The sequence below is a fragment of the Brevibacillus nitrificans genome (assembly GCF_003710965.1).
GTDB lineage: Bacteria > Bacillota > Bacilli > Brevibacillales > Brevibacillaceae > Brevibacillus > Brevibacillus centrosporus.
The window spans coordinates 285,216-341,560 of sequence record NZ_RHHU01000005.1 but is presented as its reverse complement, the minus strand read 5'-3'; the positions used below and the strand labels follow the sequence as shown (position 1 = coordinate 341,560).

Sequence of the window (56,345 nt, the reverse complement as noted above, 5' to 3'; positions counted from 1 at the left end):
AGGTGAGCGGGGGCTGGGCTTGTCCGGCGGGCAAAAACAGCGAATCGCTATTGCCCGGGCTTTTTTGATCAAACCGAGCATCCTGATTCTCGACGATGCGACTTCTGCCGTGGATATGGAGACGGAATACCGGATCCAGCAGTCACTGCGAGAGGTAATGGTAGGCAGAACGACCTTTATCATCGCGCATCGGATCTCGTCATTGAAGCACGCAGATGAGATTCTCGTGATGGAGCTTGGACGGGTGATCGAGCGGGGGACTCATGAACAACTGATAGCTTTGCCTGCAGGAGCTTATCGACGCATTTACGACATACAGTTCCAGGATCGGGATCAAGAGGCGCAGCAGGCGGAGGGGAGCCGGATATGAAAAGCAGGCAAAAACACGATCGCTTTCAATACTCCGTCGAGAACGTGATCGACAAGCCGTACAACTGGACACAAATGACCAGGTTGATGGGCTACATGAAGCCGTATCTGGGCAAATGGCTTCCTTATGCAATCCTTTCTCTGGCGGTAGTGACACTGGTTCGGCTAGGGGTACCGTTTCTGATCAGTATCGCAATCGATGAGGCGATCCAGAAAAAGAATCTGATGGATCTGTTCGAGATAGCGGGCATGATCATGGGACTGTATGTATTGGGATGGATGGAGAGTGCCCTGCGGATTCGCTGGACGAATCAATTGGGGCATTCCGTCATTTACGACTTGCGCCAAGAGCTGTTTACCCATATCCAAAGACTGTCCCATCGCTTTTTTGACAAGCGCTCGGCAGGCTCCATTCTGGTCCGCATCACCAACGACATCAATTCGCTTCAGGATTTGTTTACGAATGGCGTCGTCAATATCTTCATTGATATCGTGATGCTGATCGGCATTCTCGTCATGCTGTTTGTGCTGAGCCCAACATTGACCTTTGGGATCATGATTGTTTTGCCGCTCATGTTCCTCATCTCCATTCAGCTGCGCAAGAAGATTCGCTTGGCATGGCAGACCGTGCGTCTCAAGCAATCCAAGATCAACTCCCACTTGAATGAGAGCATTCAGGGCATCCGCGTTACGCAGTCTTTTACCCAGGAGCAGGAGAATCTGGCTTTTTTCGAGCGGATGAACATGGACAACTTTGAAGCCTGGCGGACAGCCACGCAGCGAAGTGCAACCTTTCGTCCCATCGTGGATATGGCAGGCGCCATCGGTACAGCGATCTTGATTTGGCTCGGAGCCACGCTCATTCAGGCGGATACGATCTCGATTGGCGTGTTCGTTGCCTTCGCTTATTATTTGGGCAACTTCTGGGAGCCGATTTCCCGCTTGGGGCAGGTGTACAACCAACTTTTGATGGCGATGGCGTCGTCAGAGCGAATCTTTGAATTTCTCGATGAAAAGCCTTCTGTACCCGAACAGCAGGAGGCAGTGGAGCTGACCGATGTTCAGGGAAGCATTGTTTTGGAGGATGTCCAGTTTTCCTATGACGGGCAGCGAGATGTTCTGCACCACATTGATTTAAAGATCAAGGCAGGCGAAACGATCGCACTCGTGGGGCATACGGGATCAGGCAAGACGTCCATCGTCAATTTGATTTGTCGATTCTACGATCCTACAAACGGCAGAGTGAAAATAGACGGGGTTGACCTTACGCAAGTCCGATTGGAGACACTTCGTTCCCAAGTCAGCATCGTTTTGCAGGATACCTTCATTTTTTCAGGGTCAATCATGGACAATATCCGCTTTGGAAGACCGGACGCTACGGATGAGGAAGTCATCCAGGCAGCTTGTGCGATCGGCGCCGACTTTTTTATCAGTCGGCTGCCCAATGGCTACCACACAGAGGTTGAAGAGAGAGGGAATGTGCTCTCGCAGGGAGAGCGGCAGCTGCTATCCTTTGCCCGTGCCTTGCTCGCCAATCCGAAAATCCTGATTCTGGACGAAGCAACCGCAAGTATTGATACAGAGACGGAAGTAAAGGTGCAGCAGGCACTGAAGCGGTTGCTCAAGGGGAGGACAGCGATCGTCATCGCTCACCGGCTTTCCACCATCCGGGAGGTAGATACGATCGTCGTGCTCGACCACGGAACGATTATTGAACAGGGCAATCACACCAGCTTGATGGACAGACGGGGTGTATACTACGATCTCGTCCTCTCGCAATTTCGGGTGTTGGGCACTTGAGCGAGAAGGAATAGCAAAAGGGGCATTGCCAGTTGGATGGCAGCGCCCCTTTTTTCTTTACCTCCTGGAGTGACGATTGTTGCGATGCCGCCTTCTCCAGTTTCTCTGGGGGGCGGGATCATCGTTTGCTTCTTCCGCCTCCTCTTCCTGATTCTCTACCTCTTCTTCGCCCTGCTGTTCATCCACGATGTCACCGATGTCACGAATAGCGGAGAGAGGAAGTCTGCGTACTTCATTCCCGTTGACCAACACAGCTTCTCTTTCGCCTACTTCTGCCAATATGCCGTCGACCTGATCTTCGTTACCACGATTGAATCGGACAGGCGACCACAGCAAGCTCGCGAGTATGGACGAGAAGTTTTTGCCATCGAAATAATGGATCTCCTCGTCGGTGCCATCCGCGTTTGGAGAGTTGTCCGCAGATTCTTCCTCATCGTATGGGGTAAAACCTTGGATTCCGTTCTTCGTGTAGTAAACGATGCCATCGCGACCGTTGTACAGAACCAGGTGGTCTTTTTGGTCTGCCAGCAAGATTCCGGTTCTGGAATCGGCTTCTCCGCGACTTACGGCTACGGAACGACCTACGAGCGATTCCTCTTTTTTCTTTTTTGCCACTTGAATCCCTTCCTCACTGTCTTTCGCTTGAAGTAGTCAAATGAAAGGAACCGACTTTTTCATTTGCTATCGCTACTATATGCGTGGGAGTGAGACAAGGTATAAGCAGATGACGCAGGGATTTGTCCCATTTTGTGAAACAGCCCTGCTCTGCCTTTTTTCGCTGTCGGGCAAAAAATCGGGTAGGAGTACAAGCAATCCGTTTCTGCTCCTCATATACAAGATATTACAAAGGACGGAGGAGGTGGACCCATGACGCCAGGAGAGAAAGATTCCCAGAAGGAATTCGAATTTCAGCATTTGCAACGGATCTATCAACGCCTGGATAAATTCGAGGAACGAATTGACAAGCTTGAAGGAAAAGTAACGGTTGCCACGAAATGGCTGGAACGTATAGAACACCGCTTGGAACGGATGGAGGAAGTGCGCGCAGAGCTCGTGCAGGCATTAACGAAATTGCAAACGGAAATAGCAATGAAATCAGGGATGACAGATAAAGAGAAAGATATCATCATGCAGCTGTTGAACAACGAGAAGACGGACAAAGAAAATCTAGCACAGATCATCGAAGGAGATAAAGGAAGGAAGCAAGAACGCTTCCTGCAAATTTGGGCAGTCCTGGGCCCCGTGATCGCCTCCGTTCTTACCTCTTTTTTTACGCGTTGGTTCATGTGAGGGCGGAGGTCTCGCGTTTAAAATAAATGAAATGTGGAAAACCTGTGTAAACACGTTCCATTTTTCTACCGCAACTCCTGTCTATACTGGAGGATAAGTAAAAGAAAGAGAGGATTTCTACGTGAAGAAGTTTGATGTTTCCATTCTTTCGGCGTCTATCCTGCTGGCAGGACTTGTCGTATTGGGTGTTTATCAGGCAGGGCAAAAGGATCTCGACCCAGCTGTCGTCAAAGCGGGGGATACGGAGATCACGCAATATCAATTGTATGACGAAATGAAAAATCTGTACGGAAAACAGATGGCGAATGAGCTTGTTGCCCAATCTCTGATCAAGCAGGAAGCGAAACAGCAAAATATATCCGTTTCAAAGGAAGATATAGATAAAGAAGTAAATGCGATGAAACAGCAGATCGGATCCGACCAAGCCTTCCAGGAGTATCTGAGCGGTATGGGGATGGATGAGAAGACCTTGCGCAGTAAAATGGAAGTGCTGCTTACTCGCGACAAATTGTTGGACAAGGCGTTTCCTGTAACGGAAGAGCAAATCCAGCAGTATTATGAAGCGAACAAAGCGCAAATGGGCTCTCCTGCTCCAGCATTGGATAAAGTCCACGATCAGATCAAATCGCTGCTGGCTGATAACAATCGCAGTGAAAACTACAGCAAATGGATGGAAACGGTCGAAAAAAACCACAAAGTAGAATGGTATGATCCAAGCTTTATCGAAAATGCAGCAGATGCAAGTGTTCCTGCCACGCCATAAAGCTGGATTGCTTATACGATACGAAAAGACCTGTGTCGCCTAAAAAGCGGCATGGGTCTTTTTGTGCTTCCACTGCGTCTATCCGTTTATAAGCAGACGCAATAGGAAAAACTGGTTGTAATGATTTGGCAGCGAGCGAGAGGATACCTGTATGGAACAAATCAAAATCAATGGCAGTCTCGATGAGAACATCTCGATCGTCCAAAGCATGCTGGGAGATAGTGATGATCTAGTCATTCGCCAATTTCAGTTTGGGAGCGAGCGGAGCTTTCATGCAGCTCTTTTTTATATCGATGGAATGGTAGACACCGCCTCCATTCAAAACTTTCTTTTGGAAACATTGATGATCGATCTGCCTAAAACGATGCTCTCCTGGGAGCTCGACAGATCGAATGGAGTTTTGCGCTTTCTGAAAGAGTCCGTTATGACAGTGGGTGACATCCAGGAGGTATGCGATGTCAACTCTCTGTTTACGTTTCTGTTGTCCGGCTACTGCGTTTTTTTGCTAGATGGTTATGACGAAGGCTTTGCGGTCGGAATGATGGGCTGGGAAGAGCGAAGTGTGACAGAGCCCTCTGGAGAGACGGTGATTCGCGGTCCACGGGAAGGCTTTACTGAGAATTTGCGGACAAATACGTCGTTGATCCGGCGCAGAATCAAGGATCCGCGCCTGTGGATTGAAATTCATCGCATTGGAAATGTCACGCATACCGATGTGGCCATTGCCTATATCAAAGGAATCGCCAATGACAAGGTCGTTGAGGAAGTACGCAGGCGGCTCGACCGCATCTGTATCGATAGCATTTTGGAGACCGGCTATATCGAAGAGTTGATTCAGGACGAAACCTTTACTCCTTTTCCGACTTTGAACAACACGGAGCGTACCGATGTGGCGACCGCAGAACTGGTTGAGGGCAGGATAGTGATTCTAGTCGATGGCACGCCTTTTGTGCTGATAGCGCCAGCTCTGTTTGTCGGTTTTTTTCAGGCTGCGGAGGATTACTACCAGCGAGCAGACATCAGCACGCTGCTTCGAGGGCTGCGGTATATCAGCTTCTTTATTGCGCTGCTGGGTCCATCGCTCTACATCGCGATTACGACCTTTCATCAGGAGATGCTGCCCACGCAGCTATTGATCAGCTTGGCTGCACAGCGTGAAGGTGTTCCCTTTCCTGCGTTTTTTGAAGCGCTGCTGATGGAAGTGACCTTCGAAATTTTGCGGGAGGCAGGCGTGCGGATGCCAAAAGCAATTGGGCAAGCCGTGTCCATCGTAGGAACCCTGGTGATCGGGACGGCAGCGGTCGATGCGGGAATCGTGTCTGCTGCCATGGTCATCGTGGTTTCAATTACGGCGATTGCCAGCTTTGTCATGCCAGCTTTCAATATGTCCATCGCCGTGCGGATGCTGCGTTTTCCGTTGATGGCCCTGGCGGCGTCCTTCGGTATTTTTGGCGTAATCGTCGGCTTACTGCTTTTGGTTTTGCATCTGTGCAGCCTGCGATCCTTTGGGGTCCCTTACATGAGTCCATTGGCACCGCTAAACATTCAAGATCAAAAGGATACGCTGGTGCGATTGCCGCATTGGGCAATACGGACACGTCCCCATCTCATTTCGCAGAACAATATAGTCCGTGCCCAAAACAAACCGACACGCAAGCCAAAGCGCAGGGGTACTCAGTAGCCATTGGACCATATCGACAGCAAAGGGGAGTGCAGATGAAGAAACGGCGACTGATCATCATCATGCTACTAATGGCCATCGTTTTGACTGGCTGCTGGAATCGGCGTGAACTGAACGAGCTTGCGATTGCTGTCGGCTTTGGCGTGGACAAAGATGGAGAGCAATATCGGTTTTCTGTGCAGGTGGTCGATCCTGGTGAAGTGGCGGCGAACAAGGGAGGTACAAGTGGTCGTACGCCCGTCACGATGTATCATATGTCTGCGCCCACGATCTTTGAGGCCCTACGGAAGATGACGACGGTATCGCCTCGGAAAATATACAATTCGCACCTGCGCATTTTGGTCATTGGCGAAGCAGTGGCGAAGGATGGACTCGGAGAGGTTCTTGATTTCGTATCGCGCGATCAGGAAATGCGAACGGATTTTTACATTGTCGTTGCCAAAGAGGGGCATACGGCTGAGGAGGCGTTGAAAATCTTGACGCCGATTGAGAAAATTCCTGCCAATAATTTGTTTCATTCCTTGGCTGCTTCGGCGAAAGCTTGGGCACCGAGTACGACTGTTACGCTGGACCAGCTGATTGCCGATCTGGTTAGCGATGGCAAACAGCCTGTTCTGACTGGTCTTCGAATCAATGGCAATGCGCAGATCGGACAGACCACTACCAACATTGAGAAAATAGACAACGCCGCAACTCTGCAATACACAGGGCTGGCAGTGTTCAAGGAAGACAAATTGATAGGCTGGCTGAACCAGAATGACAGCATCGGGTACAACTTTATTCTGAACAACATCAAAAGCACGGTCGGCAGCCTGGCATGCCCCAATGGCGGGACTATGGTGATCGAGGTGATTCGATCAGATACCAAAGTGAAGGGCTTTGTGGAGAAAGGAAAGCCACGTGTCGAGGTGAAATCGCGTATCGAGGCAAACGTGGGAGAGATGGCATGTCATCTCGATCTGACCAAGACCAGCAGCATCGCAGAGATTGAAAAGATTGCCTCCAAGAGAGTCCAAGACTTGATGAAACAAACCGTGTCCAAAGTGCAAAAACAGTACAAGGTAGACATCTTTGGATTTGGAGAAGCTGTCCACCGGGCTAATGCTGCCGCTTGGAAGGCCTGGAAAAAGGATTGGGACGTTCAATTTGCCAAGCTTCCCGTAGATTACAAGGTTGAAGTGAAAATACGCCGTTTGGGTACGGTCAGCAATTCGTTCTTGCAGGAAATGAACAAGGAATAAAGGGGCCGGGTCTATGTGGGCGATATCAGGTATTGTTTCCGTCGTAGCTTTGATTGCATGGCTGGAAATACCATCGTTGCTCAGAAAAGGTTACAGGCGGGAAGTGCGGGTGTTTTTGATTCTGCTTTTGCTGGCTGCTGTGTTGAGCATAGCCAAGTGCTTGCAGATCGATATGCCAAACCCGATCGATTGGCTGCTTAGGCTGTTCTCTCCTTTGTACAAAATGGTTGAACAGCTGCTATAGACCTAAGTCAACTCGACGGTCGAGCCTTCACAGGAAGGAAACGGATGCGCATGTTGGAAGATGGCAAAATCAGCTCGCGACAATTGACGATTATGACTGTACTCTACATTCTCGGGAGTGCCGTTCTGATCATGCCAGGGCCGTTAGCAACTGTCGCCAAACGGGACGCATGGATAGCAGCGATTCTTGCGATGGTCATTGGCGTGCTGAGTATAACACTGATACATGCGCTGGGACGGCGCTTTCCAGGACTGACGCTGATGGCTTACACGGAGCTGCTGCTGGGAAAATGGCTGGGAAAAGCCGTTATGCTTCTCTTCATCTTGGCGTTTCCTTATTTGATAGCCAGTTTGACCTTAAATAATATCGGGGATTTCCTTACGACGCAGATGATGCCGGAGACGCCGATCGAGGCGATCTATGTCGTTGTCATGATCGTCGTGGTGGCAGGTGCGAGACTCGGCTTGGAGACGATGGCGCGCTCCAGTGAGATCTTTTTTCCGTGGGTGCTGCTGTTGTTTAGCATTCTCGTTTTGTTTGTCGTGCCGAATGCGAAGCTGGAAAACATCCTGCCTGTCTTGGAAGACGGAGTGGGACCAGCCATCCGGGCTTCTCTGCCATTTGCAGGATTTCCCTTTATGGAAGGGGTGACTGTTCTGATGATCTATCCAATGGTCAACCGGCCAGAGAACAACGGAAAATCTCTGATCACCGGAATCGTGGTTGGCGGGCTTGCATTAATCGTCACAACAGCGCTTTGTATCCTGGTGCTAGGCTACGATCAAACAGCGAGACTGACATTTCCCAGCTACGGTCTGGCGAAAAAAATCAGCGTGGGGCAGTTTTTGGAGCGAATCGAAGTAATGCTGGCTATTATTTGGATGACCACGATCGTATTTCGGCTGACCTTTCTCTTTTATGTGTCTGCGATTGGGCTCGCATATGTGTTTGGTCTGCGGGAGTATCGATTTCTCCTGCTGCCACTGGCGATGTGCAATATTGTGTTTGCGCTTGTTCTTATCCCGACTTCTTCCACTTTATATGAGCTGATTCCGGTCTGGGGGACGTACGCACCCTTCTTCGGGATTCTCTTCCCCCTATTTTTGCTGATCATAGCAGGGTTCCGCAAAAAAATCGTGCAGTAGAATGGGCAGAAGTGGGAATACTGTAGAAACCAAATGAGGGAGGCAGATGAGCGTGGACGGTTTATTGATCAAGCTGCTCGTAAGTCCGGTATTGGTAGTATTGGCGGATGCGCTGTTTCCGGAAGTGAATTATTTATCTCTTTATTACTCAATTGGCGTAGGCTTTGTATTGGCACTGGCGGGTTATTGGCTGGAGAGAATCATCCTGCGGCCAGGAACATTATGGCTGACGACAGCGCTTGATATGATTGCAGGCTTTGTGATTACGTATGTCAGCGCGTTTATCTTGCCCGCTGCGATTCAGATCACGCCGATGGGGGCAGGGTTCGTAGCGATCTTTTTTGGAGTTGCGGAGTATTTGCAGCATGGCTGGCTGATTCAGACAGGGAGAGTATCGGAATACGAATAGCCCGAATAATGATGACGCGTACTCTTTTGGAGTGCGCGTTTTTGGTTGGTTTTGACAGCAGAGGTAGCCCGAGCTATTCTACTGGAAGAAGAGAGTAAACCTGATTGATGGGTGAGGGGGAAATCATGAGGGCGATTCTATTGGGAGTGGTTGCGTCGCTTTTTTTCGCGACGACCTTTGTATTGAACAGAGCGATGGAGCTGTCCGGTGGCAGCTGGCTGTACAGCGCGTCCCTGCGCTACTTGTTTATGGTGCCGTTTCTTTTGGTAATTGTCGGCATGCGGCGAGGGCTGCAGCCACTTTGGGAGGAAATGAAAGCAAACCCATGGCAATGGGGGGTGTGGAGCTTTGTCGGATTCGGCTTGTTCTATGCGCCGCTTTGTTTTGCGGCGATTTATAGTCCAGGCTGGCTGATTGCCGGGACATGGCAGGTGACGATCATCGCAGGTTCCTTGCTCGTTCCGCTGTTTGGGCAGAAAATCCCCTACAAGGGGCTGCTCATGTCCTTGCTGATCTTGGCGGGGGTTGCTCTGATGCAATTGCACGAGGCAGCATCCGTCGGAATGAAGGAAGTGCTGCTCGGGATAGGTCCGATCGTGGTGGCTGCCTTTGCCTACCCTTTGGGGAACCGAAAGATGATGGCAATGACAAAAGGGCAGATCGACGCCTACCAGAGGGTGCTGGGAATGACGCTTGCCAGTCTTCCGTTTTGGGTGCTGCTCGCAATTATTGGCTTTGTGACCGAAGGGGCGCCCAGCAGCGGACAAACACTGCAATCCTTGCTCGTAGCTCTTTCCTCCGGGATCGTGGCGACAGTGCTCTTTTTCCAAGCGACGGATCTGGCAAAGGGAAACGCCCAGCAGCTGGCGGTCGTCGAGGCTACGCAAGCAGGAGAGGTCGTCTTTGCCGTCATGCTTGAAATGATGATCCTGAGCGCGCCGCTGCCAGGGCTGTGGTCCAATGTAGGGATGCTGCTGGTCATCTTCGGGATGGTACTACATAGCTACGTGTCGAGCTCTCTCCAGCCGAAGAAAACGAGCTTGTCCTAAAACAGGGAGGGGCTCACCTCATTCGTTTGGAGACGATGGCTTCTATCCATCTCCAAGGTAAGAGATTCTTTGCAGCGATGGTGAGTCCGACACCCTTTCCTACTGGGTAGCGCAGTCTTGGCTTTTGCGTGGTGGCGGCATGTACGATCGTTTTTACGACCTCATCTGGCTCGGGGGCGTTCGCCATGATATGCGAGACGGCAGCACGCAGCTTTTGCATTTGCTCGAGATAGGGAGAGGCCGAGGAATGAGGCTGCTTCGCGCTCGACTGAATCCCCTTTTCCCAGATGGAAGTCCGGTATGATCCAGGCTCGATCAGAACGACGTCCACACCAAAAGGCAGCATCTCCAGGCGCAGGGATTCACTGAACCCTTCCACCGCGTGCTTCGAGGCAGCGTAAGGGGCAAGCCCTGGAAAGCCGAAGCGCCCGCTGATGCTGCTGAGGTTGATGATTCGGCCGCTTTGCTGCTGACGCATATGGGGAAGGACGGCGTGTGTGACATCGATGAGACCGAACACGTTGACGTCAAATTGCTTGCGCCACTCCTGAAGAGAGAGTTCCTCAACGAAGCCGCCGCAGGCATAGCCAGCATTGTTGAGGAGTAAATCGATTCTCCCGTAGCGGCTGACGATGGAAGAAATACAGGCTGCGATTTGCTCTGAATCTGTAACATCCAGAGGCATAACTTCCATATGTTCCGTTGCTATATGTACTTTTGCCATTTTGTCAAGTGCTTCTCGGTTTTCGATGTCTCGAATGGAAGCAATTACTTGGTAGCCAGCCTTGACTAATGCACAGGAAGCGTGCATGCCAAACCCACTAGAGGCACCTGTAACCAGTGCCACAGGCCTATTTTGCATATTTTTTCTCCTTTTTCCTACCAATTCAGGTCTGATTTAACACGAAAGTTCACAAATTTGTTCATAAATTTGTTAACAAAATGATAACAAACTGCCTTTAGATTAAGGAAAATTTATGTATACTTAAATGGTTACCACGCGCGGGTAGAGGTCTGCTATCCCTTACTCTATTTGTTTGTTTCTGGAATGGTTGCTAATACTTTTCGTAAATGGGTATCATATTTGGGGAAAGTAGTTGAGGCCATCCTCACAAGTGAAAGAGTGCGATAAACTTCTAGTTGCAAGCGTGGCTAGAACGTTACCAACACGAAGAAAGAGGGGTTCATGGGTATGAAGGGTTGGCAACAGTTTTGGCGTCAGCTTTCGCTGTTTGGTCTGCTGGCGCTGGCATTAACCGGTTGTGGCAAAGATGAGCTCTCCACGCTCAAGCCTTCCGGTCCGGTTGCAGCGATGCAGTTTGACTTGATGAAGCTGTCCTCCGCTATCATGATCGGCGTTTTTATTGTCGTTATGCTGATCTTTACGTACGTCCTTATTCGATACCGTAAGCGTCCGGGACAGCAAGGAATTCCGAAACAGGTGGAAGGCAATCATGCGCTTGAAATTCTTTGGACAGTAATTCCATTCCTGCTTCTGATTGTAATGGCGATCCCGACCGTTACAACTGGTTTCGAGCTTCACAAGGAGTATTCAAAAGAGGAAGCGCTTCAAGTGAAAGTGACAGCACACCAATTCTGGTGGGAATTTGAGTATCCAGACCTTGGTGTAGCTACTGCGCAGGATTTGGTTCTGCCAGTCGGCAAAAAAGTTCAATTCCATGTAACGTCAGCAGATGTTATGCACGCATTCTGGATTCCGGCATTGGGCGGTAAAATCGATACCAACCCAGGCCAGGAAAACAAAATCTGGCTGCAAGCTGACAAAACAGGCACTTTCTACGGAAAATGCGCGGAGCTCTGTGGAGCGTCCCATGCCTTGATGGACTTCAAGGTAGAAGTAATGGATCAAGCTGCGTTTGACAGCTGGGCAAATGGCATGAAGGGCGTTCAAGCCGCTGAGCCAGTTGCTGCTACTGCTGCAAGTGCTGCTCAAGGTCAAGAAATCTTCAACAAGAGCTGTTTGGGATGCCATGCTGTTGCCGGTAAAGGCGGCAAAATGGGTCCAAACCTGACGAACTTTGCAGATCGTGAACGCGTAGCAGGGATTCTTGCTCACACGCCTGAAAACGTAGCAGAGTGGCTGAAAGATCCTCAAAAGGTCAAGCCAGGCAACAACATGCCTAACTTGAACCTGGATGATGCGCAAACGAAAGCGCTCGTCGATTATCTGCAAACACTTAGCGTGAAGTAAGATTCATACAAGATATTACCCGTCATAGGCAGTGACGCTTAAAAGGAGGTAAACCTGTGTCTGCACATGATTCTCACGCACCAAATCGCTCAGGGCTGTGGGATTGGCTCACGACAGTGGACCATAAGAAAATCGCGATCCTGTATCTGATTGCTGGTGGGATTTTCTTCCTGGCTGGCGGTTTTGAAGCCCTGCTGATTCGCTTGCAGCTGATGTATCCGGAGTCTTCTGTGGTAGGTGCCAAGACGTTTAACGAATTGATCACCATGCACGGTACCACGATGATCTTCCTCGCAGCAATGCCGATCATCTTTGCTCTGATGAATGCAGTTGTTCCTCTTCAAATCGGTGCCCGCGACGTTGCGTTCCCGTTCGTGAACTCTCTTGGCTTCTGGCTCTTCTTCTTCGGGGGAGTGTTGCTGAATACAAGCTGGTTCTTGGGTGGCGCACCTGACGCTGGTTGGACATCTTATACAACTTTGGCTTTGAACCAATATAGTGGCCACGGTGTAGACTTCTACGTATTGGGTCTGCAGATCGCCGGTATCGGTACACTGATTGGTGGTATCAACTTCCTGGTTACCATTATCAACATGCGTGCTCCAGGTATGACGTTCATGCGTATGCCGATGTTTACCTGGTCCGCTTTCGTTACATCCGGTCTGATCCTGTTCGCGTTCCCTGCGATTACAGTGGGTCTGGTTCTGTTGATGTTCGACCGCTTGTTCGGAGGTAACTTCTTCAATCCGGACGCGGGTGGTAACGTTGTCATTTGGGAACATCTCTTCTGGATCTTCGGTCACCCCGAAGTATACATTTTGATTCTTCCTGCATTTGGTGTGATTTCTGAAGTTATTTCTACGTTTGCAAGAAAACGCCTGTTCGGTTACAGTTCCATGGTATTTGCAACGGCGCTGATCGGTTTCCTCGGATTCATGGTGTGGGCTCACCACATGTTCACAACAGGTCTGGGTGCAATCGCGAACACACTGTTCGGTCTGGCAACTATGTTGATTGCCGTACCAACAGGGATTAAAATCTTTAACTGGCTGTTGACGATGTGGGGCGGTCAAATTCGTTTCACATCAGCAAACCTGTGGGCAGTAGGCTTCATTCCAACCTTTACAATCGGTGGTATGACAGGGGTTATGCTCGCTATTCCGCCAGCTGACTACCAATACCATGATAGCTACTTCGTAGTTGCTCACTTCCACTACGTTATCGTAGGGGGTCTCGTATTCGGGCTCTTCTCCGGTCTGCACTACTGGTGGCCAAAAATGTTCGGAAAAATGCTCAATGAAACTTTGGGAAAATGGAACTTCTGGACGTTCTTCATCGGTTTCCATTTGACATTCTTCCCGCAGCACTTCTTGGGTCTGATGGGGATGCCGCGTCGTGTCTTCACTTACCTCAAAGATCAAAACCTCGATATGGGTAACATGATCAGTACCATTGGTGCGTTCGGTATGACGATTGGTACCATCCTGTTCCTTGTGAACATCTTCGTGACGGCAGCAAGCTCCAAGCGCGCACCTGCAGATCCATGGGATGGACGTACACTGGAATGGTCGATTCCTTCGCCTCCGCCAGAGTACAACTTCGCTCAAACTCCACTGGTTCGTGGTCTGGATGCTTTCTGGATCGAAAAAGTGGCGGGCAACAAAGGTATGACACCGGCAGAACCGCTTGGCGATATTCATATGCCATCACCATCGTTCTTGCCGTTTATGATGTCTCTTGGCCTGTTCGTCGCGGGTTACGGTTTCATGTACCACAACTACGTGGTAGTGGTCATCGGCTTGCTGGTGACATTCGCCTGCATGTTCCTGCGCTCGGTTAATGACGATCCTGGTTATCATATTCATGAGGACGAAATCGAGGATAAGGGGGTTAAGGCTTAAATGGCTACACATCACGCAAATGCAGTTTTGCCTGACGAACCGGAAAAAGCCACCCTTGAGGGCAAGAATAAACTTCTTGGCTTCTGGCTCTTCCTTGGTGGGGAGACTGTTCTCTTCGGTTCCTTGTTTGCAACATTCATTGCCCTGCGCGATCAGGCAAATGGCGGTCCGACTTCGCAAGAGCTGTTCGACATGCCACTGGTTGCAGCAGCGACACTGCTTCTGTTGACGAGTTCCATGACAGCTGTAATGGCGACACTGGCTCTGCACAAGAAAAATCTGAAGCAGATTCAAGTTTGGCTGACCATTACCGTTATTCTCGGTCTCGGATTCTTGGGCTTGGAGATTTACGAGTTCATGCATTACGTGCACGAAGGACATAAAATCTCGACGAGTGCATTTGGTTCTTCCTTCTATACACTTGTTGGATTCCACGGAGGCCACGTAGCTTTCGGTATTCTCTGGATCATCCTTCTGCAAGTATCGGCAACGAAAAAAGGTCTGACGGTAGTTACCGCTCCAAAGTTCTACCTGGCCTCCCTGTACTGGCACTTTATTGACGTAGTATGGGTGTTCATCTTTACCGTGGTATATCTCATGGGTATGATCGGTGGAAAGGTGGGATAAACAATGGGAGCACATACAGAAGAAGTACGTAAGCCTAAAGTGAAGCACGATAGTCCAAAACGACATCTCGTTGCCTTCATCGGTTCTCTAGTATTGACGGCACTTGCGTTTATCGCCGTTGCCTTCGAAGTAATTCCGGTAGGGTTTACCGTACCATTCATTGTGGTTCTGGCTTTTGTTCAAGCCCTTTTCCAGCTTTTCGTCTGGATGCACATGGACCAAAAAGGTCATGAGTTTGCACGGATCAGCATCTTTGCAGGACTGTTCGTTATCCTGCTGGCGATCATCGTATTCGTGTTCTGGGTTTGGATTTAAAAGGAAAAAAGAGAGTGGACATTGTGTCTGCTCTCTTTTTTTTTTCTTCTGTCGAGCAACATAACAGTGGTGGGGAGAAGCAGGTTTCCGATCTGCTCCTGGCTGCACCCTGCGAAGGAGTCTAAACTGTCCGCTCCGCAACGATTCACGGGGAAGCGGTAAAGTCGTAGCCGCTTCGTAGCGAACACAGAGGTACCGCTTCTTGCTCCCGTGAATTCATTGCTCCGCTAAGCTGGGTTCCGCAGTCGCTCCGCCTGGAAACCTGCTTCTCCAGCGAGCTTTTGTGGTTTCTAGTAGCTTGTTTCTGGTTTGGATCAAGTGAGAAAAATACTTTTTGACCTCAAGCTCTCACGCTTCGAAGGTCATTCTAAGGAAGTAAGACCCCAAGCTGGCCCAGGAAAAAGGAGAAATAAGCGAAGCTCTTTGGGGCACCAGCCGAAGCGGAATGAAAAAAGAGAAACACGGTCTTAAGCGTCCACCTCTGAGGCACATCCGGAATATGCCACTTTGGACGCGGTTTCACTTTTTTCATGGAGCTGTACGGGATGACCCCATAGCAGGGGACCCAAGAAGCTGGAGCGTTTTCTCCTTTTTCCGTTCCTCCACTACAGCCTGGTCAAATGAAGAAGCGTTTTTCAAACATTTCAATAATGTCCAAAGGCTTTTCCCCATACAGTGTGGAGAGAAGCTTTTTCCATTTGTCGAACGATGTAATTTGGCAAAAGGAAAATGCTTGCGCCGATTCTGAAGTATTTATATAATAAAAACTATAACGTGCGTTAAAATAACGTTATATTAATTACACGTCACATGTTTAGACAATTTCTAATAGGAAAGCAGGGATCATGATGGTAAAATTGGTGGCTGTTTATCGTAAACCGGAGGATGTCGAGGCATTTGACAAGCATTATTATGAAGTTCATGCCCCGCTGGCAGAAAAAATGCCAGGCCTGATCAAGATGGAAGTTAACAAAATTTACGGCACACCAATGGGCGAAAGCGACCTGCATCTGATCGCAAACATGTACTTTGAATCCAAAGAAGCTTTGTTGGAAGCGTTGTCATCTCCAGAAGGACGCGCTGCTGGTAAAGACCTGCGTGGCTTTGCAGGGTCAATCGTAACGATGCACTTTGCAGAAGTGGTGTAAGCGATGCGCCAAACGATTGATGAAAGCAAGCTTCACCAAGAGAGATACAACGAGATCTGTGAAAAGCTAACGCAAGATAAATATGCACAGTTCCTTGGAATTCGGTTGATCGAACTGGGAGAGGGAACGGCGACTGCCGAATTGACGGTGGAGGAGCATATGCTGAATGCCCATGGAACCGCCCATGGAGCAGTGATCTTCTCGCTGGCAGACTTCGTTTTTGCAGCTGCCTGTAATTCCTACGGAAAAACGTCCGTGGCCCTTTCGATGAACATCGGCTTTTTGGCAGCAGGCTTTAAAGGGAACCGCCTCGTTGCCACGGCCACCGAGGAAAAGAAAAACAACCGTACAGCGTGGTACCGCATTCGCGTAGAAAGCGACAACGAGCTGATCGCGACATTGGATGCGCTGGCTTACCGCAAGAACGATTACTTCGTATCGATTGAGGATCACGAGGCAAAATAATCGAATGGAATTGAGAAAAAACAGCAAAAGGATGCCCGAAGCAGATGCGAAAGGCTCCTTTCCCTGTTTTACGCGATACGAGGAAAAAAGGAGACGCAGCAATGTCTGAGCATATCCGCAATCGTTTTAATGACTATCTGGGGATCGAGGTTATCCATCGAGATGAAGAGGGCTGCAAGGTTGCTCTGAAAATACGCCCAGAGCTGTTCAATAGTATCGATGGAGTCGTTCATGGCGGTGTTACTTCCACACTGGCAGACGTTGCGATGGGGCATGGTGCCGCACCTCACGTCGATGGCGTTCAGCAATGCGTAACGGTAGAAAGCAAGATACAGTACTTGTATCCTGCACGCGGCGAGCTTTTGGAAGCAGAGTCCCGTGTGCTGAAGAGCGGCAAGACCTTGATCATCATGGAAGCGCGCGTGACCTGTGACGGCAAGCTCGTCGCAGTGGCAACGGGTACCTACGCACGAGTGAAACAGGCATAATTTTTTGCAAATGGGCGAGGAGGACAAGAATGAATCAGGAAGCTGTGCGATTCGAACGAGACGGGCATATCGGCGTCATCACACTCAATCGTCCGGATGAGCTGAACGCACTCAATTATGATACGCTGGATCGCTTGGGTGAAATCATCGAAGAGATTCGGTTGGACTCCAAAGAAGTACGCGTCGTTTTGGTCAAAGCCGAGGGTCGCGCTTTTTGTGCAGGTGCAGACCTGAAAGAGCGCCGTACCTTGACAGAGCAGCAGGTTCGCCGCAACGTTCGCAAAATCAGGGATGTGTTTACGGCACTGGAAAGACTGCCGCAGCCGACCATTGCCCTGATCAACGGCTTTGCTTTTGGTGGAGGCTTTGAGCTGGCGCTGGCCTGTGATTTCCGCTATGCAGTGGCTGAAGCCAAAATGGGTCTGACGGAAGTAAGCTTGGGAATCATCCCGGGAGCAGGAGGAACGCAGCGACTGTCTCGGCTGATTGGACCTTCCAAGGCAAAGGAGCTGATTTTGACGGCTCGCCGCATTACGGCTGCCGATGCCCTCGAACTTGGTTTTGTAAGCGGTCTCGCAAATGATACGACACAGCTGTACGAGCTGGGTGTAAGCTTGGCACAAGAGATCCTGGCGAATGCACCACTCGCTGTCTATCAAGCCAAGCTGGCGATTGATCGCGGCTCCAGTGTCGATTTGCAGACGGGTCTGGATGTAGAAACGATGTGTTATGAAGTGATTATTCCGACGAAAGACCGGGTAGAAGCGCTTGAAGCGTTCCGCGAAAAACGCAAACCGGTGTTTAAGGGCGAATAACAACCAGAAAATAACAACAGGAATGTTGAGAAATGAGGGAACGGTATGATTTTTAACGTGGAAATGGAAACGCTGCCAAGAGAGAAAATGGCAGAACTGCAATTGAAACGTCTGCAAGAAACCGTAAAACGTGTCTATGAACGAGTCCCTTTTCATCAAAAAGCATTTGACGAAGCTGGTGTAAAACCAGAAGACATCCAGACCCTTGATGATATCCAGAAGCTTCCGTTTATGAAGAAAAAAGATTTGCGCGAGAATTATCCTTTTAATCTGTTTGCTGTCGATATGAAAGAAGTTTCTCGTATCCATGGCTCTTCAGGCACAAAAGGGAAGCCAACCGTTGTAGGCTACACCAAAAATGACATTGAAAACTGGTCGGAAATCGTTGCACGTGCCATCTGTAGCGCGGGCGGTGAGCCAGGCGATATCTTCCATAATGCATACGGCTACGGCCTGTTCACTGGCGGTTTGGGGCTGCATTATGGCATCGAACGCATGGGCGCAGTTGCGGTTCCGATTTCTGGAGGGAACACCCCTCGTCAAATTACCTTGATCGAAGACTTCCAGCCGCGTGGACTTGCAGGTACTCCTTCGTACGTTCTCAACATCGTGGAAGAAATGAAAAAGCAAGGAATCAACCCACGCGAGACAAGTCTCAAATACGGCATTTTCGGTGCGGAGCCATGGTCCGAAGAAATGCGTGCACAGCTGGAAGAAGCACTCGACATTAAAGCGGTAGACATTTACGGATTGAGCGAAGTAATGGGGCCAGGCGTATCGATTGAGTGCCACGAAGCACAGGATGGCTTGCACATCGCAGAAGACCATTTCTTGGCGGAAATCGTAGATCCAAACACAGGAGAAGTGCTGCCATACGGACAAGAAGGTGAGCTCGTCTTTACCTCTTTGACAAAAGAAGCGTTCCCCGTGATTCGCTATCGGACAGGTGACATTGCTTCCCTGAATCCAGCTCCATGTAAATGCGGTCGTACTACACTTCGCATGTCCCGCATCAAAGGACGCGTCGATGATATGCTCATCATCCGCGGGGTCAATGTGTTCCCGACTGAGATTGAAGCGGTATTGCTGACTTTCAAACAGCTGGCTCCCCATTACCAAGTCGTCATTGAGCGTGACGGAGCGCTTGATCGCTTTGAAGTTCACTGTGAATTGACACCTGATTACATGAGCGAGATCGGCAGTATCGACAGCCCTGATCTTGTGCCGCTGAAGAAAGCAATTGGACATGATATCAAGTGCTCGCTGGGTGTAACCGTTGTGCTGCGTCTCTTGCCGCCAAACTCTCTCGTGAGAAGTGAAAGCAAAGCGATGCGCATCGTAGACAACCGGAACAAAGCGTAAGTTTCCTTTGATCAACGGTTTGGCGAAGGAAAGGGAGGATGAGCTAAGTGTCTTATGAATACATCACCGTTGCTCGTGAGGATGGGGTTGGCATTGTTACGCTCAATCGACCGAAAATTCTCAATGCGTTGAACTTGAAGCTGATCGACGAGCTGGTCACGGAACTTACAAACCTAGACAAGGACTCTGAGATCCGGACCATTTTGCTTACGGGCAACGAAAAAGCCTTCGCAGCGGGTGCAGACATCAATGAAATGGCAGAGGCATCCGCCATTGAGATCATGAAACGGGACCAATTTGCTGTCTGGGACCGCATCTCGCTTATCTCCAAGCCGATTATCGGTGCAGTGAGCGGCTTTGCGCTCGGTGGTGGCTGCGAGCTCATGATGAACTGCGACATCGTGATTGCATCGGAGACAGCGGTCATCGGTCAACCGGAAATCAAGCTTGGTGTCATGCCGGGTGCTGGTGGGACGCAGCGTCTGGTTCGGGCGGTTGGACTGCGAAAAGCAATGGAGATGCTGCTCACAGGAGATCCGATTACGGCGAAGGAAGCCTTGCAATACGGGCTGGTCAATCGCGTGGTTCCTGTCGAAGTCTACTATCAGGAAGCGCTCAAGCTGGCCAAGCAGATTGCTGGGCAGCCCCCGCTCGCGGTGCAGGTCATCAAAAAAGCTGCGCACAAAGCCGATGATTTGCCGCTTCAGGAAGGTATGGATTACGAAAGAAACGGCTTTTACCTACTTCTTGCAAGCGAGGATCGAAAAGAAGGTATGCAAGCGTTCTTGGAAAAGCGCAAACCCCGTTTTACGGGAAAATAGGAGGCGGCCATGTACGAAACGATTCTATGCGAGGTATCGGAAGGCGTTGCAGTCGTTACTCTGAACCGACCGGACAAGTTCAATGCTTTCACAGAGCGGATGAACAAAGAGATTACGGATGTGCTCAAGCAGGCGCAGAAGGATGAAAGCGTGCGCTGCATTCTTTTGACAGGCGCAGGCCGTGCTTTCAATGCTGGGCAGGATCTGGGTGATGTAGCCGGTGGTGGTGAAGTCGACTTCGGAGGATTTTTGCGCGACCGCTATAACCCGATGATTCTTCAGTTTCAGAAAACAGAGAAGCCGATCATCGCAGCTGTCAACGGTGTGGCAGCTGGCGCAGGGATGAGCGTTGCACTGGCGTGTGACATCCGGCTGGCTTCCGAGAAGGCTTCGTTCGTAAACGCCTTCGTCAATATCGGACTGGTACCGGATTCGGGAGGCTGCTACTTCCTGCCGCGTATCGTCGGTCTGGGCAAAGCGCTGGAGCTGGCGATGACAGGAGAAAAGGTCTCAGCAGCAGAAGCGCTGCGGATCGGAATGGTCAATCAGGTATACCCTGCAGATACGTTTCAAGAGGAAGCGCTGGCGTATGCTCGCAAGCTCGCAGCTCTGCCCACCCGAGCGATCGGCTTGATCAAACGGACGATGAACAAAGGTCTGGATATGAGCTTGGAAGAGACACTCAATTACGAAGCGTATGCCCAAGGGATTGCAGGCAGCACAGAGGATCACAAAGAAGGGGTAACGGCCTTCATGGAAAAACGCGCACCGCGCTTTACAGGCAGATAGGTGCTAGGAGGTTGAGTAGAGTGGAGAGAAAGACAGTAGGCGTTATCGGGGCAGGGACGATGGGAGCAGGGATTGCTCTCGTTTGCGCCCGCCGGGAACATGGAGTGTTGCTACTGGACGCGAACCAGACTGTCTTGGAAAAAGCGAAAAGCTATCTCATTTCGATTTTGTCCAAGGATGTGGAAAAAGGAAAGATCAGCGAGCAGCAAAAACAAGAGACGTTGGAGCGAGTTCAATTCGTATCCGACATAGAAAAACTGGCGCCAGCTGATATCGTGATCGAGGCCGTACCAGAGAGACTCGATCTGAAAAAGAGCATTTTTGGTGATCTTACCCGGATTTGCAGAAGCGATGCCCTGCTTTTGACCAACACCTCTTCCATTTCCATCACGGAAATTGCTGGAGGACTGACTCATCCCGAACGAATTCTCGGATTCCACTTTTTCAATCCGGCGCCGGTTATGCCTCTGATCGAGGTGATCCGCGGGAAAAAGTCCAGCGAGGAAAATGTCCAGTCGGCTTATCAATTTGCCGTGGATTTGGGAAAAGTTCCTGTACTCGTGACAGACACCCCTGGATTTATCGTGAATCGCGTCGCGCGACCTTATTACAATGAAGCCCTGCGCATTCTCGGGGATAACGTAGCCAATGTGGAGCAAATTGACCGGATCATGAAGCAGGCAGGCGGTTTCAAAATGGGACCGTTCGAGCTGCAGGACATGATCGGAATCGATATCAATTTTGCGACGACCCAATCCGTCTATACGGATTTCTTCCACGAAGGACGATTCAAGCCCAGCCGCATTCAGCAACGTATGGTTCAATCAGGCAGTTTGGGCAGAAAAACGGGGGATGGCTTCTATGACTACAGCAAATAAGACAGTTTTGCTCACGGGGGATAGCCCTCTTTACGCAGAGCTGCATCAAATAATGATAGACAGCGGCTATCGCGTTGTGACCCTCGCAGAAGGGGCAGCAGAGCCAGAATCCATTTTTCTCGCAGTAGAAGTAAACAATCTGGACCTGAAAGCGAAACAGGAGCAGCTATGCGAGCTCGATCGCGTGCTTTCGTCGTCCGTACCGATCCTCACCACCTCTTTGGCGATTACGGCCACAGAAGCAGCGTCCTGGACTCAGTCTCCTGAGCGCATCTGCGGCTTCGGGACCTTGGTGCCTTTGGCGGAGCGCTCTTTGTTTGAAGTGGCTCCTGCATTGCAAACAGAGGCAGCTGCCCTTGAGGCTACCCAGTCGTTCTTTCACTCGCTCGGCAAAGAGGTTGAGATCGTAGAAGATGAGGTTGGCCTTGTTTTTCCACGCATTTTGACACTGATTATTAATGAAGCAGCATTCACAGTAATGGAGAAGGCTGCGACTCCAGAAGACATCGACACTGCGATGAAAAAGGGAACGAACTATCCGTACGGGCCTCTGGAATGGGCAGATCGCATCGGGCTGGATGAGATTTACGCAATCTCCCGTGGTTTGCATCGCGATTTGTCGGAGGAGCGCTATCGCACAGCTCCTTTGCTGCGCAAGCTGGTATTGGCAAAACGCTATGGCGTGCGCAGCGGTATCGGGTTTTACAGCTATCGAGAAGCCGATGGAGGTGAAGGGTAATGCCAGCACACAATGATGTATTTGTAGCAGCAGCAGTACGTACACCGATTGGCAAGCTGGGTGGCAGCTTGAAAAATACCCCGATCGACGATCTGACCGCCCATGTCTTGAACGGGGCACTCAGCCAGGCTGGACAGTCAGGAGAAGCTGTCGATGGCGTCATTATGGGGAATGTCATCTCGGCAGGTCCCTTCATTAACATTGCCCGCGTCGGCTTGCTGAAGGCAGGATTGCCGGAAAGCGTACCAGGGCTGACCGTAAACCGGGTATGTGCCTCTGGACTAGAAGCAGTCAATCTCGCAGCGCAGTCCATCCAGGCAGGACACAGCAGCGTCATGCTGGCTGGCGGCGTGGAGAACCTGACGCGCTCCCCGTATATCATGGAGAAATTTGAACAGCCCTATCAACGCGGCGGCCAGACCCTGATCGAGTCCTTTGGCGGTCCGCGTTCTGCACCCATTTCCCTCTACGGCGAACTGACCATGGGGGATACTGCGGAAAATGTGGCGGAGCAATTTGGGATCAGCCGCGAGGATCAGGATCTTTTTGCAGCGGAGAGCCAGCGTCGTGCAGTAGCGGCGATCGATGCCGGACTGTTTCGCGAGGAAATTGTCCCTGTGACCCTGCGTGGCAAAAAAGGGGAAGAAACGATATTTGACACGGACGAGTTCCCGCGCCGTGATTCCAGCGTGGAGTCTCTCGCCAAGCTGAGACCTGCGTTTCGTAAAAATGGCAGCGTCACCGCAGGAAATTCTTCCGGAATCAACGATGGTGCGGCTGCTTTGCTGCTCATGAACCAGGAAAAGCTGAAAGAGTCCGGTTTGGCGCCATTGGGCCGAATCGTTCATTTTGTGAGTGCCGGTGTAGATCCGCGCATCATGGGCATCGGACCTGTCGCAGCCATCCGCAAGCTGCTGGCGGAGGTAAATATGACGGTTGATCAAATCGACCTGTTTGAGCTGAATGAAGCTTTTGCCTCTCAATCGCTGGCGTGCATGCGCGAGCTGGGTCTTCCTGCTGACCGAACCAACGTAAACGGGGGAGCTATTGCATTGGGACATCCACTCGGCTGCAGCGGCGCTCGTCTGGCGGGAACCATTCTGTATGAGCTGCGCCGACGCAAAGGACGTTACGGGGTTGTTTCCCTGTGCATCGGTGGAGGGCAAGGGCTGGCGACATTGGTAGAAGCGTTGTAGAACGGATTGGAGAAAACCTTGGACAGGATGGAGGAGCCATAGATGAATACACCTGTAATTATCGATGCTGTACGGACACCGATTGGCCGCATTGGGGGAGCCCTCAAAGACGTGCGTCCGGACGATCTCGGAGCACATGTAATCAGCAAGCTTTTGGAGCGCAACGCTATTGATCCCGCATCGATTGACGATGTCATTTTCGGCTGCGCGAATCAGGCAGGCGAGGATAATCGCAACGTAGCGCGTATGTCCCTGCTGCTGGCTGGCGTGCCAGTGGAAGTACCGGGTGTCACAGTAAACCGTCTGTGCGGTTCCGGACTGGAAGCGGTCAACCAGAGTGCATTTGCGATCAAAGCAGGTGCAGGCAAGGTCTACATCGCGGGAGGCACAGAGAGCATGACTCGCTCTCCGCTGGTAATGATGAAGCCGGGCACTGCGTTTCAGCGGGGAAATCAGCAATTGGTCGATACGACACTGGGCTGGCGCCTGGTAAACGATAAGATGAAAGAAATGTACCCGCCGATCAGTTTGGGTGAAACAGCTGAGAAAGTAGCGGAGCAGTACGGAATCAGCCGCGAAGCGCAGGATGAATTTGCGCTGCGCAGCCAGCAAAACTATGCGAAAGCACTGGAGCAAGGCAAATGGGAAGCGGAAATCGTTCCCGTGGAAATTCGTGGACGCAAAGGCGATGTCACTGTGTTTGAGCGCGATGAGCATGCGCGTCCAGAGACGACCATCGAGCAGCTGCAAAAGCTGAAACCAGCTTTTCAGGCAGATGGTACCGTAACGGCCGGAAACTCCAGCGGTCTTAATGACGGGGCATGCGCGATGCTGATCATGGATCAGGAAGCTGCCCTGGAAGCTGGCTTGAAGCCGCGTGCACGCATCGTTGCTTCTGCCGTAGCCGGTGTAGATCCATCTGTGATGGGGATCGGACCCGTGCCAGCTACTCGCAAGGCGCTGAAGCAGGCTGGGCTGACGATTGATCAGATCGATTTGTTCGAATTTAACGAAGCCTTCGCCGCACAGGCAGTGGCTAGTGTGCGTGAGCTTGGCGTGAATCCTGAGCTGGTAAACGTAAACGGCGGCGCGATTGCACTGGGGCACCCGCTTGGCGCAAGCGGTGCGCGTATTCTTACCACCCTGCTGTATGAGATGGAGCGCCGCGATGCTCGCTACGGCCTAGCTGCGATGTGCATTGGCGTGGGCCAAGGGATCGCGACGATTATCGAGCGCGTGTAAGGATCGACCGGACAGGAGGTTGCTGCTATGAAAAAGGAACTGCAGCCAGGGACGGCAGCGGAATTCACTGTGACGGTCACAGAAGAAATGTTCCCTGTCTTTGACGGCGAAGTCATTCATCCCGTGTTGTCGACGGTCAGCATGATTTACTACATGGAGAAAGCGGGGCGCTACGTCCTGCTTCCCCATTTGGAAGAGCATGAGGAAGGCTCCGGTTTTGGCATTGAGGTCAAGCATGTCGGGCCAGCTGTGGCAGGGCAAAAGGTTACCTTTCGCGCCGTTTGCGTGGAAGTGACGGCGAAGCGGGTTGTCTGCGAGGTAACGGCAGACACCTCCTGCAACCGCGTCGGAGTAGGACTGTTTACACAAGCGATTTTCAACAAGGAAGACATGCATCGTCGATTCCAGAAACTTCAAGCGGAAATCGACGAAAAAAATAACCAGAATTGATTGACTCTTCGTAAACGTTTTAATATAATGACGTGAGAAAAGCGTTATATAATTATTTCGTTATATAACCTGGATCGATTCACGCATAGGCAAAGAATGTGATACAATTTCTCATCAGTGAGTGATGAATCGATCTGGGGGTAGAAGAAAAGTGAAGCCACAATCCATGCTGTTTACGATTTATGGGGAATACGTCCGCCATTACGGCAGTGAAATCTGGATCGGCAGTTTGACCAAACTCATGGGAGAGTTCGGTTTGTCAGAGCCAGCTGTTCGCGCTGCGATATCTCGGATGCTTCGCCAAGGCTGGTTGGAGTCACGGAAGGTAGGAAATCGCAGCTTTTATTCCGTATCCGAACGCGGCAAGAAACGGCTGGAGGAGGCGGCAGCGAGGATCTACAAAGTAGAATCGAGCGCTTGGGATGGCAAGTGGTGCATGGTCAGCTACAACATTCCCGAGGAGCGCAGGGCACTGCGCGATCAACTGCGCAAGGAGCTTGGCTATATGGGCTTCGGCATGCTGACGACGAGCACATGGATCAGTCCGAACAATCTGCGGGAAGCGATTCAGGAGCTGACGGAGACCCAAGAGATCACCGAGTACGTGGAAGTGTTTGCCGCTGAGCATGTTGGCTTGCGCGATCCCAAACAGCTGGTGCAGAAATGCTGGAATATCGATGAGATCAATGCGAAGTACAAAGAGTTCATCGACAGCTACCAAGCCGAGTACGAAGAGCTGGAAGAGAGAATTCGCGAAAAGAAGGAAGTTCCTGATAGCCTGTGCTTTGTGAACAAAACGAAGCTGGTCCATCAGTATCGCAAATTTTTGTTTATCGACCCTGATTTGCCACAGGAATTACTGCCAGAGCTATGGTTAGGCAAAGAAGCGGACAAGCTGTTCCAAAACTACTATCAGTTGTTAAATCCCGGGGCCGTTCGTTTCTTTGAAACCGTGTATGAGGCTGCGCCAGTATAAACAAGGCACAAGCTGTACACCAGAAACGCCCTAGTAGATGCTAGGGCTTTTCCAATTATTCGTTATATTTCCATATTATTAAATGTAAGCGTTTTATATGGGGAAATGTAGAAAGATTGAATTTTGAGGGGGTACATCACGACTATGACGGAGCTTTTGCAGTACGTCGCAAACGGTTTGGTTAGTGGAGGCATCTACGCCATCGTCGCTGTAGGTTTTATCACGATCTACAACGTCAGCAAAGTGATCAATCTGGCACAGGGAGAATTCTTGATGCTGGGAGGGATGGTCACCGTTGCCATGATCGGCATGAATGTCCCGTACGCTCTGGCGGCTTTTCTGGCGATCCTCATCGTCACATTGATCGGGGTGCTGATGCAGAAATATGTAATCGCTTACGTGAAAAAGGCAAGCCCGATCAGCTTGATCATTTTGACCATCGGGATATCCACCCTGATCCGCGGTTTGGCGAGCTTGATCTGGGGCAAGGATGCCTACTCTCTCGATCCGATTACCAGCAACCAGCCGCTTTCACTCGGGGGCGTCAATATCGCTCAGCAAAGCGTATGGATTCTCGCGGCTGTACTGATTGTGCTGTTCCTGCTGTGGTACTTGATGGACAAGACCATGCTCGGGAAAAAGATCAACGCCTGTTCTGTCAATCCGATGGCAGCTCGTCTGATGGGGATCAGCCCCGCGAAAATGAGCATGCTCGCCTTTGGGATCAGCGGTGCGACAGGAGCCATTGCCGGTATTGTCATTGCACCGCTCAGCGTGACCTCGTACGACATCGGTGTACTGCTCGGAATCAAAGGTTTCTCAGCTGCTATTCTCGGAGGACTGGGAAATCCACTCGGTGCAGCGGTAGCCGCTTTTATTCTCGGGATCGTCGAATCGCTCGGGGCAGGCTACGTCAGCTCCGGTATGAAAGACGCCATTGCTTTTCTGGTGTTGATCGTGATGCTTTTGGTCAAGCCGTCCGGCATCTTTGGAGAACGTAGCGTAGGGAAAGGAGGGCTATGATGAAACAACTGACGAAGAAGTGGGGAAAAAGCTTAGGGATCTACCTGGCACTCATGATCATTTTTCCGTTTGTCATGCCGGATGAGTATTACCGCTCGGTTGGAATCATCATCGGATTGCAAGCCATCGTCGCCATTGGACTTTGCCTGGTAATGGGTCTGGCGGGCCAGATTTCACTCGGACAAGCAGCTTTTTGGGGAATCGGTGCCTACACGTCGGCGGTTCTGACGACCAAATACGGGTTGACCCCGCTGATAGGCTTGGTAGCCTCTGCGATTGTTCCGGCTGTGTTTGCCTTTATCCTGGGCAGGGCGATTGCCGGCTTGCAGGGGTACTACCTGGCGATGGCGACTCTCGCTTTCGGCTACATTGTCCAGATCGGCATACAAGAGTGGGAGCCGGTCACGGGCGGAGCAAGCGGCATGATCAGCATCCCGCAGGTTCCCTTTTTCGGAGAAAGCGAGCTTTCGATGTACTACCTGATCTGGGGAATCGTTACCTGCGTGCTGCTCTTCTCGCTGAACCTGATGCATTCCCGCATCGGACGGGCGTTCCGGGCGATTCATAAAAGCGAGGTTGCCGCTACGTCCATGGGTATCGATGTACGAAAATTCAAGCTGAATGCCTTCGTCGTGAGCGGGATGTTTGCCGGAATCTCCGGTGGTCTGTATGCGCACTACATGGGGATTCTCGATCCGCAGCCATTTGGCATGCATGAGTCCATCAAGTTTTTGACGATGGTGGTCATCGGCGGCATGACGAGCATCTGGGGAGCTTTGATCGGAACACTGCTCATCGGCTTTATCAGTGAAGGACTCGTGATGCTGAGCGAGGTAGTCCCAGGCTTGCAAGGGGACGTCGATACGATTGTGTTCGGGGGCATTTTGGTGCTGATCGTGATGTTCATGCCGGAGGGACTGGTACCGCGGATCCGCTCCCTGTATGAAAAAGCACAGGCCAAAAAAGCCGCTGCCAATGCAGAACAGCGGGTGGAAAGGAAGGCTGCCATATGACGACACTGCTGACTGTACAAGACCTTTCTCGAGATTTCGGCGGCGTACGCGCTGTGAATCACGTCGATTTTGAGGTGAAGCAGGGAGAGATTCTGGCTCTGATTGGTCCAAACGGCGCAGGGAAGAGTACGGTTCTCAACATGGTGTCCGGTGTCATCCCACCGTCTGAGGGAGAAATTCGTTTTGCCAACCAGCCAATGACCCGCGTACCTGGATATGAATACGCCAAATTGGGAATTACGAGAACCTTCCAAAACCTGCAGACCTTTGACGATATGACGGTTCTGGAAAACGTGATGGTAGGAATGCACACCAAGACGCATTCGAGTTTGTTTTCTTGCGGAATGAGCTTGACGACTGCTAGGCGGGAAGAGCGGACGATGCAGGAGCGGGCGCATGCGTGGCTGGAAAAGGTAGGGCTCTCTTCGCTAGCCTCCTCACAAGCGGGCAGCCTGCCTTACGGGAAGCTTCGTCTGATGGAAATCGCCCGTGCGATGGTAGCGGAGCCAAAGCTGCTGCTGCTCGATGAACCAGCTGCCGGACTCAATCATACCGAGACGGCAGAGATGAGCCGCATGTTCCAGGAGATTCGTGAAAATGGAACGGCAATTCTTCTCGTCGAGCACGATATGGACATGATTATGACCATCGCCGATCGCATCGTCGTTTTGGATCAAGGCAGTAAAATTGCGGAAGGAACCCCGCGTGAAATCCAGGAAAATCCGCGTGTGATTGCCGCATATCTCGGAACAGAAGAACAGGTAGAGAGTCGGGGGTGAAGAGATGGGAAAAGCGATATTGCAAGTTGGCAACATGAAGGCGCGATATGGACCCGTCGAAGTCCTGCACGGGATCGACCTGCAAGTAAACGAGGGAGAAATCGTATCGCTCCTCGGCTCAAACGGAGCGGGTAAAACGACACTGCTCAACTGTATCTGCGGACTGCATGATGCCAAAGAGGGAAGTGTACAATTCCGCGATCAGGACATTACCCGCGTGCAGGCCGAGCTGGTTGTGGCGAGGGGAATGGCGCATGTGCCTGAGCGCAGACAGATATTCTCCACATTGACCGTCGAAGACAATCTGTGGCTGGGCGCCTCTCATCGAATGCCCAAGACAAGCAAGCGAGACATCGCCAAAGAAATGGAGACGGTGTACGAACGCTTCCCCATCTTGGCGGAGCGCAAATGGCAGCTGGGAGGGACGTTGTCAGGAGGTCAGCAGCAAATGCTGGCAATTGGCAGAGCGCTGCTTTCCAGGCCGAAGCTGCTGCTGTTGGACGAGCCTTCCCTAGGTCTTGCACCGCTCATCGCCAAAGAAATTTTGACGATCGTGCAGGAGATTCGCTCCCAGTGGGGGACAACGGTTCTTTTGGTCGAGCAAAATGCCCGAGCTGCATTGGCGATTTCCGATCGAGCGTACGTGCTCTCTACGGGAGTCGTCATGCTGGAAGGCTCAGCTGAAAAAATCAGCAACGATCCGCGTGTGCAATCAGCCTATCTGGGACATTCCCATGATGCGGTTGGACAATAGAAAAAGAAAAATGATAGGGGGATTATTCATGAAGAAAAATCAATCGAGGAAGTGGCTCTTTCCCATCGCACTCGCTTCCATGGTCTTGCTCAGCGCTTGTGGAGGCGGTGCCAAGCCGGCAGCAGAAGCAGGTGCAGCAGGCGGCAAAGAACCGATTAAGCTGGGTGCCGTGTTCTCCTTGACGGGTCCAAACAGCCCGCTCGGTGTACCTGAGAAGCAGGCAGTAGAGATGCTGGTGAAAGAAATTAACGGCGCAGGCGGTGTAGATGGCCGTCCAGTCGAGGTCGTTTTTGAAGATGACAAATCCGACAATACAGAAGCGGTAAAAGCAGTCAAGAAGCTGGTTTCCAAGGAAAAAGTCGTGGCTTTGCTCGGTTCCTCGGGCAGCGGTCCTTCCCTGGGAATGGCGGAATTTTCCCAAGCGGAAAAAATTCCTCTGATCTCGATGGCAGCGGCTGATCAGATGACCAATCCGGTTCGTGCAGGCATCTTCAAAACCCCACACACGGACGTGCACGGAACGAAGCGCATCTATAAATACTTGAAAGAAAAAGGCATTACGAAAATCGCCTTGCTCAACGACAGCAACCCATACGGCAGCGGTTGGACACAGCAGCTGCAAAAATACGCGCCTGAGTATGGAATCACGATCGTAGCCGAAGAAAAATACGGAACCAAAGATCCGTCCATGAGCTCTCAGCTGACGAAGATCAAAGGAACCGATGCACAAGCCCTGATCGTGGCGGGAACGAACCCAGGACCTGCGACGATTGTAAAAGAAGCAAAGCAGTTGAACCTGAGCATTCCGATCATCAGCTCCCATGGTTCCGCGAACAGCAAGTTCCTCGAGCTCGTCGGCGATGCTGGCGAAGGTGTCCTGATGGTAGCGGGCAAGCTGCTGGTTCCTGACCAAATCGCAGCGGACGATCCACAGGCAGCCATCGTGAAAAAATTCGTAGACGGGTACAAGGCAGCTTACAATGTAGAGCCAGACGGTTTTGCAGGCTATGGCTACGACGGCTTGAACCTGATGGTCGAAGGATTGAAGCAGGCAGGCGGCGATGCGTCCAAGCTGAATGAGGTCCTGGAAAAAGTGAAGTACGTCGGGGTAACTGGTGAATTCGTGTTCTCTGCAGAAGATCACAACGGTCTTACGGAGGACAGCATGATCATGGTCGAAGTCAAGGATGGAAAATTTCAGATTCTCAAATAAAGAACGACAAGGCTGAAGGGTAAGACGGCTGTTCTTTCCGCAACGGACAGATGCGGGAAGAACGGCTGTTTTTGTCCACGCCTTCCTATCACATTCGCAGGAGGAATGAGTATGTCCCTGTTAAATAGCGTGCTGATGGCAGCTCCGATTTTGCAAAAAGCTTTCTTGTTCGATTGCATGGTAGGGGTGACGGACAGGGAGAAATTTCTGGCATACTATCCCGCATCCGATCTGAATCTGGGGATCAAGGTTGGCGATCAGCTCCGGGCGGGGAGTATCAATGCGACGGCGGTAGCAGAGAATCGCAGAGTCGTGCGTAAGATTGGCAAAGAGGTGTACGGGATGCCCTATATTGCGGTAGGGTATCCAATCGTAGAAAACGGCCAGGTGGTCGGGTGCCTGGCTACCGGCGTGACGACAGATCGAGAAGACCAGCTGCGCGCACTGGCTGAAAACTTGACGGGGGCGCTCGAAAATATTGCCGTGCATACAGAAAGCCTGGCAAAAGAGGCGAACGATCTGGCACAAGCAAGTCATATCTTGTCCGATACCGCCGTAACGATGGAAAAGAAGATCGCCGAAACCTCTCAAATCAATCAACTCATTCGCGACATCTCGACTCGCTCCAACGTGCTGGGGTTGAATGCGGTGCTGGAAGCAGCACGGGCAGGAACAGCAGGAAGGGGTTTTTCCGTCGTGGCGGAAGAGATCCGTAGGCTTTCCCAGACGACTTCGACGTCGGCCAAGAGCATTTTTCGCATTTTGGATGAAATGAACGAGCTGGTAGGCACCGTCACTGGCGAAATGGAGAAAACGATGAATCACAGTCTGCAGCAGTCCACACGTATCCAAGAGCTGGATGCAGTCATGCAGCAGCTGCGGAAAATGGCGGAACAACTGAGGGAAACCGCGATGTCTACAGGGAGAATGGAATAAATCGTAAAGCTTGAAAACGATTACACCTATTGCGGAATCGTATGACGTTATGTTATTATAACGTTATAAAAACGTATTATAAATTATGTGCCATAGACAAGCGATGAACGTAAAGGAGGTCTTCACCATGAATACACAGTTGGAACATTCGGATCTGACAGAAGATGCCAAATTGGAAGCGTTTTTAGCGAAAATTGACCGCGGTGAAAAAATCGAAGCGGATGACTGGATGCCTGACGATTACCGTAACCAATTGGTCAAACTGATTTCCATGCACGGAATCAGCGAGATCATGGGGGCATTGCCTGAAAAGGAATGGGTACCGAAAGCTCCCACCCTGCGCCGCAAGCTGGCCATCATGGCAAAGGTACAGGATGAGATGGGACACGGACAGCTGCTCTTGCGTGTCGCTGAGGACTTGATTGCTCCACTGGGTAAAACGCGTGAGGACATCATGCAAGATCTGTTCGCAGGCCGCTTGAAATTTCATAATGTGTTCCACATGGAAGCGCCTACATGGGCGGACGCGGGTGTGATCGGATGGCTCGTTGACGGTGCTGCGATCATTACGCAATCCATGTCGCTGGATACTTCCTACGCACCTTATGCACGTGCCCTGCACCGGATCTGTGCGGAGGAGAAATTCCATGCACAGCACGGGGAGAGCATCGTACTGGAGCTGGCGGAGGGTACAGAAGAGCAGCGCCAAATGCTGCAGGAAGCGATCACGCGCTGGTGGCCATCCCTGTTGATGTTCTTCGGACCGCCTGAGAACGGCAACATCACCAGTAACCAAGCGTCGAACATGCGCTACAAAATCCGTTCGCAAACCAACGAGGAGCTGCGCCAAATCTTCTTGAAGAAGTATTTGCCACGCATCTTCCACCTTGGCTTTACCGTTCCGGATGAAACGATCTACTTTGATGAAGCAGAGGATAAATGGATTTACCAGCAGCCAGATTGGGAAGAATTCAAGCAGATTGTCAAAGGAAAAGGCCCACGTTCTGCCCACCGACTGCACTTGCGTGAAATGTCCTATGAAGAAACCAAATGGGTGCGCGATGCGATTCTGTCGTATGGCCGCCAAGTAGGGTAGGTGAGTGCGATGAGTAACCAAACCAACAACGAGGACTTTGTCATCTATGAAGTGTTTAGCCAAAAAACGGTAAGCGCCTCATTTGTACACCAATTTAGTCTCTTGGCACCAAATGCGGAAGTCGCGCTTTCCATGGCACGGGAAAACTTCTTGCGCCGCGAGCCTTGTTTTAACCTGTGGGTGGTCAAACGAGACGACATCCACGGACTGCCGCCAGAGGAGCGTCCTTTCCTGGAGCGTCTTGACAACAAGAGCTATCGGGAGACAAAAGGCTACGGTGATTTGCAAGGCAGATGGCGCCGTCATAAAGAAGAGTACGAGGCACAGCACAACACCAAAAGTGGCAGCTAAGAAGGAGGAACATGATCATGGGCGAACTTCTACAAGTAGAAACAGCACAAGAAGCTTTGAAAAATCAGGAGTTTACGCAAGCCTTGGTTGATCTTCTCTTCCAGCTTGCCGATGACGATTTTATTTTGGCTTACCGCGGGTCGGAATGGCTCGGCCTTGCGCCGCATATTGAAGAAGATGTAGCGTTTTCCTCCATGGCTCAGGATATGATGGGACACGCGGTGATGTACTACGAAATGCTCGAGGAGCTCGGTGTAGGCAAAGCGGACGACCTGGCGCAGCTTCGCGAGGCATCTGCTTTCCGCAACGCTATTTTGGTTGAGCGCCAAAACGGTGCTGGGGGATACAACGACGACCCTCATTATGACTGGGCTTACGCAATCGTACGCAGCTATATTTACGGCTTGCACAAAAAAGCAAGACTGGAGTCACTGTTGAAATCATCCTATGCTCCACTCACGCTGATCAGCCGCAAAATGCTGACCGAGCATCGCTACCATTTGATGCACTGGCAAGTATGGCTGAAGCAGCTGGCAAACAGCACACCGGATGCTCGCGCACGACTGGAAGCAGCGATCGCAAAAGTATGGAGCGACGCAGGAGAGCTGAGCGATCTCGGTCCGAATGCAGCTTCGATCACGGGCTGTGGTTTGATTGAAGAAGAGGCAACTCTTCGCGAGGTTTGGCTCAAAGAAACCCAGGCTATTTTTGAAGCGGCTGGTCTGAGCTGGCCGGGTGAGCCGGGAGCAGCTGTGGAGCGTGGCCGCGCCGGGGAGCACACGGCTGATCTGACACAAGCATTGGCTACTCTGTCTGAGGTATACCGCATCGATCCGGCAGCAAGCTGGTAAGAAAACGGCGAGCGAGGACGATGGCAATAAAAAGGAGTGATCTGCATGGCGCAAGGAAATGAGCACGTTCACGAACATCAAGAGGCGACATGCTGGGAGCTGCTGCAGGAAGTGAAAGATCCAGAGATCCCAGTGATTAGCATGGTGGAAATGGGCATGATTCACAAGGTGAAGGTAGAATCCGGCGTCGCTTACGTAGAAGTTCTGCCTACCTTTGTCGGCTGTCCCGCTCTGGAAATTATGAAGAAGAACATCTCAGAGAAACTGGTGGAAGGGGAAGGGATCAACGAAGTACAGGTGCGTTTTGTCTACGACCCTGCCTGGACTTCCGATCGGATCGCGCTGGATGCCCGAGATAAATTGAAGAGCTTCGGCATCGCCCCGCCACCAGTTGGCTTTCAACCAGGGGATACATGGGAAGTGACCTGTCCTTACTGTGATTCTCCGTATACAACGATTGAAAACTTGTTTGGACCCGCAGCCTGCCGCAGTATTTTGTATTGCAAGCACTGCAAAAATCCGTTTGAGGCTCTAAAACCAATCTATTAAAGGAATTGAGAGGAGCGAGTGTCATGGGAGAGAGCAAGCAAATGTATATCAATGGGGAATGGGTATCTGCTGAAAGCGGAGAGTTCCTTCAGATCATCAACCCAGCAACAGGAGAATCCGTCGGGTCCGTTTCTTTTGGGGACGGCCGCGAAGCCAAAAAAGCAATCGATGCAGCACATGAGGCATTTGGCACTTGGTCTCGCCTGACAGCACGTGAACGCTCCAAGTATCTGTACAACTTGTCTGAGCTCGTAAAAAGCCACCGCGATGAGCTGGCTGGTCTGATCTCCGCTGAGATGGGAAAACCGCTCGGTGAAGCCAAAGGGGAAGTGCTCGGCGCAGCTGACAACTTCGTCTGGTATGCTGAGGAAGCGAAGCGCGTATACGGCGAAACCATCCCATCTTCGGTAGCGAACAAACGCATCATGGTTCTGCGCCAGCCAGTCGGTGTGGTGGGTGCCATCACTCCTTGGAACTTCCCGGTGAACATGGTAGCGCGCAAAATCGCTCCAGCGCTTGCGGCAGGCTGCACAGTCGTGCTGAAGCCAGCTGAAAGCACACCGTTGTCTGCCATCCGCTTGTTTGAGCTGATCGAGCAAGCTGGCTTTCCAAAAGGTGTCGTAAACCTCGTCATCGGAAAACCGGAAGCAATCGGCGATGAGTTCATCAACAATCCGAAGCTCAGCAAAATCGGCTTCACTGGATCCACTCGCGTAGGGAAGCTCCTGATGGAAGGTGCAGCGAAGCAAGTGAAGCGCGTGAGCATGGAGCTGGGCGGTCATGCCCCGTTCATCGTATTTGCTGATGCGGATCTGGATGAAGCGGTAAAAGGTCTGTTTGAGAGCAAATTCCGCAACTCCGGTCAAATGTGCATTTGCACCAACCGTCTGTACGTGCATGCCGATGTAGCAGATGCTTTCACAGAGAAGCTGGTTGAGCGTCTGAAAAAGGCAAAGGTAGGCGACGGTCGTCAAAAAGAAACTGAAATCGGTCCACTCGTCAACGAACGTGCACTGAACAAGGTTCTGGAGCACATCGAAGACGCAAAAGGCAAAGGCGGTCAGGTCGTATTCGGTGGAGCACGCATGACCGAGGGGGATTATGCGAAAGGCTTCTACTGCGAACCAACTGTCATCACCGACGTAACGGATGAAATGAAAATCTCCTACGAAGAAACCTTTGGTCCGGTAGTGCCAATCGTTCGCTTTACCGATGAAGCAGAAGTGGTAAAACAGGCTAACGATACGCGCTATGGACTTGCAGCTTACGTGTACACGCGCGACAATTCCCGCTGCTTCCGTATGGCTGAGCTGCTGGAGTACGGCATCGTCGGCATCAACGACGGCTCGCCAACGCAAACGCAAGCACCATTCGGCGGCTTTAAAGAGAGCGGAATCGGTCGCGAAGGCGGTCACTTCGGAATGGATGAGTATTTGGAAACGAAGTTCGTATCTTTCGGACTGTAAGATAGAAATGACAAAGAAGGCTATCCTTACGTAGTTGATCTACTTGGGGATAGCCTTCTTTTATTCAAATGAACCTACGTATTCGGAATTAACCCGGTAGGACCCCCACACCTTCCGGAACATTGCCCACCGAAACCGTGGCGACTACCGTGTTGGTGCTTCCGTTAATCACCGAGACATTATTGCTGAAGTTGTTTGCTACGTAAATCAGGTTTGTGTCTGGATTCACTCCTACCCCCTGCGGACTGTCTCCAACGGGAATCGTAGCAATCACCGAGTTGTTGCCTCCGTTAATCACCGACACAGTGTCACCTTCATTATTTGCGACGTAAATCCGGTTGGTGGTCGGGTCGACTCCAATACCAGCCGGACCAGCACCTACAGTGATGGTGGCAATGACCGTGTTGGTGTTTCCGTCAATGACCGAGACATTGCCGTTGTTGAAGTTCGCTACATAAATTCGATTCGTATTCGGATTGACTCCCACTGCAGAAGGCGCGGCTCCCACTGAAACCGTGGCAATCACGGCATTGGCATTCCCATCAATTACGGAAACGTTGTTGCTTTGGGAGTTGGCCACATAGATGCGGTTGGTGGAAGGATTGACCCCCACCCCGTCTTCGGGTTGGCTCCCCACCGGAATGGTAGCGATTACGGTATTGGTATTTCCGTTAATCACCGTGACGTTGTTGCTGTCCGTGTTGGCCACATAGATGCGGTTGGTAGAAGGGTTGACTCCCACCCCAGAAGGGAAAGCACCTGCCGGAATCGTGGTGAGAACCGTATTGGTATTTCCATTAATCACAGAAACATTGTTACCGATCGTATTTGCCACGTAAATGAGGTTTGTCGAGGGATTGACCCCTACACCCCTTGGGGACGGCGCGAATCCCAATCGAACCACGGCAATGACCGTATTGGTATCACCATCGATCACCGAGACAGTGCCATCGTTCGCGTTGGACACATAAATCCGGTTGCCTAGCTCCGGATTTGGCTGAACCATTTGTACACTGGCAATCCCGGAAAGATCGCGGCAATTGATGATGAGCGTCTGTGCGATTGACGACGAGTTACCGTTCGATTCGACGAAAGTGAAGACGACACAGTCGTTTTTGGGGTGGAATTTTTTCAAAGTAAAGACAGTCGGAGTGCCCGTCCCATCCAGAGACAGCGGTTTGGAGCTCCCTTTTTGAATGAGCAAAAACTGTTGGGTGACTTCTATACCACTAAAATTTGCTTCGCTCTGTTTCAATAGTTGCCACAAGATTTGGCAGATGCAACCGGTACATCTTGATTTTGATTCATCATGCTGTTCATCGTTTTTGGAGTCGCATTTTTCACAACGTTTGCCCATGAGCAAATCCTTCCTTAAAGTAAGTGAGTTATCCTGATTTTTACTACAAATCAGGGTAGTATACTTTATTAAGCAAGGGAATGTTTGGCGTGGATTCTTGTCCAGTTGAGTGAAAAAAGGCGTGGCTGTCCATGGACAAATTTTGCGAGAAGCATGGACATAGGGTGGGGGCGTGGGCAGGAAAAAACTTGCGTATGGATGGATTTTTTGGGGGGAAAGCTTCGCCTGGGCGAAAAAAAGAACCCGCTTTCTGCACCAGTCGCAGTAAGCGGATTCTCTCGTCGGTGTTTAATGAGCAGGCATCCCCAGCATTTGCTTCATATCTTCCTGGGCATCGCCAATGAGCTGAATGTTAAACAGATCTTGCAGGACTTGCAGGACACCCGGCTGGATGAACTCGGGCAGCTTCGGACCGATGCGAATGTCTTTGATGCCGAGGCTGAACAGACCGAGCAGGATCGCGACTGCTTTTTGCTCGAACCAGGAGAGGACGATGCTGACAGGCAATTCGTTCACCTCGCACTCGAACGCTTCTGCCAAAGCTGCAGCAATTTTGATGGTCGAGACAGAGTTGTTGCACTGCCCCAGGTCGATGTACCGCGGGATGTCCGTGCCGGGCACTGTACCGTAATCGACATCGTTAAAGCGGAACTTGCCGCAGGACGTCGTGAGAATGACTGCTTCGGGAGGCAGGGAGGTCGCGAGCTCGCGGTAATAGTCGCCGCCTTTGCCTGGCGCGTCACAGCCTGCGATCACGAAGAAGCGTTTGATTTTGCCAGCCTTCACCGCCTGAACGATTTCCGGTGCGATTCCCAGCACGGTCTCGTGGTGGAACCCTGTCGTCAGCGTCTGCTCCGATTCGATGGATACTTCGGGCAGAGACAGCGCTTTTTCGATCAGCGGTGAGAAGTCGTCGTGCTCAATTTTGGTGACGTTCTCCAAACCAGCGATCTCATAGGAAAAGAAGCGGTCGGCGTAGCTGCCCTTGATCGGCATGACGCAGTTGGTCGTGGCGAGAATGGCGCCGGGGAATTCTTCAAACAGTCTTCTTTGGTCGTACCAGGCCTTTCCGATATTGCCTTTGAGATGCGCATACTTTCTCAGCTCCGGATAACCGTGAGCAGGGAGCATCTCCGAGTGGGTGTAGATGTTGATGCCTTTCCCCTCTGTCTGTTTCAGCAGCTCTTCCAGGGCAAACAGGTTGTGCCCGGTAACGACAATGCATCTTCCTTCGATCTTGTTCTGGGAGACAGTGACGGGCTGCGGAATGCCAAAGTGCTTCGTATGAGCCTGATCCAGCAGCTCCATCACTTTAATCGCTGCTGAACCTACCTTCATCGCCATCTGCAAATGCTCGTTCAGGTTGAAATTCACGTTGGTCAAGGTAAAGTAAAGCGCTTCCTGTGTAATCCCGTCCACTTCCGGGTCGATATAGCCCAGCTGGCGGGCATGGGTCGCGTAGGCGGCAATTCCTTTTAAGGCAAAAATAATCGTATCCTGAATACTCGCAAGCTCTTCATTTTTTCCGCAAACGCCGATCACTTTGCAGCCGCCCGTTGGAGTCTGTTCACATTGGTAGCAAAACATGATTTCTTCCACTCCTTCATGATTCAGATTTCGCCTTGAGTATAACGGGATCGCCAGGGGAAAGGTGTGAGCAACATCACACGGATTGTGACGAAAATACAAAATATGGGAAAGTGATTCTAGTCACATACAAGCGGGCGTGGTTCCGGGTAAAGTAGAACTATAGAAAACGGAAGTGGAGGGTTACTCATGACAGAGCCTGTATTTTCAACGCTCTATGAATTGGTCGGTGGCGAAGAGACGGTGACGAGGCTGGTGGCCGCTTTTTACCCCCGAGTGTATCAGCATCCCGAGCTGGCTCCGTTATTCGGAGTGGAGATGGAAGAAATCATGAGGAAGCAGCGGATGTTTCTGACTCAATTTTTGGGAGGTCCACTCCTGTACAGCGAGGAATTCGGCCCGCCAGCCATGCGCATGCGTCATTTGCCGTTCCCCATTACACCGCAAAGGGCAGAGGCGTGGCTGGCCTGCATGAAAGAGGCGATGGATGAAATCGGGCTGGATGGATTGGCGCGCGATCTGTTTTACGGTCGCCTGACACAGGTAGCGAAAATCATGGTAAACACAGCGGGATGAGGCAAAGCGCCTGATTACACCTGCACGGTGAGAGGAATGATTTCCATGCAAACCAAGCTGTTCAAACCACAGAAGGTCACGTACCTGCTTCCTCATGAGCACGGGGTATGGGCGATGATGCTGGTTCCTTTCCTGCTGGGAACCGCGATCGGGCAGGCACGCTGGCAGCATCTTTTGATGGGAGGGGCTCTTGTCGTGGGCTATTTCGCCGTGCACGGGGCGCTCACTGTTTTGCGCAGGCCCCAAAAAGGAAGAGAAGCTTTGCCGACAGTGACGACATTTGGCATACTGGGACTACTGCTGGGAGGCCCGCTTTTTGCCATGAACCCCGCCGCCTTTCTGCCACTCGTCTGGATGATTCCATTTCTTGCCATGTCTGTGTGGTTTGTTGTGAAAAAGCGGGAGCGGGATTTTTGGAACGATGTATGCGCGATTGTGGCGTTCACGATGCTGCTGCCGCTAGCCGCCAAGCTGGGAGACGCGGCTGCGGCGGGAGCAGGAACGGGTGTGGAAGAGCTGGCACTTGGAATGCTGCTGAATGTGCTGTACTTCATCGGGAGCGTTTTTTTCGTCAAATCTGTATTTCGGGAACGAAACAACATCCGGTTTACTTACATAGGAATCGCTTATCATGCGGCCTTGCTGCTCCTGCCGCTGCTGCTTCCCGTTCCTTTGCCAGTCTTGCTGCTCTATCTGCCCGGTATTTTGAAGATGCTGTATCTTTTGCGCAAGCCTCGGCTTCGTGCCATGCAGGTCGGCATGCTGGAGATTGCAAGCGCGGTGTGGTTTTTGGGAATAGCTGTGTGGCTGTTTCACGGTGGCATGTAAAGAAAAAAGAGTCTCGGACATGAAATCCGAGGCTCTTTTTTGTATTCGCGCGGGATTGTCTCGCAGCGGCTCAGGCAGGGGCTAGCTCGCTTTTTGGACGAGGTTGTTTTGGTGAACCTGCAGCTCCAGGCAGCGCAGTTTGATGATTTCCACAGCGATTTGGTGCACGAGAGCGTCGCGGGTGGAGAGCTGCAGCGTAATCGGTTTTTGACAGCTGGAGTGGAGGCTGTAGAGGATGCAGACGGCTTCGTTGCATTCTATCGTTAACTGCTTGTAAAAAGGGTAGTCACAGGCAAGAAATGCTTCTTTTACATCAGTAATGGTCATGTGTCATCACCCTGGTCCGTTTTTTTTGATTGTAGAGGATGAGAGGAAATGAGGGAGTGATTACGATCACAGCAAGTGTTACTTCTCGGTGGCAAATTTCCCCTCGGGTGATTTACTTCACAACTTCTCGTTGAAAAAGGGTCTATCATGGACCTCGAACACCGTTATTGGTTTGGTTTTGGAAGAGTCGAGTGTACGAAGTGAATCATTACAACGAAGCGATATCGCTACGGGAGGGATTGGGATGGAAAAACGGCGACCCGGATGTATGGGAATGAGCAGCATGCTCGGGGGGAATCGAACGTTTTGTCCGCCGCTGCAGTGGTTGATGGATGAGCATCGTGATTTGAATGAGCGAATGAATGAGTGTACAGCATGGGCGGAGGAGTGGAAGCAGGCAACGGAGTCTGACGCATGCGAGCGGTCTTTTGAGCTGAACGATTTGGTGTCTTCTTTTCAGCGGGCGCTGGCGGTCCACTCCAAGAGGGAGGAGGACTGGCTGTTTCCGATGCTGGCGGGGCACATCGGTCGCGAGATGGGGCCGATCGCAGTCATGGAGTACGAGCACGAAATGGCAAAAGAGCATTTGCAGCTCTGCAGGCAGACATATGAAACGAACATGGGCGATGCGCTCAACCATTTGCTCGTGTCCTTCGAAATTTTAAACCAGCATTTTTTTAAAGAGGAAAACGTCCTGTTCCCGATGGCGCAGCAGCTGTTGAGCGAAGCGGAGAAGGAGCAGCTGCAGAAGATGTTTCGGTCGTAGAAGCCTTCGCCAGGAGCTGTTGCACGAGTGATGTTCGTCACTACCTGCGAGCGATTTGTATTATACGCTAGGCTTACTCTAGACGTGTAAGGAGATGTTATCCATGATACGTAAGCTTCAATTACCGCTGCAAACGTTGAGTTTGGTGGTAGGCTTCATGGTTTGGGTGATCCTGTCATCACTGATGCCCTTTATCAATGAAGAGCTGAAAATTCCTCCGGGTCAAGTTGCCTGGGTGACCGCGATACCGGTTCTGCTCGGATCCGTTTTGCGCATCCCGATCGGCTATTATACGAACAAATTCGGTGCCAGATGGCTGTTTTCCATCAGCTTTCTGTTGCTGCTGGCTCCTGTGTACTTTATCAGTCAAGCGGCCTCGGTGACGAACCTGATCATCGGAGGATTTTTCCTCGGGATCGGCGGCGCGGTGTTTTCTATCGGCGTGACGTCCTTGCCCAAATACTATCCGAAAGAGAAGCACGGAATCGTAAACGGGATTTACGGTGTCGGCAACATCGGGACAGCCGTATCGACGTTCTTCGCTCCGGTGATTGCCAAAGAAATCGGTTGGCATTCAACTGTTCAGCTGTACATGATTCTGCTGCTCTTGTTCGCGGTATTGAACTTTTTCTTCGGTGATAAACATGAGCAAAAGGTGACGACTTCTGTCACAGAGCAAATCAAGGGTGTCTATCGCAATGAAAAACTGTGGTTCCTGAGCCTGTTTTACTTCATTACGTTCGGCTCGTTCGTCGCCTTCACGGTGTACCTGCCGAGCTTTCTGGTCAGTCATTTCGGGCTGGAAAAAGTCGATGCGGGGATGCGGACGGCGGGATTTATCGCGCTGGCGACGTTCCTGCGTCCTGTCGGCGGCTGGCTGGGGGACCGGTACAATCCACTGAAGGTATTGATGGTTGTATTCGGAGGCTTGACCCTGTTTGGGCTGGTGCTGTCCTTCTCGCCTACCATCGAGCTGTACACGGCTGGCTGCCTCGGTATCGCGATCTGCGCGGGAACGGGAAATGGCACGATCTTCAAGCTGGTTCCGCTCTACTTTACGAAGCAGGCCGGGATCGTGAACGGGATTGTCTCTGCGATGGGCGGACTGGGAGGATTCTTCCCGCCATTGCTGCTCTCGATTCTCTTTAGCATCACGGGTCACTACGCAATCGGATTCATGGCTTTGTCGGAGGTGGCGCTCGCCAGTCTGGTTCTGGTGTTCTGGATGTATTACCAGGAAAATTTGCAGGTGGCCAAAACGATTGTCGACAATACCGGGGAAGCGATCCTGATTACGGATGCGCGCGGCATCATTCAGGACGTGAATCCATCGTTCTCGAAAGTGACTGGATATCGCAAGGAAGAGGTTCTGGGCAAAAATCCAAGCATCTTGCGTTCGGGAAGACAGGACAGCGCCTTTTATCAAAGGATGTGGGGAGAAATCAAGAACCAAGGTTTTTGGCAGGGAGAAATTACGAACCGGCGTAAAAACGGAGAAGAGTATCAGCAGTGGCTGACCATTAGTGCAATCAAAGATGAAGCTGGAGAGCTGAAGTATTATGCGGGTATGTTTACGGAGCTTCGTCCCGTGCATGCGGAAATGACCCCGTAAAGCAAATGCAGCGCCTTCCCATGAGCAGGGGAGGCGCTGCAGCTATATGGACGACCGCTTGCCTTAAGCCGGCTTACATCTGGCAAATATCAGGCGGGCAATCGTCACAGTTGATGGTTTCTTTTAAATAGTCCAGATCCTTGATCAAGATGTGGCCTTGCGGGAGCAGATCCACGACATTCAGCTTTTTCAGCTCGGAAAGCATGCGATTCACGCTTTCCCGGGTCAACCCGATGAACTGCGCCAGGTCCTTGTTGGTCATGGACAGATTGATGAGAATGCCGTTTTCGTTCTCTTCTCCGTAGGTGTTGCACATCCGGATCAAAGTGGAGTAGAGGGCGCCGATCTTGCCATTCAACAGCAGGTCACGGAACTTGGATTGCATTCTCCGGTTCATCACGGCCATCCAACGCATGAAATCGACGCAGAACTGGCCGTTCTGGATCAATATTTTTTCCAAGGAGCTGCGCGTGATGACGCTGACCGTGCCAGCCTCCTGCATGCTGCCGGTTGAGGTGTAGCTCACATTTTCCTCGAAAAGACCGGACAAGCCGACCAGCTCTCCCGGTCCGAATACCTGGAGGGTCAGTTCTTTGCCATCCAAGGTCGTCTTCGTAATTTTGACTTGGCCTGACTCTATGAGAAACAGATGATCTGCGCGATCTCCGTCTAAAAACAGTACGGCGCCGGGAAGCATGCATTTTTTCGTTCCGCACGTCTCCAGCACATTCACAAAATCCAAAGAAACCTGTTCGATAAACGTCAGGTTTTTCGCCATTCACTTTCCCCCTAGATTAGTTCTCCCTAAGCACAACATCGACCATTGTATCACGAAAATGTGAACAGAAAAGGCTTTTCACAAATTACTAGTATTTACTGTGATTTACCTCACTATGGGTCTCGCTTGGCGCAATTACAATGAAAGCAACATCGAACGGAATGCGATTCGAGGAGGAAGGAAATATGAAACAGGCTTTTGCATCCAAACTGGCCAGGAGAACGTTTTTCATCATTTGCGCGCTGATTGTTGCATCGTATCTCGGGTCCCGCTTGTTTACACACATAGACCTCGCCCTATACGGGTATATGGTGGGCACCTTCGTGTTTGTCGGAGGATTTGTCTATCGGTTCTCTGCTTGGGCGGATCGGCCGCCGACCAACATCATTTTGAAAAAAGGCATGAAACAACTCTTTCGCAAGAGCACAGCAAAAACCGCCACGGAGCATCTGGCTACCTACCGGTTCATCTGGAATCGCGGCTGGTACCGTTGGACGCAGCACGTTCTGCTCGGGTGGGGCTGTATCTTGTCGGCGTTCGTGACATTCCCGCTCGTCTTTGGTTGGATGTACTTCACGATGCCGGAGAACGGCACCTACACCGTCGTAGCGATGGGCGTGGACGTGATGAAGGTCAAAGCAGACGGCATCATCGCTTTTCTTTTCTACAACGCCCTTAATATTACCGCCTTTATGGTGATCGGCGGCGTGTGCATGGCGCTGTATCGCCGTCTGAAAAACATGCAGGCACGTGCGGAGCAGACATTTACCTACGATCTTCTGCCGCTTCTGCTGCTGCTCATCATCAGCTTTACCGGCCTGATGCTGACCGCGAGCAATCTGTTCCTGCACGGCTTCGGACATCCGGTCATCAGCATCGTCCACCAGTTTTGCGTGATTGTGACTCTGATCTATTTGCCGTTTGGCAAGCTCGCGCACATTCCTTTCCGTCCGATGAGCGTCTTCGCCAAAAACTACCGCGAGCATTACGGAGAGCAGGAGATGAAGTGCTGCAAGGTGTGCGGCACCAAGTTTGTATCGGTTGAACAGTCCTCGGATGTCATCGATGTCCTGCAGAAGAACCAGATCGAATTTGAAATGGCAGAAGGCTTCCACTTGGCTGAATTGTGCCTGCCTTGCCGCCGCCAATATCGGATCTACCGTTTCACGGGAATGCCGACGTACATGAATCCTGCAGAGGAGACGAATCAGCATGCAAAAGGATAAATTTTTCAAGGAAATCCAGAACAAAACACATCCGAATGAAAAGCTGGTCAGCACGCACTGCTCGTATTGCGGCATGCAGTGCGGGATGAATCTGCGAGTCGATACGACGACCAATACAATCATCGGTGTGGAGCCGCGATACGACTTCCCCGTCAATCTCGGGAAGATGTGCCCGAAAGGCGTGACGGCATACCAGCAGGTCAACCATCCGGATCGCATCCGCAAGCCGCTGATCCGGCGCAACCCCGCCTTGAAGGGGACGCTGGAAGGCTTCGAGGAGGCATCGTGGGAAGAGGCGCTTAGCCTGATCGTGAGCAAGTTCAAGGAGCTGCAGGGCAGCTACGGCAAAGATACGCTGTCGGTCTATTCCGGCGTATCGATGACCAATGAAAAATGCTACCTCACTGGGAAGTTCGCCCGCGTAGGGCTGCAAACGAGATACATCGACTACAACGGACGGTTTTGTATGTCCTCGGCAGCGGCAGGCTTCAACCGCAGTCTGGGCATTGACCGAGGCTCGACCGTACCGTGGACGGATTTGCACGAGACGGATTGCCTGTTTATCGCAGGCTCCAACGCATCCGAGTGTCATCCGACCAGCATGTTCCGCATCTGGGAGGTGCAAAACCGCGGCGGTTATCTGATCGTGGCCGATCCGCGCGAAACGCCGCTGGCACGCCGGGCGGACATTCACCTCGATCTGCGTCCGGGCACCGACCTGGCGCTGGCAAACGGAATGCTTCACCTGCTGATCAAAAACGGCCATATCGATGAGACGTTTATCAGCCAGCACACCAACGGCTTCGAGGAGACGAAGGAGCTGGTCGCTTCCTTTACTCCGGAATACGTGAGCGACATCACGGGCATCGCCGTGGAGAAAATCATCCGGGCGGCGGACATTTACGGCCGGGCGCCGGAAGCGATCGTCATGTTCTGCCGCGGAGTGGAGCAGCAATCCAAAGGAACGGACAACGTGTCCGCCTATACCAATATGGCGTTGGTGACAGGCAAGATCGGTCGTCCCAAGTCGGGCGTGGCGACCTTTACCGGCCAAGGAAACGGGCAGGGCGGCCGCGAGCACGGACAGAAAGCGGATCAGCTGCCAGGCTACCGCAAGATGGACTATCCCGAGCACGTCCAGGCAATCGCCGATGCTTGGGGCATTCCGGTCGAGGAAATGCCGCAAAAAGGAATATCGGCCTACGAGATGTTCGGGCTGATGCTCGACAAGACTATCCGTGCGCTCTACCTGCTGTGCTCCAATCCTGCGGTCAGCGCGCCAAACCAGAACCATGTGCGTGAAGCGCTGAAAAGCTTGGATTTCATGGTGTGCGTCGATTTCTACATGTCCGAGTCGGCGGAATACGCGGACGTGGTTTTGCCGACTACCACATGGGCAGAGGATGACGGAACGACAACCAATCTGGAAGGGCGCGTCATCCGCCACCGCCAGGCGCAGGAATGGTACGCGGAGTCCAAGCCGGACTGGTGGATTCAGATCGAAATCGCCAAACGGATGGGCAGGGGCCAATACTTTGAGTATATGAAAGGACCAGCCGATATTTTCGCAGAGCTTCGCCGCGTGTCCAAAGGCGGTACAGCTGACTATTCGGGAATTACCTACGAGAAAATCGATCAAAACAACGGCGTCTTCTGGCCGTGCAAAGACGAGAGCGACCCGGGCACGCCCCATCTGTTTCTCGACAAGAAGTTTTACCACCCGGACGGCAAGGCGAAGATTTGCGCACTGCCTTACCGGCCCCCAGCAGAAGAGCCTGACCGGGAATACCCGCTGCGCCTGACGACTGGGCGCGTCGTGTACCACTACCTGTCGGGGAACCAGACCCGCAGAATTCCGTTCCTGAAAGCCATGTATCCTGATCCGCTGCTGGAAGTGCATCCGGACACGGCGAAGAAGTACGGCATCGAGCATGGCGAGCGCGTTCTGTTGAAAACGCGGCGCGGGGAAGCGGTCTACCAGGTGAAAACGATCGCGGCGATCCGTCCCGATACCGTTTTCGTGGCGTATCACTGGGGCAAAGAGGAGTCGATCAACCTGTTGACCAATCCCGCCCTCGACCCGTACAGCAAAATGCCAGAATTCAAGGCGTGTGCGGCTCAAATCATCAAGCTAGAAAAAGGAGAGCGGCAGCATGGCTAAACAAGTCCTTTATATCGAAATGGAAAACTGCATCGGCTGTCGCAGCTGTCTGGCCGCATGCACGCAATGCGGAGGGCATGACAACCGCAACCGTAACTACGTGATGGAGGTCGATCCGCTGCACACGCGGCAGACCATCCCGCTCATGTGCCTTCACTGCGTCAATCCTGCCTGTGCCCGCAGCTGTCCCGCACAGGCGATCCAGATCGCGGATAACGGCGCCGTCCTGTCCGCGCTGGTAGAAAAGTGCATCGGCTGCCAAAACTGCACGATCGCTTGTCCGTACGGCATTCCGAAATTCGATGTCGAGCAGAACCTGATGTACAAATGCGATCTTTGCTACGACCGGACGAAAGACAAAATTCCGCCGATGTGCGCTTCGGTCTGTCCGACCAATACGCTGCAGTGGATCACGGAAGCCGAGCTGGAAGCGAAGCAAGACAAGCACCGTTTGGCGAACGGAAAATGGATGGCGAGTCAAATGGTTGATCCGCTAGAGAGCGAGACGAATGTGAAAATCAGCCTGCCGGGGATCCTGCAGGGAACACAGAAGCTTTTCTAAGGAAGGGAGCGCATCCACATGGAAGAAAACAAAAGGGAAATTCCTGCGGAGGATGACAACTACACCCATAACATACAAAAATCGAACGAGCGCAGCCTGGATCGCCGGGGCTTCCTCAAGACAATGGTAGGAGCGGCAGGAGCTTTTGCCGTGGCTACCATTCCGTGGGGCACCATGGCGGCCAAGGAGATGCTCAGTGGCGGCAAAAAAGAGTACGCTGGCAAGAAAATCGTCGATGTGGCGGCGATCAAACCGGGTGAGGCGGTAGAATTCGCCTATCCAACCGAGCATGAAGGGGCTCTGCTGATCCGGGTGGGAGAGAACGAGTACAAGGCGTATCAAAATGCCTGCACCCATCTGAAGTGCCCGGTCTTCTGGAGCAAGGAAGAAAGCGAGCTGCTCTGTCCGTGCCACCACGGCAAGTTCGATGTCAAAACCGGCAGCCCGCTCGCCGGGCCTCCGCGCCGTCCGCTGCCGGAGATTCAGCTGGAGATCAAAAACGGAGCGATCTACGCGATGGGAGTGAAGCCGTATGAAGCGTAGCTACTGGGGCGTATTGGCTATGTGCCTGGTGCTGTTTGCAAATCTGTGCTTCACCCAGTATACGGTGAACATGTACTACGCGCAGCGCTACGAGGCGGCCATCGCTTGTGCCGTCCTGAACGTGCTGTTGTTTCCGGTAGCCATCTTTATTTACCGCAAAGATAAGCAGGCGGGGGGAGGGACCCCGCGATGAACGAAACGCAAAAGTTGACTGAGCGGCTCCCCGCGATGAACGAGATTCAAATGTTGTCCGAGCGGCTCCCCGGCCTGGTCGACAAGAAAATGCGCATTTGGATTCAGGATCAGGCGGAGGATGCAGAGCCGCAGGCGGCGCCTATGGTAGAGCGGCCCTTCGCCAAATGGGAGATCAGCGAGGAGGGCGAACATGTCCGGCTCTATTTTAACCCTTGTCACTTTCTCGCAATCCCGATAGCGTCTGGGAGCGTGACGATGAAGTCAGAGGCAGAAGAAGTGCTGCTGACCGCCGAGGATGGGAGAGGGAAATTGCTCTACAAGGTGCTGTTTTCCGAGCAGTAAATAGAGAGGAATGTGGAAGGGCGGGAATGCAATGCGCTTTGGTAGACAGGCAGTAGCGATCGAGGAAGCGACCAGACGGTTGATGCAGCATGTGCGTGTCTTGCCGCCAGAGACCGTCGAGCTCGATCAGGCAGATGGCCGCGTCTTGGCAGCGGATCTGGAAGCGAGCGGCTCCCTGCCGCCTTTTGATCGTTCTGCGATGGATGGGTACGCTGTCAGGGCGAAAGACACGCTAGGAGCATCTCCCAAGAAGCCTCTTGCGTTACGAGTAGTGGGCGCAGTCATGGCAGGAGAGGTCCCGTCCTTTCGTCTCTTAAAGGGAGAAGCAGCACGCATCATGACAGGTGCGATGATCCCTGAGGGGGCCGATGCCGTCATTTTATTTGAACAAACGGGAAATCCAGGTGCCGATACAGAGGCGGTAGCTGTCAAAAAACAGCTGGCCGCCGGGGAAAACATCATCCGGCAGGGGGAGGAAGCAGCTGCCCATGAGATTGTCCTGAAAGCCGGAGAAATCGTGAACGCTGGTGCAAAGGCGGTACTGTCCACGTTTGGGTATACCCGTATCCCGGTCACGCGGCAGCCGCGTATCGGCATTATGCCGACAGGAGATGAGCTGGTGGCACCCCAGCAGGAGCTGACGCCAGGGAAAATACGCGACTGCAACACGGCGATGCTGGCTCAGCTGGTGCGCGAGTCGGGAGGAATTCCGGTCGTCTTTCCACCTGTGTCCGATGATGACCACAATGCGGCGGCTTCGATCGAGGAGAGGATTCGGCAAGTCGATCTGCTCGTGACGACGGGCGGCGTTTCCGTAGGCGATCTGGATGTGATCGCATCGTTCGTGGATCGTACGGATGTCGCTCTGTTATTTAACCGGGTCGCGATGAGGCCGGGCAGTCCCACGACCGCAGCGCGGATCGCCGATAAGCTGCTCTGTGCCTTGTCGGGCAATCCCGGAGCCTGCTTTACGGGCTTTCAGCTGTTCGTCAAACCGTTGATACGGCAAATGCTCGGCGAACTGCATCCAGAGGTGCAGGAGCTGGAAGGGGTGCTCGTAGGCGACGTGAAAAGGCCGTGCCCGTATCCCCGTTATTTGCGCGGAAAAATGGTGCTAAAGCAAGCTGTTCTGCACGTCATTCCCGACCGGCTGGAGAAGCTGGCACCTCTCCGAAGCCTGAAAGAAAGCAATTGCCTCATCGTCATTCCACCAGGCGGAGCAGGAGCGTCTGAGGGAGAGCTCGTCAAAGTTGTGCAAATCGCCCCCTTTCCTTTATAAGAGGGAGTGTCCTACTAGCTAGTTATAGAAAACAGAGGTGTATCGGGATGAGCGTTAGCATTGGCAAAAAGCTGTTTTTATCATTTTTGGTTGTATCGTTCCTTTTTTTGATTGCCAGTACGGTCTCTTATGTTTCTTTTACAAAGGTTGACGACTCCTACACGGATTTGGTTGGAAGACGTGCCGCCATTTTAGCCAATGCAGAAAAAATTCAAGGACAGGTTTTTAAGCGAGCGAGCGGAATCCGGGGGTATCTCGTAACCATGGATACGAGATACATCGAGGATATGAACAAGGCCCACGAGAGTGTCGAGCAATTGATCGGGGCAACGTCTCTATTGCTTCAACGGCCAGTTGATCAAGAGAGACTACATAAGCTGCAAACGATGAATCAAGAGTACAGGATAAAGTCCGACGAGCTGCAGCAAATGGCGCACAGAGGCGAGAGCACAGAGAACATGGTCCGCTATTACAGCCAGGAAATCAGGCCGATTGCGGAGGAGATGGAAACGCTGGTCGGACAGGTGGTCATCGACCAGGAGCAAATCATGCATGAAGGCAGCGAGGCAAATACGCAGATGGTTACCGCAGTGCGCAGGCTGCTCATCGGCATTAGCATCGTCGCCACGCTGCTGGCGATTGCCGTCGGCTGGTATATGACGAAGAAAATTGCGAGACCCATCCTGCAGATTGCCCAGGCAGCTGAACAGATTGCGGCAGGGAATGTCGCGTTGGATCCGATTCAGGTGAAGAACAGGGACGAGATCGGCATGCTGGCCGAATCCTTTCATAAAATGGCTGCCAATTTGCGTGAGCTGATCCAAAAGGTCGGGCTTACTTCCGGGCAGGTAGTCGCTTATTCGGAACAGCTGAGGGCAAGCGCCGAGCAAACGACAGAGGCTACCAATCAGATTGCGGACTCCATCCAGGGCGTAGCCAATGGGACCGAAGTGCAGGGGCAGGGCGCGCAGGAAAGCGCCAGAGCAATGGGCGAGATGGCGGTGGGGATCGGGCAGATCGCCGAAGCGGTTGCGTCCGTGTCAGAGGAGGCGGCAAAGTCCAATCAAGAGGCCAAGAATGGAGACGAAATGCTCCAGGCGGTCATGCAGCAAATGAATGCGATCTCCCAATCCACCAACGAGACGACGGCTGTGATCCAGCAGCTGCGTGAACGCTCGGCTCACATCGGCAAGATCATCGACGTCATCACCGGCATAGCGGACCAGACCAACTTGCTCTCCCTGAATGCGGCGATCGAAGCAGCGAGAGCAGGTGAGCAGGGACGGGGATTTGCCGTGGTCGCCCATGAAGTGCGGAAGCTGGCGGAACAATCCAGACACTCCTCCGAACAGATCTCCGGATTGATTCACGATATTCAGAGCGATACAGAAAAAGTCGTTCAAGCCATGGCGCAAGACTCCCAGGAGGTAGCTGCCGGCCTTGAGTACGTGCGAAAAACGGGAGATGGCTTCGCTCGCATCGTCCATTCTGTGGAAAGTGTATCCAATCAAATTCATGAGCTGTCGTCCGTATCCGAGGAAATGTCCGCCAGCGCCCAGCAGGTGAGTGCGTCCATCGAGGAAATGTCCAAAATCGCGAAAGACACTGCGGACAATGCCCAGAACGTTGCGTCGGCTTCAGAAGAGCAGCTGGCTTCTATGGAAGAAATCACAGCCTCGGCCGTATCCTTGGCGCAGATGGCAGAAGAGCTGGAGTCTTTGATCAAACGATTCACTCTGTAGGCAAACGCTCCATGGCATACATACAAAAGCCCTTTCGTTCAGAAGGGCTTTTTATGATGGGCAAAAAGGGAATAGGAACAGCCAGGCGCTAGTGAGACTGTTTTTTTGTCAACACTTTGTTCATTTTTAGCCGAGAAAGTACTTGGGTTCAACGGTATAATGGAGAATGTATAGAGGGACCCTTTCTAGTATGAAGGGAGGATATTCATGGATAATCAGCAGCACCTGCATGGCTTGTCATCAGGAGCAGGCAGCGCAACCTTTTCCGACTTGTGGAGTCCGGATGTCATGCTGCTTACCTTGCTCTTTGCGGTTGCCTATTTTTTATTGACGGGTCCGTTTCGCCAAAAGCTTGCCCATGCCACACCCGCATCAACGAGACAAAAAATCTTGTTTGTATTTGCGTTGATTCTGTTTTATGCGGCACAAGGGAGTCCCATCAGTTATTACGGCCATCATTACCTGTTTAGTCTTCACATGCTGCAGCAATCGATTCTTTACTTTGCATTGCCACCGCTTGTTTTGTTGGCCATTCCAGAGTGGCTTCTGGCGAGGATTTTTCAACCGAGGGTCATGCGGACTATACTTAACCTCGTGACGCACCCGTTGGTGGCTGCCCTGTTGTTCAATACACTGTTCTCTTTCTACCATGTTCCATTCATTTTTGACGCTGCGTCCCAGAACCATGAATGGATGTCCGTCTACCATATTGTGCTGCTGCTAGCTGCCTTTGCGATGTGGTGGCCGATTGTCAGCCCGCTTTCCGATAGCAAAAAGCAACTGGCGGGATTGAAAAAGCTCACGTACATCTTCGCCAATGGCGTATTGATCACGCCAGCCTGTGCGTTGATTATTTTCGCAGAGAACCCGCTGTATGCTACGTACATGCAGGCACCTCAGCTGTTTGAAAGCCTGACGACCTTCAGTGACCAGCGACTGGGCGGAATCATCATGAAGCTTGTCCAAGAGCTTGTTTACGGATCTGTGCTTGCCTACGTCTTCTACAACTGGTATAAACAGGAGAAGCAGGACGATCTTCCTATGGAACAGCAGTCTGCCTCCCTTATAATGAAATCGCCTGCTGCAGAAGATGGCAGCGTTTGAAAAAGAGACGTAATTACGTGAATGAGGTGTAGAAATGTCCATCTTGTTGCCTACGATAAGTACATCGTTTATCGTCATCAGCGGCATCCTGGTTGCTTTTGGCTGGTACGCGGTTGCGAAGCGACAAATTGAGAAGCATATGAAAATCATGAAGTGGGCCGCCATCTGTGCGACGATCTTCTTCATTACTTACGTTTCCCGCACAGCTTTTGTAGGGAACACGCATTTCGGTGGACCGGATAGTCTCAAGCCGATCTATCAAACCTTCCTGATCTTCCATATTACCCTGGCAACGGTAGGGGGAGTGATGGGATTGATTACGCTGCGATACGCGTACAAAAATGAGATTGCAAAGCATAGAAAGATTGGTCCGTGGACGTCGATTATTTGGTTTATTACAGCCATTACAGGTGCTACCGTCTATACACTGCTTTACCTGATTTACCCGGGTGGGGAGACGGCTGGCGTGCTTGATGTTATCTTTGGAAGGTAATGGAAGCACACCCGGCAAGTTGACTTGCTTTACGGGCATTGGCTACAATGAAAGTTAGTTTGTCTATTGCAAATTCGGATGTTCAGATAGATTCAGACAGGAGGTACAAACTGTGGATCAGCGAGTAACGATGCAGGAATCGCTTGAAGCTGATACTGTCTTGCAGGCACAATCGGTACAACAGGCAACATGGCGCGACTACGTAGAACTGACAAAGCCTGGTATTACCATGTCCAACCTGATGACCACTTTTTCTGCTCTGTGGTTGGCATCATTCGGTTTTCCAGACTGGAAACTAGCGATCCTCACCATGCTTGGCACCGCTTTGGTGATCATGTCTGGTGCGGCGTTAAACAACTTTTATGATCGCGAACTCGATTTGAAAATGAAGCGTACCAAAACCCGGGCGGTTGCTACCGGGCGCATTTCCCCTCGGAATGCATTACTGGTAGGGATTGGCTTATTGCTCGCGGGTCTGGCTGTTCTCGCAGTCTTCGCGAACCCGTTGGCAGCGGTTTGGGGATTGATCGGACATATTTTTTACGTGCTGATCTATACACCGCTCAAACGTGTAACAACGTTGAATACGGTCATTGGCGGTATTTCCGGTGCGGCTCCGCCCGTAATCGGTTGGGTAGCGGTTACGAACAGTATGGATCCGGCTGCATGGCTGCTGTTCCTGATCATGTTCTTGTGGCAGCCGCCGCATTTCTTGGCGCTGGCTATGTTGAAAACCGAAGAGTATCGCGCAGGGAATTTGCCGATGCTGCCGGTAGTGAAGGGCTTTGCCGAAACCAAGCGTCAAATGGTGCTGTGGGGTTCTGTCCTGTTCCCGGCGTCTCTTCTGCTCTTCATTCACGGAAGCGTAGGCTACGTTTATTTGATCGTCATGGGAATTATGGGCATCGTGTACATGGTTCTTCTGTTCCAAGGCTTCCGTGCCAAGGACGATTTGGCGTGGGCGCGCAAGCTTTTCGGCTATTCCATTCTGTATTTGACCGTCTTTTGTGCAGCCATCGTCATCAGCACCATGGTGCACTATTATTGACACATATCACTCACGAAATGTTCACGGAACATCCCTTGCTTAGCAGGGGATGTTTCATTAATGTAAGAGAGGACAAACGCAAGAGGTCTTACGTACGACAGACCTCCATCCTCACAGGAAACAGGGTGTATTCACTATGGAAAAATGGCTGAAGCCTCTCGCCGTTCTTGCTACTCTCGTCATGTTTATCGTCATGGTAGCCGGGTCGCTTGTAACCAAGACGGATTCCGGTCTGGGATGCGGAAATGACTGGCCACTTTGCAACGGCAAATGGGTCCCGGAGTATACGTTAGCTTCGATCATTGAATATACGCATCGCCTGATTACGGGTATTGCCGGCATCATCGTTCTGCTATTCTCGGTCATGTGCTGGCGCTTTTATCGGGGCAATCAAGAGGTTCGCAATCTGGCCCTGTTTGGCATGTTTTTTATTGTACTGGAGTCCATTCTCGGAGCTTCTGCCGTGATCTGGCCGCAGTCCTCAGCCGTTCTTGCGCTCCATTTTGGTTTCTCTTTGCTGGCGTTTACCGGGGTGTTTCTACTGACGGGCTTTGTCCTGCAGCGGGATCGGATGGAGGGCATGGTGCAAGCCGAGGCTCCTAAAGGATTTCGCAATTGGATCTGGGGCGTCACGATTTACGCCTACGGGGTTGTCTATCTCGGTGCTTATGTACGGCATACCGGCTCCAGCATGGCATGTAGCGACTGGCCGTTGTGTCAGGGCAAGCTGATTCCAGAGCTGTCGGGACAGACGGGTATCCACTTTGCGCACAGGCTGGGAGCGATGCTGCTCTTGATCCTGATGCTGATCAACCTGATCTACGCCGTGAAGCACTTCAAAGATACGCGCCGTGATTTGTACGGAGCTAGCATTATCGCTTTCGTGCTTGTCGTCCTCCAGGTGTTCAGCGGCGGTTTCGTCGTTTTGTTCCAGCTGCATCTGTACGCGACGCTTCTGCACTCGATGATCATTACGATTTTGTTCGGCGTCATCTGCTACATGTGTCTGCAGTCGCTAAAGTCGCCTCGCTTGAAAATGCCAAGAAAGAAATAGCAGGGAAAATAGAAGCCACGAAAGAAGCCGCTTGCCTCGTAACAGGTAAGCGGCTTTGTTTTTTCGTTCAGTGTTTGCCTGTGTACTCACGGCGGATGATGCGAACATTTTCCTGATGAGACTCCTGCGTGGTAGGAGAGAAGAAGGCGTGCTCTTTTTCCAAAGCGGAAAGAGTGGCTTCGTCATTTGCGATGACAGCCTGCGTCAATCTCTCCAAATGATCTGCAGACAAGTGAACGCGGCGCTTCATCTCCGCCACGTCAACTGTCGCTTGCCCGTGACCGGGAATGAGAAGAGAGGGGCGATGCTCGTCGATGAT

Annotated in this window: 61 protein-coding genes (2 of these 61 cut by a window edge); 54 read left to right on the top strand and 7 right to left on the bottom strand. The window is 51.8% G+C overall.

The window, feature by feature from the left end; all coding sequences use genetic code 11:
- On the top strand, positions 1-370 hold the end of the coding sequence (locus tag EDM59_RS11660; protein ID WP_122923750.1) for an ABC transporter ATP-binding protein. The gene continues 1,406 nt to the left of window position 1, outside the view; the window shows 370 of its 1,776 coding nt (coding positions 1,407-1,776); the start codon falls outside the window, past its left edge; its stop codon occupies positions 368-370.
- Entirely contained in the window at positions 367-2,169 is a 1,803-nt protein-coding gene (locus tag EDM59_RS11655) for an ABC transporter ATP-binding protein (RefSeq protein ID WP_122923749.1), read from the top strand. The genes EDM59_RS11660 and EDM59_RS11655 overlap by 4 nt, the downstream gene beginning before the upstream one ends.
- 57 nt (positions 2,170-2,226) lie before the next feature.
- Here EDM59_RS11655 and EDM59_RS11650 read toward each other — a convergent pair whose 3' ends face one another.
- Positions 2,227-2,784: a hypothetical protein gene (locus EDM59_RS11650; protein WP_122923748.1), complete on the bottom strand. Its 558-nt coding sequence runs from the start codon at positions 2,782-2,784 to the stop codon at positions 2,227-2,229.
- A 252-nt stretch (positions 2,785-3,036) separates the two neighbouring features.
- Between EDM59_RS11650 and EDM59_RS11645 the strand changes: the two genes are divergently transcribed.
- From EDM59_RS11645 to EDM59_RS11610, 8 genes are all read left to right on the top strand, one after another.
- On the top strand, positions 3,037-3,459 hold the full coding sequence (locus tag EDM59_RS11645) for a hypothetical protein (RefSeq protein WP_183192890.1): 423 nt from the start codon (positions 3,037-3,039) through the stop codon (positions 3,457-3,459).
- A 121-nt stretch (positions 3,460-3,580) separates the two neighbouring features.
- The gene (locus EDM59_RS11640) at positions 3,581-4,222 is read left to right on the top strand and encodes a SurA N-terminal domain-containing protein (protein WP_122923747.1); all 642 of its coding nucleotides are present in this window, start codon (positions 3,581-3,583) and stop codon (positions 4,220-4,222) included.
- 151 nt (positions 4,223-4,373) lie between these two features.
- A complete protein-coding gene (locus EDM59_RS11635) occupies positions 4,374-5,903 on the top strand; it encodes a spore germination protein (protein ID WP_122923746.1) in 1,530 nt (509 codons plus the stop codon).
- Between the two features lie 35 nt (positions 5,904-5,938).
- Positions 5,939-7,144, top strand: coding sequence for a Ger(x)C family spore germination protein (locus tag EDM59_RS11630; protein ID WP_122923745.1), 1,206 nt, complete (start codon positions 5,939-5,941; stop codon positions 7,142-7,144).
- A 13-nt stretch (positions 7,145-7,157) separates the two neighbouring features.
- Positions 7,158-7,388, top strand: a complete 231-nt coding sequence (locus tag EDM59_RS11625; protein WP_122923744.1) for a hypothetical protein — start codon at positions 7,158-7,160, stop codon at positions 7,386-7,388.
- A 44-nt stretch (positions 7,389-7,432) separates the two neighbouring features.
- Positions 7,433-8,533, top strand: a complete 1,101-nt coding sequence (locus tag EDM59_RS11620; RefSeq protein ID WP_122923743.1) for a GerAB/ArcD/ProY family transporter — start codon at positions 7,433-7,435, stop codon at positions 8,531-8,533.
- Between the two features lie 52 nt (positions 8,534-8,585).
- Positions 8,586-8,942 carry a hypothetical protein gene (locus tag EDM59_RS11615; RefSeq protein WP_122923810.1) on the top strand — a complete coding sequence of 119 codons (357 nt, stop codon included), beginning with the start codon at positions 8,586-8,588 and terminating at the stop codon, positions 8,940-8,942.
- A 125-nt stretch (positions 8,943-9,067) separates the two neighbouring features.
- Positions 9,068-9,991, top strand: a complete 924-nt coding sequence (locus EDM59_RS11610) for a DMT family transporter (RefSeq protein WP_122923809.1) — start codon at positions 9,068-9,070, stop codon at positions 9,989-9,991.
- A 13-nt stretch (positions 9,992-10,004) separates the two neighbouring features.
- On the opposite strand, the gene EDM59_RS11605 is transcribed toward EDM59_RS11610, so the two are convergent.
- Positions 10,005-10,853, bottom strand: coding sequence for an oxidoreductase (locus tag EDM59_RS11605; protein WP_122923742.1), 849 nt, complete (start codon positions 10,851-10,853; stop codon positions 10,005-10,007).
- Between the two features lie 330 nt (positions 10,854-11,183).
- Here EDM59_RS11605 and coxB point away from each other — a divergent pair, with 330 nt between their 5' ends.
- The 28 genes from coxB to EDM59_RS11460 all read left to right on the top strand — a co-directional run bounded on the left by coxB (position 11,184) and on the right by EDM59_RS11460 (position 36,446).
- Positions 11,184-12,203, top strand: a complete 1,020-nt coding sequence (gene coxB, locus EDM59_RS11600) for a cytochrome c oxidase subunit II (RefSeq protein ID WP_092273919.1) — start codon at positions 11,184-11,186, stop codon at positions 12,201-12,203.
- Positions 12,204-12,259: 56 nt separating this feature from the next.
- On the top strand, positions 12,260-14,104 hold the full coding sequence (gene ctaD, locus EDM59_RS11595) for a cytochrome c oxidase subunit I (protein WP_122923741.1): 1,845 nt from the start codon (positions 12,260-12,262) through the stop codon (positions 14,102-14,104).
- A complete protein-coding gene (locus tag EDM59_RS11590) occupies positions 14,105-14,731 on the top strand; it encodes a cytochrome (ubi)quinol oxidase subunit III (protein ID WP_122923740.1) in 627 nt (208 codons plus the stop codon). It begins immediately after the preceding gene.
- A gap of 3 nt (positions 14,732-14,734) precedes the next feature.
- Positions 14,735-15,046: a cytochrome C oxidase subunit IV family protein gene (locus EDM59_RS11585; protein ID WP_092273715.1), complete on the top strand. Its 312-nt coding sequence runs from the start codon at positions 14,735-14,737 to the stop codon at positions 15,044-15,046.
- 848 nt (positions 15,047-15,894) lie between these two features.
- Complete coding sequence (locus EDM59_RS11575) at positions 15,895-16,194, top strand: EthD family reductase (protein ID WP_122923808.1); 300 nt, start codon at positions 15,895-15,897, stop codon at positions 16,192-16,194.
- A 3-nt stretch (positions 16,195-16,197) separates the two neighbouring features.
- On the top strand, positions 16,198-16,659 hold the full coding sequence (paaI, locus tag EDM59_RS11570) for a hydroxyphenylacetyl-CoA thioesterase PaaI (protein WP_122923739.1): 462 nt from the start codon (positions 16,198-16,200) through the stop codon (positions 16,657-16,659).
- 101 nt (positions 16,660-16,760) lie between these two features.
- Positions 16,761-17,147 carry a PaaI family thioesterase gene (locus EDM59_RS11565; protein WP_092273709.1) on the top strand — a complete coding sequence of 129 codons (387 nt, stop codon included), beginning with the start codon at positions 16,761-16,763 and terminating at the stop codon, positions 17,145-17,147.
- Between the two features lie 29 nt (positions 17,148-17,176).
- On the top strand, positions 17,177-17,962 hold the full coding sequence (locus EDM59_RS11560; protein WP_092273706.1) for an enoyl-CoA hydratase-related protein: 786 nt from the start codon (positions 17,177-17,179) through the stop codon (positions 17,960-17,962).
- A gap of 45 nt (positions 17,963-18,007) precedes the next feature.
- Positions 18,008-19,324, top strand: coding sequence for a phenylacetate--CoA ligase family protein (locus tag EDM59_RS11555; protein WP_122923738.1), 1,317 nt, complete (start codon positions 18,008-18,010; stop codon positions 19,322-19,324).
- Between the two features lie 47 nt (positions 19,325-19,371).
- Positions 19,372-20,145 carry an enoyl-CoA hydratase-related protein gene (locus tag EDM59_RS11550; protein ID WP_122923737.1) on the top strand — a complete coding sequence of 258 codons (774 nt, stop codon included), beginning with the start codon at positions 19,372-19,374 and terminating at the stop codon, positions 20,143-20,145.
- A gap of 9 nt (positions 20,146-20,154) precedes the next feature.
- Positions 20,155-20,934: an enoyl-CoA hydratase-related protein gene (locus EDM59_RS11545; protein WP_122923736.1), complete on the top strand. Its 780-nt coding sequence runs from the start codon at positions 20,155-20,157 to the stop codon at positions 20,932-20,934.
- Positions 20,935-20,954: 20 nt separating this feature from the next.
- Positions 20,955-21,812, top strand: coding sequence for a 3-hydroxyacyl-CoA dehydrogenase NAD-binding domain-containing protein (locus EDM59_RS11540; protein ID WP_122923735.1), 858 nt, complete (start codon positions 20,955-20,957; stop codon positions 21,810-21,812).
- Entirely contained in the window at positions 21,796-22,551 is a 756-nt protein-coding gene (locus EDM59_RS11535) for a 3-hydroxyacyl-CoA dehydrogenase family protein (RefSeq protein WP_122923734.1), read from the top strand. Before EDM59_RS11540 ends, EDM59_RS11535 begins: the two co-directional genes overlap by 17 nt.
- A complete protein-coding gene (locus EDM59_RS11530) occupies positions 22,551-23,747 on the top strand; it encodes a thiolase family protein (protein WP_122923733.1) in 1,197 nt (398 codons plus the stop codon). Before EDM59_RS11535 ends, EDM59_RS11530 begins: the two co-directional genes overlap by 1 nt.
- A gap of 42 nt (positions 23,748-23,789) precedes the next feature.
- Entirely contained in the window at positions 23,790-24,989 is a 1,200-nt protein-coding gene (locus EDM59_RS11525; RefSeq protein WP_122923732.1) for a thiolase family protein, read from the top strand.
- A gap of 27 nt (positions 24,990-25,016) precedes the next feature.
- Positions 25,017-25,439, top strand: coding sequence for a thioesterase family protein (locus tag EDM59_RS11520; protein WP_122923731.1), 423 nt, complete (start codon positions 25,017-25,019; stop codon positions 25,437-25,439).
- Between the two features lie 151 nt (positions 25,440-25,590).
- A complete protein-coding gene (gene paaX, locus EDM59_RS11515) occupies positions 25,591-26,415 on the top strand; it encodes a phenylacetic acid degradation operon negative regulatory protein PaaX (RefSeq protein WP_122923730.1) in 825 nt (274 codons plus the stop codon).
- 144 nt (positions 26,416-26,559) lie between these two features.
- Positions 26,560-27,438, top strand: a complete 879-nt coding sequence (locus EDM59_RS11510) for a branched-chain amino acid ABC transporter permease (RefSeq protein ID WP_122923729.1) — start codon at positions 26,560-26,562, stop codon at positions 27,436-27,438.
- A complete protein-coding gene (locus tag EDM59_RS11505; RefSeq protein WP_122923728.1) occupies positions 27,438-28,451 on the top strand; it encodes a branched-chain amino acid ABC transporter permease in 1,014 nt (337 codons plus the stop codon). Before EDM59_RS11510 ends, EDM59_RS11505 begins: the two co-directional genes overlap by 1 nt.
- A complete protein-coding gene (locus tag EDM59_RS11500) occupies positions 28,448-29,230 on the top strand; it encodes an ABC transporter ATP-binding protein (protein ID WP_122923727.1) in 783 nt (260 codons plus the stop codon). Before EDM59_RS11505 ends, EDM59_RS11500 begins: the two co-directional genes overlap by 4 nt.
- Positions 29,231-29,234: 4 nt before the next feature.
- Positions 29,235-29,984, top strand: a complete 750-nt coding sequence (locus tag EDM59_RS11495) for an ABC transporter ATP-binding protein (RefSeq protein WP_122923726.1) — start codon at positions 29,235-29,237, stop codon at positions 29,982-29,984.
- 28 nt (positions 29,985-30,012) lie between these two features.
- Positions 30,013-31,197: an ABC transporter substrate-binding protein gene (locus tag EDM59_RS11490; protein WP_122923725.1), complete on the top strand. Its 1,185-nt coding sequence runs from the start codon at positions 30,013-30,015 to the stop codon at positions 31,195-31,197.
- 111 nt (positions 31,198-31,308) lie between these two features.
- Positions 31,309-32,133, top strand: coding sequence for a methyl-accepting chemotaxis protein (locus EDM59_RS11485; RefSeq protein ID WP_122923724.1), 825 nt, complete (start codon positions 31,309-31,311; stop codon positions 32,131-32,133).
- Positions 32,134-32,260: 127 nt separating this feature from the next.
- Positions 32,261-33,229, top strand: coding sequence for a 1,2-phenylacetyl-CoA epoxidase subunit PaaA (gene paaA / locus EDM59_RS11480; RefSeq protein ID WP_122923723.1), 969 nt, complete (start codon positions 32,261-32,263; stop codon positions 33,227-33,229).
- Between the two features lie 9 nt (positions 33,230-33,238).
- Complete coding sequence (paaB, locus tag EDM59_RS11475) at positions 33,239-33,580, top strand: 1,2-phenylacetyl-CoA epoxidase subunit PaaB (RefSeq protein WP_122923722.1); 342 nt, start codon at positions 33,239-33,241, stop codon at positions 33,578-33,580.
- A gap of 17 nt (positions 33,581-33,597) precedes the next feature.
- On the top strand, positions 33,598-34,431 hold the full coding sequence (gene paaC, locus EDM59_RS11470) for a 1,2-phenylacetyl-CoA epoxidase subunit PaaC (protein WP_122923721.1): 834 nt from the start codon (positions 33,598-33,600) through the stop codon (positions 34,429-34,431).
- A 45-nt stretch (positions 34,432-34,476) separates the two neighbouring features.
- Positions 34,477-34,980 carry a 1,2-phenylacetyl-CoA epoxidase subunit PaaD gene (gene paaD / locus EDM59_RS11465; RefSeq protein WP_092273648.1) on the top strand — a complete coding sequence of 168 codons (504 nt, stop codon included), beginning with the start codon at positions 34,477-34,479 and terminating at the stop codon, positions 34,978-34,980.
- A 23-nt stretch (positions 34,981-35,003) separates the two neighbouring features.
- Entirely contained in the window at positions 35,004-36,446 is a 1,443-nt protein-coding gene (locus EDM59_RS11460; protein ID WP_122923720.1) for an NAD-dependent succinate-semialdehyde dehydrogenase, read from the top strand.
- 88 nt (positions 36,447-36,534) lie between these two features.
- On the opposite strand, the gene EDM59_RS11455 is transcribed toward EDM59_RS11460, so the two are convergent.
- Both EDM59_RS11455 and hcp read right to left on the bottom strand, forming a co-directional pair.
- Positions 36,535-37,803: a beta-propeller fold lactonase family protein gene (locus tag EDM59_RS11455; protein ID WP_122923719.1), complete on the bottom strand. Its 1,269-nt coding sequence runs from the start codon at positions 37,801-37,803 to the stop codon at positions 36,535-36,537.
- A 288-nt stretch (positions 37,804-38,091) separates the two neighbouring features.
- A complete protein-coding gene (gene hcp, locus EDM59_RS11450) occupies positions 38,092-39,390 on the bottom strand; it encodes a hydroxylamine reductase (protein ID WP_122923718.1) in 1,299 nt (432 codons plus the stop codon).
- A 189-nt stretch (positions 39,391-39,579) separates the two neighbouring features.
- Between hcp and EDM59_RS11445 the strand changes: the two genes are divergently transcribed.
- Positions 39,580-39,966 (top strand): globin domain-containing protein, encoded by a 387-nt coding sequence (locus EDM59_RS11445; RefSeq protein WP_122923717.1) that lies wholly within the window; start codon positions 39,580-39,582, stop codon positions 39,964-39,966.
- Between the two features lie 45 nt (positions 39,967-40,011).
- Entirely contained in the window at positions 40,012-40,794 is a 783-nt protein-coding gene (locus EDM59_RS11440) for a YwiC-like family protein (RefSeq protein WP_183192889.1), read from the top strand.
- Between the two features lie 81 nt (positions 40,795-40,875).
- Here EDM59_RS11440 and EDM59_RS11435 read toward each other — a convergent pair whose 3' ends face one another.
- Positions 40,876-41,121, bottom strand: coding sequence for a hypothetical protein (locus EDM59_RS11435; RefSeq protein ID WP_122923715.1), 246 nt, complete (start codon positions 41,119-41,121; stop codon positions 40,876-40,878).
- 244 nt (positions 41,122-41,365) lie between these two features.
- On the opposite strand from EDM59_RS11435, the gene EDM59_RS11430 reads away from it, so the two are divergent.
- Both EDM59_RS11430 and EDM59_RS11425 read left to right on the top strand, forming a co-directional pair.
- Positions 41,366-41,887 (top strand): hemerythrin domain-containing protein, encoded by a 522-nt coding sequence (locus EDM59_RS11430; RefSeq protein WP_122923714.1) that lies wholly within the window; start codon positions 41,366-41,368, stop codon positions 41,885-41,887.
- A gap of 103 nt (positions 41,888-41,990) precedes the next feature.
- Positions 41,991-43,499, top strand: a complete 1,509-nt coding sequence (locus tag EDM59_RS11425) for a nitrate/nitrite transporter (RefSeq protein ID WP_122923713.1) — start codon at positions 41,991-41,993, stop codon at positions 43,497-43,499.
- A 73-nt stretch (positions 43,500-43,572) separates the two neighbouring features.
- Here EDM59_RS11425 and EDM59_RS11420 read toward each other — a convergent pair whose 3' ends face one another.
- Complete coding sequence (locus EDM59_RS11420; RefSeq protein ID WP_122923712.1) at positions 43,573-44,277, bottom strand: Crp/Fnr family transcriptional regulator; 705 nt, start codon at positions 44,275-44,277, stop codon at positions 43,573-43,575.
- A 185-nt stretch (positions 44,278-44,462) separates the two neighbouring features.
- Between EDM59_RS11420 and EDM59_RS11415 the strand changes: the two genes are divergently transcribed.
- The 12 genes from EDM59_RS11415 to EDM59_RS11360 all read left to right on the top strand — a co-directional run bounded on the left by EDM59_RS11415 (position 44,463) and on the right by EDM59_RS11360 (position 56,026).
- The gene (locus EDM59_RS11415; RefSeq protein WP_122923711.1) at positions 44,463-45,503 is read left to right on the top strand and encodes a hypothetical protein; all 1,041 of its coding nucleotides are present in this window, start codon (positions 44,463-44,465) and stop codon (positions 45,501-45,503) included.
- Positions 45,490-47,664 carry a molybdopterin oxidoreductase family protein gene (locus EDM59_RS11410; RefSeq protein WP_122923710.1) on the top strand — a complete coding sequence of 725 codons (2,175 nt, stop codon included), beginning with the start codon at positions 45,490-45,492 and terminating at the stop codon, positions 47,662-47,664. The genes EDM59_RS11415 and EDM59_RS11410 overlap by 14 nt, the downstream gene beginning before the upstream one ends.
- Positions 47,657-48,226, top strand: coding sequence for a 4Fe-4S dicluster domain-containing protein (locus EDM59_RS11405; protein ID WP_122923709.1), 570 nt, complete (start codon positions 47,657-47,659; stop codon positions 48,224-48,226). The genes EDM59_RS11410 and EDM59_RS11405 overlap by 8 nt, the downstream gene beginning before the upstream one ends.
- Positions 48,227-48,244: 18 nt before the next feature.
- Positions 48,245-48,769 carry a QcrA and Rieske domain-containing protein gene (locus tag EDM59_RS11400; protein WP_122923708.1) on the top strand — a complete coding sequence of 175 codons (525 nt, stop codon included), beginning with the start codon at positions 48,245-48,247 and terminating at the stop codon, positions 48,767-48,769.
- On the top strand, positions 48,759-48,962 hold the full coding sequence (locus EDM59_RS11395) for a hypothetical protein (protein WP_122923707.1): 204 nt from the start codon (positions 48,759-48,761) through the stop codon (positions 48,960-48,962). The genes EDM59_RS11400 and EDM59_RS11395 overlap by 11 nt, the downstream gene beginning before the upstream one ends.
- Positions 48,959-49,306: a hypothetical protein gene (locus tag EDM59_RS11390; protein ID WP_246011007.1), complete on the top strand. Its 348-nt coding sequence runs from the start codon at positions 48,959-48,961 to the stop codon at positions 49,304-49,306. The genes EDM59_RS11395 and EDM59_RS11390 overlap by 4 nt, the downstream gene beginning before the upstream one ends.
- Before the next feature lie 31 nt (positions 49,307-49,337).
- Positions 49,338-50,585, top strand: coding sequence for a molybdopterin molybdotransferase MoeA (locus tag EDM59_RS11385; protein ID WP_122923706.1), 1,248 nt, complete (start codon positions 49,338-49,340; stop codon positions 50,583-50,585).
- A gap of 47 nt (positions 50,586-50,632) precedes the next feature.
- Positions 50,633-52,327 (top strand): methyl-accepting chemotaxis protein, encoded by a 1,695-nt coding sequence (locus tag EDM59_RS11380; RefSeq protein ID WP_122923705.1) that lies wholly within the window; start codon positions 50,633-50,635, stop codon positions 52,325-52,327.
- 207 nt (positions 52,328-52,534) lie between these two features.
- On the top strand, positions 52,535-53,431 hold the full coding sequence (locus tag EDM59_RS11375) for a cytochrome c oxidase assembly protein (RefSeq protein ID WP_122923704.1): 897 nt from the start codon (positions 52,535-52,537) through the stop codon (positions 53,429-53,431).
- A 34-nt stretch (positions 53,432-53,465) separates the two neighbouring features.
- The gene (locus EDM59_RS11370) at positions 53,466-53,924 is read left to right on the top strand and encodes a DUF420 domain-containing protein (RefSeq protein WP_122923703.1); all 459 of its coding nucleotides are present in this window, start codon (positions 53,466-53,468) and stop codon (positions 53,922-53,924) included.
- A 112-nt stretch (positions 53,925-54,036) separates the two neighbouring features.
- A complete protein-coding gene (gene cyoE / locus EDM59_RS11365; protein WP_122923702.1) occupies positions 54,037-54,972 on the top strand; it encodes a heme o synthase in 936 nt (311 codons plus the stop codon).
- Between the two features lie 136 nt (positions 54,973-55,108).
- The gene (locus tag EDM59_RS11360; RefSeq protein ID WP_122923701.1) at positions 55,109-56,026 is read left to right on the top strand and encodes a COX15/CtaA family protein; all 918 of its coding nucleotides are present in this window, start codon (positions 55,109-55,111) and stop codon (positions 56,024-56,026) included.
- A 67-nt stretch (positions 56,027-56,093) separates the two neighbouring features.
- Here the strand turns inward: EDM59_RS11360 and EDM59_RS11355 are convergent, their stop codons facing one another.
- Positions 56,094-56,345 carry the end of an MBL fold metallo-hydrolase gene (locus EDM59_RS11355; RefSeq protein WP_122923700.1) on the bottom strand. The gene runs 573 nt beyond the window's last position, so 252 of the gene's 825 nt are visible here — the last part of the coding sequence; its start codon lies beyond the right edge, outside the window; its stop codon occupies positions 56,094-56,096.

Bases quoted from the DNA above. Each gene is read 5' to 3' on its own strand.
- EDM59_RS11420 (WP_122923712.1), bottom strand. From the start codon at position 44,277: ATGGCGAAAAACCTGACGTTTATCGAACAGGTTTCTTTGGATTTTGTG.
- EDM59_RS11430 (WP_122923714.1), top strand. From the start codon at position 41,366: ATGGAAAAACGGCGACCCGGATGTATGGGAATGAGCAGCATGCTCGGG.
- EDM59_RS11370 (WP_122923703.1), top strand. From the start codon at position 53,466: ATGTCCATCTTGTTGCCTACGATAAGTACATCGTTTATCGTCATCAGC.
- EDM59_RS11545 (WP_122923736.1), top strand. From the start codon at position 20,155: ATGTACGAAACGATTCTATGCGAGGTATCGGAAGGCGTTGCAGTCGTT.
- EDM59_RS11525 (WP_122923732.1), top strand. From the start codon at position 23,790: ATGAATACACCTGTAATTATCGATGCTGTACGGACACCGATTGGCCGC.
- EDM59_RS11385 (WP_122923706.1), top strand. From the start codon at position 49,338: ATGCGCTTTGGTAGACAGGCAGTAGCGATCGAGGAAGCGACCAGACGG.
- EDM59_RS11490 (WP_122923725.1), top strand. From the start codon at position 30,013: ATGAAGAAAAATCAATCGAGGAAGTGGCTCTTTCCCATCGCACTCGCT.
- EDM59_RS11610 (WP_122923809.1), top strand. From the start codon at position 9,068: ATGAGGGCGATTCTATTGGGAGTGGTTGCGTCGCTTTTTTTCGCGACG.
- EDM59_RS11395 (WP_122923707.1), top strand. From the start codon at position 48,759: ATGAAGCGTAGCTACTGGGGCGTATTGGCTATGTGCCTGGTGCTGTTT.
- paaC (WP_122923721.1), top strand. From the start codon at position 33,598: ATGGGCGAACTTCTACAAGTAGAAACAGCACAAGAAGCTTTGAAAAAT.
- EDM59_RS11360 (WP_122923701.1), top strand. From the start codon at position 55,109: ATGGAAAAATGGCTGAAGCCTCTCGCCGTTCTTGCTACTCTCGTCATG.
- EDM59_RS11575 (WP_122923808.1), top strand. From the start codon at position 15,895: ATGGTAAAATTGGTGGCTGTTTATCGTAAACCGGAGGATGTCGAGGCA.
- EDM59_RS11645 (WP_183192890.1), top strand. From the start codon at position 3,037: ATGACGCCAGGAGAGAAAGATTCCCAGAAGGAATTCGAATTTCAGCAT.
- EDM59_RS11425 (WP_122923713.1), top strand. From the start codon at position 41,991: ATGATACGTAAGCTTCAATTACCGCTGCAAACGTTGAGTTTGGTGGTA.
- EDM59_RS11630 (WP_122923745.1), top strand. From the start codon at position 5,939: ATGAAGAAACGGCGACTGATCATCATCATGCTACTAATGGCCATCGTT.
- EDM59_RS11495 (WP_122923726.1), top strand. From the start codon at position 29,235: ATGGGAAAAGCGATATTGCAAGTTGGCAACATGAAGGCGCGATATGGA.
- EDM59_RS11415 (WP_122923711.1), top strand. From the start codon at position 44,463: ATGAAACAGGCTTTTGCATCCAAACTGGCCAGGAGAACGTTTTTCATC.
- EDM59_RS11555 (WP_122923738.1), top strand. From the start codon at position 18,008: ATGATTTTTAACGTGGAAATGGAAACGCTGCCAAGAGAGAAAATGGCA.
- EDM59_RS11455 (WP_122923719.1), bottom strand. From the start codon at position 37,803: ATGGGCAAACGTTGTGAAAAATGCGACTCCAAAAACGATGAACAGCAT.
- EDM59_RS11605 (WP_122923742.1), bottom strand. From the start codon at position 10,853: ATGCAAAATAGGCCTGTGGCACTGGTTACAGGTGCCTCTAGTGGGTTT.
- coxB (WP_092273919.1), top strand. From the start codon at position 11,184: ATGAAGGGTTGGCAACAGTTTTGGCGTCAGCTTTCGCTGTTTGGTCTG.
- EDM59_RS11500 (WP_122923727.1), top strand. From the start codon at position 28,448: ATGACGACACTGCTGACTGTACAAGACCTTTCTCGAGATTTCGGCGGC.
- EDM59_RS11460 (WP_122923720.1), top strand. From the start codon at position 35,004: ATGGGAGAGAGCAAGCAAATGTATATCAATGGGGAATGGGTATCTGCT.
- EDM59_RS11390 (WP_246011007.1), top strand. From the start codon at position 48,959: ATGAACGAAACGCAAAAGTTGACTGAGCGGCTCCCCGCGATGAACGAG.
- EDM59_RS11440 (WP_183192889.1), top strand. From the start codon at position 40,012: ATGCAAACCAAGCTGTTCAAACCACAGAAGGTCACGTACCTGCTTCCT.
- EDM59_RS11560 (WP_092273706.1), top strand. From the start codon at position 17,177: ATGAATCAGGAAGCTGTGCGATTCGAACGAGACGGGCATATCGGCGTC.
- paaD (WP_092273648.1), top strand. From the start codon at position 34,477: ATGGCGCAAGGAAATGAGCACGTTCACGAACATCAAGAGGCGACATGC.
- EDM59_RS11410 (WP_122923710.1), top strand. From the start codon at position 45,490: ATGCAAAAGGATAAATTTTTCAAGGAAATCCAGAACAAAACACATCCG.
- EDM59_RS11380 (WP_122923705.1), top strand. From the start codon at position 50,633: ATGAGCGTTAGCATTGGCAAAAAGCTGTTTTTATCATTTTTGGTTGTA.
- EDM59_RS11435 (WP_122923715.1), bottom strand. From the start codon at position 41,121: ATGACCATTACTGATGTAAAAGAAGCATTTCTTGCCTGTGACTACCCT.
- EDM59_RS11445 (WP_122923717.1), top strand. From the start codon at position 39,580: ATGACAGAGCCTGTATTTTCAACGCTCTATGAATTGGTCGGTGGCGAA.
- hcp (WP_122923718.1), bottom strand. From the start codon at position 39,390: ATGTTTTGCTACCAATGTGAACAGACTCCAACGGGCGGCTGCAAAGTG.
- EDM59_RS11530 (WP_122923733.1), top strand. From the start codon at position 22,551: ATGCCAGCACACAATGATGTATTTGTAGCAGCAGCAGTACGTACACCG.
- EDM59_RS11375 (WP_122923704.1), top strand. From the start codon at position 52,535: ATGGATAATCAGCAGCACCTGCATGGCTTGTCATCAGGAGCAGGCAGC.
- EDM59_RS11485 (WP_122923724.1), top strand. From the start codon at position 31,309: ATGTCCCTGTTAAATAGCGTGCTGATGGCAGCTCCGATTTTGCAAAAA.
- EDM59_RS11625 (WP_122923744.1), top strand. From the start codon at position 7,158: ATGTGGGCGATATCAGGTATTGTTTCCGTCGTAGCTTTGATTGCATGG.
- EDM59_RS11655 (WP_122923749.1), top strand. From the start codon at position 367: ATGAAAAGCAGGCAAAAACACGATCGCTTTCAATACTCCGTCGAGAAC.
- EDM59_RS11510 (WP_122923729.1), top strand. From the start codon at position 26,560: ATGACGGAGCTTTTGCAGTACGTCGCAAACGGTTTGGTTAGTGGAGGC.
- paaB (WP_122923722.1), top strand. From the start codon at position 33,239: ATGAGTAACCAAACCAACAACGAGGACTTTGTCATCTATGAAGTGTTT.
- paaI (WP_122923739.1), top strand. From the start codon at position 16,198: ATGCGCCAAACGATTGATGAAAGCAAGCTTCACCAAGAGAGATACAAC.
- EDM59_RS11520 (WP_122923731.1), top strand. From the start codon at position 25,017: ATGAAAAAGGAACTGCAGCCAGGGACGGCAGCGGAATTCACTGTGACG.
- EDM59_RS11585 (WP_092273715.1), top strand. From the start codon at position 14,735: ATGGGAGCACATACAGAAGAAGTACGTAAGCCTAAAGTGAAGCACGAT.
- EDM59_RS11535 (WP_122923734.1), top strand. From the start codon at position 21,796: ATGACTACAGCAAATAAGACAGTTTTGCTCACGGGGGATAGCCCTCTT.
- EDM59_RS11565 (WP_092273709.1), top strand. From the start codon at position 16,761: ATGTCTGAGCATATCCGCAATCGTTTTAATGACTATCTGGGGATCGAG.
- EDM59_RS11400 (WP_122923708.1), top strand. From the start codon at position 48,245: ATGGAAGAAAACAAAAGGGAAATTCCTGCGGAGGATGACAACTACACC.
- EDM59_RS11505 (WP_122923728.1), top strand. From the start codon at position 27,438: ATGAAACAACTGACGAAGAAGTGGGGAAAAAGCTTAGGGATCTACCTG.
- EDM59_RS11405 (WP_122923709.1), top strand. From the start codon at position 47,657: ATGGCTAAACAAGTCCTTTATATCGAAATGGAAAACTGCATCGGCTGT.
- EDM59_RS11590 (WP_122923740.1), top strand. From the start codon at position 14,105: ATGGCTACACATCACGCAAATGCAGTTTTGCCTGACGAACCGGAAAAA.
- EDM59_RS11635 (WP_122923746.1), top strand. From the start codon at position 4,374: ATGGAACAAATCAAAATCAATGGCAGTCTCGATGAGAACATCTCGATC.
- paaA (WP_122923723.1), top strand. From the start codon at position 32,261: ATGAATACACAGTTGGAACATTCGGATCTGACAGAAGATGCCAAATTG.
- EDM59_RS11620 (WP_122923743.1), top strand. From the start codon at position 7,433: ATGCGCATGTTGGAAGATGGCAAAATCAGCTCGCGACAATTGACGATT.